This is a genomic window from Desulfogranum marinum (assembly GCF_016918565.1).
GTDB classification, from domain to species: Bacteria; Desulfobacterota; Desulfobulbia; order Desulfobulbales; family Desulfobulbaceae; genus Desulfogranum; species Desulfogranum marinum.
In genome coordinates, this window is sequence record NZ_JAFFQD010000015.1 from 57,672 (window position 1) to 102,862 (window position 45,191).

The following is a 45,191-nucleotide window of genomic DNA, read 5'->3' on the forward strand; positions in this document are numbered from 1 at the left end:
TCTTCGACAAAGGGGTTAAAAACGCTGCCTCCGTCAACAACCAGCACCAACGGTTTCTGTAAACCATGTTTAAGGGTACTGATATGATGGTAAATTCCCTCCCGGTAAGCATCACTGCCGTCAGCCAGGCTATGCATGGCTGGGGTGATGGGAATAAGACCTGCTATAACCCCGTCCACGGCATCATCTTCAGCCAAAATCCGAACAACTTCGGCAAAAACACTGTCATCAGCACCGGGATTAATGTCCAGGGGATTGTGCACGGTCACCAGCTTGTCCAGCCGGTTAGCCTTCATCAACTCGCTGAGCGTGGTAACCGTTTCTTCTGAAAATTCGGCCAGCTCCATCGAATAATCGTCCGTATGGATGTAGTCAGCCAGTCCCACCGCTTCAAAGCCTGCACTGGAAAAACCGGCAATGCGTTTGCCGGGCACCCTGACACCGTTGAGCTGTGCCGCCAGGTTCAACAGATCAGCAAATTGATCAAGGGTCTGTGCGACAACAGCACCTGCCTGGCGAAGGCAGGCCTCACAAACTACATAATCGCCGGCAAGGGAGGCTGTGTGGCCTGAGGTTGCCAGTTGCCCCTCCGGAGTTCTGCCGGCCTTATAAAAGACAACATCCTTGCCAGCTTTAACGGCTTCACGGACTGCTGTTGAAAAAACATCCCCATCCAGATCATTAAAACCTTCAGCATATACACCGATCACATCAATATTGTCAGCGGTGCTGAAATACACCATAAAATCACCCAGAGTCAGGTCTGTCTGGTTGCCGATGGAAACAAGATACTCTGGATTTAAATCGGGAAAACGGCTCATTCTGGTTCCCATAAACGCACCGCTCTGACTTATAAAAGCTATTCGCTGCCTGCCGCTCTGTTTTTGCTTGGCCAACTTATTTTCAGGTAAGAACCAGGTGTCGTAGCTCCCTGGATGGGAGATGACGCCCATGGAATTGGCTCCGAGAATAATGGGCCCCCCAGACGGATTCTTTCTTGAGGCATGAATTGCCTGGCGGAGTTTTTCAGCACGCTCTCTGCTCTCTTCTGTCTCGCCGAGCCCACCTGGAATCAGCAACACGCTCTTGGCACAGTCGGTTTCGATAACCGTATCGATGAGCCCCGGAACATGTTCGGAACCAACGGCGACCACCAGTAAATCAAGAGGCGTCTCCAGTGCTGCAAGATCAGGTATACATCGTATAGTATCAATGCTCTGCTCATCAGGTTGGATAATAAGCAGTTGCTGCGGATCAAAACCGGCCTGGAGGATGTTACGCAGGATCACCCTCCCGAAATTCACCCGTTTGCAAGAAACACCAACAATACCGATTGATTTCGGGTGGAGAAGATTATTTATTTTTGCCACGGGCCGCTCCGGAACTACCTGTTCGGGCAAACTGAAATGGAGCAAGCCATCCAAGGGAACCATACGGAAATCTGTAAAGGCAAAGGGATTGACTTCAAATTCACCAATGTGAAACAACGCTTCCTTATTGGCTGACGAAAAATGATTGCCCACCTCTATCATGGCGGAAAAACACTCCACAAGCTGCTCATCAGTTACAATACGTTTCTGTCCCCGGGTCAGCCCGATAAGTTTTTGGTAGGAGACCGTCTGCCTAAAGAGCTTAAAAAAATCCACACCGCTTATAGATTGGGTGGCAGCTGTCACGATGGCCTTGTTCTTCCGGAAAAAAGTAGCGTACAGTTCCGTGTCGGTTCCCCCCAAGCCGGCACTGAGCATCATCCCGAATTCCCTGGTTTGACGCAGGCCAACGATTAACTCATTACCAAAGGCCTCGGAATCCGGCGGCATGAACTCGATGAGCAGCACCCCTTGGATATCGCCGGCAATAGCCTCGAAAAGTGGATCTCCGTGCAACCCTTGATAGGATTCAGGAACCGGTAATTCTTTGCTCTCCATGAGTCTTTTATATTTTTCCGGTACCTCATACAGCATTCGACGCCAGGTTGAACGAATAGTGTCAGGATCATTGGCGACAATACAGACCCCGCCCACCTCTGTTTTATGGACGATGGTTGGAGAGACTATTTTCATGACCACCGAAGGGCCCGGGAACTGCTGTAGTTGTTCATCTCCGGGTTTCCCGCCTGCCGGTAACAACGTACAGCGGGGGACGGTTTCCGAACCTAGAGCGGATAAAAAGGCATAGGCTTCGTGCTCAAAAAGCGAATTCCTTCCTGCTTGTGCGGCTCGTGACAGAATCTGTTCAAGCTGTTTACAATCCACACTGGTCTGAATATGAAGAAGACGGTCATGAATATTCATAGAAGCAATTTATTTAATAAAGAAGTAATAGAGCTATAGAGGCTACCCACCTCGGCTCCCTCGATCTACCCTTTCATTTTTTTAACGAATCAGCAAAGCTTCGCATATGATATGCATAAATCACTTGAAAAACTATCGTGTGCTTATGCTTTCCATGTCGATCATGCGCAGACCGAATGCTGCAAACAACTCTCTTTTTTTCAATTCCAGGCATCAATTCCCTTGGCAGCACAAATGGAATCAGCCGCCAGGCGGCCCTGCATGTACAGGGACAAGGCTTTTACAGCTCTGTCGCACACAGAAAAAACAGGGATATTGAGGTCAATAAGTGCCTGTCGCAGCGGCTGGTACAATGTTCCCCCGTCAACAACAGTAACTATAGGCTTATCTGCCGTTTCGCAAAGTTCTACCATTCGATTTTTAATGCTGCCTCCGGCGTTCATGTCGTATTTGGTATTCTCTGGATCTTGAAGGGTTCTCATTGCAGGGGAAAGCGGATCTAAACTGATCACCAATGCATCAACATCGGGGTCTTCAAGCAGAATCTCGGCTACTCCGGCATGGACTTCGTCATCGGCAGTTGGATTAATGTCCAGAGGATTAACAACACTCACCAGGGACTCTAATTGTTTGCTTTCCAGCAGGGATTGTATTTTTTTAACGGACTGGTCACTAAAATCGGCAAGCTGCATATGGAAATCATCGGAGGTCAGGGAATCAGCCATGCCTACGGCCTCAAATCCTGCACCACTGACAGCGGCAAGGCGATTTCCATGAATGCTGCATCCATGCAGTCGCTCCGCCAAAAAGAAAAGATCCTGAAACTCAGAAAAAGTCCTCGCCACAATGGCTCCTGCCTGGCGAACACAACTTTCACACACCATGTAATCACCGGCAAGCGATGCAGTGTGGCCGCTGGTCGCTGCCTTACCCTCCGGAGTACGCCCCGCCTTATAAAAAATCACCACTTTACCGGCAAAAACCGCACTCCGCACAGCCTCGCAAAAGGCTAGTCCGTCCATGTCATTAAACCCCTCGGCATACACTGCAATAACATCAACCGCTGAAGAGTCCTTAAAATAATGCAACATGTCTCCCAGGGTAAGGTCAGTTTGATTTCCCATGGAAATCATATAGGCAGGATGCAGTTCCGGGCACTGGTGGCTGCGATGCAGCATAAAGGCACCGCTCTGGCTGATGAGTGCTGCCCGCTGCACTTTGGTTGCTGTATGCAGCGGCAGTTTTTCCCTGGGAATAAACCAGGTGTCATAGCCCCCAGGCCGGGAAATGACCCCCATGCAGTTGGCACCTAGAAAAACAGGACCGCCATCAGGTGCCGTATGTGCTTGGTTAATCTGCTTTATTACCCCTTCTGCTCGTTGGCGGCTGGCAGCGGTCTCCCCCAGGCCACCGGCAATGAGCATGACACTGTGGGCACAGCCAAGGGTAATGACTCTCTCAATGAGTTCAGGTAACTGTTCTGCACCAACAGCGACAATGAGTAAATCAACCGGTTCCTGCAGCTTGTCCAAATCAGTGAGACTGTCCACCCCTTCGATCTGCTGTTCACCGGGACGAATAACACGCAGATTTTCCTTTGGATACCCTTCCCCGATGATGTTTTCCAAAATAATTCGACCAAAATTTTTCCTGGTCGCACTAACACCGACAATGGCGATTGACCTGGGATGGAGCAGGCGATCAATTTTCTCCACCGGTCTTGCCTCTACCCTTGATTGCTGAGGTGCAAAGCGACACATGCCGTCAAGCGGTACCATCAGGTAATCGGTAAAGGCAAAGGGGTTTATCTCCAATTCTTCTATAATAAAAGGGGATTGAGGATTGTCTGGAGAATAATGGTTGGCAATTTCAATAAATGAAGCAAAACATTCTATCAACTGCTCGTCGGCCACCACTCGCCGCTGGCCCCGGGTCAGGCCTGCCAGTTTTTTATAGGCAATGGTAGTCCGAAATATTTCAAAAAAACCATGTCCATCGGTCAACGATGTGGACGAGGCAACAATGGCCTGCCCTTTTCTGAAACGCTCGGCATACAACTCGGTATCGGTGCCACCCAGCCCAGCGCTGATCACCATCCCGAACTCGCGGGTATGGCGTAGGCCGACAATCAATTCATTGCCGAACGTATTTGAGTCGGGAGGCATAAACTGTACCTGCAAAACACCGGCGAGATCTTTTCGGATGGCAGCCTCTAAAGCTTCCCCCCGCAGATTTCGGTAGGCTGCAGGGGCTGCTTCACGGTGCCGTTCGAACCAGAGACTATACTGCTCCGGCACTTCGTACAGCATCCTCCGCATACCTGAGCGAATTCGGTCGGCATGGTTGGCAACAATTCTTACCCCGCCCACCTCTGTCTTGTGGATGATTGTAGGAGAGACGATTTTTAACACCACCCTGTCACCAGGGAGGGCAGTCAATGATTGCTCCGAGAGTTTTGAGCCACGTGGTATAAACATGGATTGGGGGGGTGTTTCAGCTCCGGACAAAGCAAGCAGAGAATACACTTCATATTCATAAAGAAAATCCCTGCCGTCGTTCACGGCAGTTTTCATTATTTGTGTGATCCCGCTGAAATCAATCGACAAGCTCATGTATGTCTCCACCTCTCATTTGTATTGAGCATCTCACTGAAAAAAAGACAACTATTCTACCAATTACAAATTCCCTCAACCTATCCTTGACCTTAGACTTTTGAGCAGTGCTCCGGTGCATGCTGCTCAAGAGTTATGGGCAAAGGGCAATAGACTCGGCAGCTATTTGAATATGGCTTTTTTCCGACTGGGCAATATCAAGAAAAACCTCTGCCAATGGCTTGTCCCTGAAATTGTGGGCAAGGTTACGATACATATCATAGGCCATGCATTCAATCTGCAAGGCCATTTCCATGGCCGTCAAACAGGGACGTTCCATATTCGCTTCGAAAAAGTCCAACAACGCCTCTATATCTTTGTTTCCCTCAACAATATCACCAGTAAGCTGACCATAGATTTCGTCAAAAGGCGCTACATCCTTTTCCAGTGCAGCCCAATGACGATGCAGTATTCGCGCATGCCCTTCTTCCGCCCGTGCCAAGGTTGCCAGCGGTTTCTTCAGTTTTTCTTCTTTTACCTGACCAAGCAATGCAGTGTAGAAACGCTCGGCCCCACGTTCCAACTCCAACGCCTGGTGAAAAACCCGGCCTACGCTTTCGGCTTGGGTAAAGGTTTTCAAATCAGGAATACCGGAGAGCAGCATACCATTCCAGGCCATTATCCCGCCCACCATATTATACAGCTCGTTTTTTTGATCACTACCACTACGGCTGGATGCAATCAGCGTTGCCGCTGCCTGGGAACGCTTCCCTGAGCGGCAATAAAAAATAAGCGGCCTGTCCGCCGGCAATTCGGCTTCCCGTTGTGCCAGCTCTGCTAGTGGTATCAGAGTTGCTCCTGGAATATGTTCGTTTTGATACTCATTTTCCTGACGGACATCGACTAAAACATATTTTTTTTCATGCTGTGAGCCGGTCATTTTTTTCACCTGCTCAACAGAGATATTCTGATATTCCGCTTCCATAATTGCACCAATTCTTCAGGATTATTAAGTACACGACTGGTGGTCATAAACAGTGGCCTGCATTCGACAATCAACGCGCGCCATTCGACACTTTTGTCGAAATAGCAGCCATTACGCGAGAGCAAGCGTTGTTCTTCTGTAACTATTCAGCAGCACCCCAACTCTCCACGATCTGCCCGCTCTGCATACCGATGTATAGCTAATCGGTCAGCTTGTGAACATTTGGAGCACTGCTGAACAGTTACATTTCGGGGTAGATTGACAGTTTTTAGATCTTCGCTGAATAGTTACGTTCTTCTTTTCTATCTCTCCTAAAATATTGTACAATAACAAAAAAAACAAATTGGTGCGAATCATGCTTAAGACAATCAACTATATACTTTCAACCTACCAAGGAGAAGCACTCATGAGTATACGTAGAATCACAGCCCTGACAATGCTGTTGTCCTTTATTCTGTTAACGCTCACCAGTATCATTTTGTATATTGTCCCGGAAGGAAGGGTCGCGTACTGGTCTGACTGGAAAATGATGGGACTCAGCAAAACGCAATGGGGTGACATACACATTAATCTCGGGTTCCTCTTTCTGGCCGCAGGGCTGCTGCATCTGTACTACAACTGGAAACCGATGACAGCATATATGAAAAATAAAGCAAGGGAACTGAAAATTTTTACCCCCAACTTTAATGTCGCTCTGCTCATCACGCTGGTTTTCACCATTGGTACTCTGTTTCATATTCCCCCGTTCAGAACAATCCTTGACTTTGGCGGTTCGTTTAAGGATGCCGCCGCTGATAAATACGGCGAACCGCCTTATGGCCACGCAGAACTCTCCTCACTCAAGATGTTCGCCAAGCGCACCGGCCTTGATCTTGAAGAAATGAAAAAGCAACTGACAGCAGCAAACGTGACGTTTACGGGTGATGAGCAAACCCTGCTTGAGATTGCCAAGACCAACAACACCACGCCCAAAGTCATTTATGAACATATGCAAGAGCCTCAGCCTCAATTACAGGCAGGCGAAACACCCGCATTCCCAGACGAACCCTTCCCGGGACTGGGCCGAAAAGTACTCAAAGATCTATGTGACACATATGATCTTGACCTTGCGGCAGTGATGAGCGCCTTTACTGCCAAAGGCATGGCTGTAGATCCTGACAAATCGCTCAAGCAAATCGCAACCGACAACGATTCCGATCCACATGCACTGTTTGAAATCATCCATGAAGTCGCTACTGCTCAATAGTTTTTTCTTGGTGCTTCTAATGGCAGCATTCTTTCACTCCCCTGATCCGGTCCTTGCAGAGACCTTCAGGGGAGTGGTAATCGACGTGGACGAAGAACAGGGTCAAGTGACGGTGATTCCCCAGCAAAACACGAGCGCCCACCCTTCCCCTGTTGTTGTCAAACTACCAAAAGAGGATGCCTCCCATGGTCAATGTAACAGGGTGCCGCTACAATATCTGTGTAAAGGAAAACAGATCTTTATTTCAGGTACTTTTTCCACACAACAACCTGATCTCTTTGTAGCAACCAGAATCTTTCAAGGGAACAAAGCCCACTTCAAAGATGGAACAGGGGTTCGCCTTCGCCTTGGCCGGTGTCGTCATTTGGAAAACAACGATGGCTGTCAGCCTTCTTTTTAGAAGTTAACTCGATGCATTTGCCGATTGCAAACAGACAAAAACAACCAAAATATCCTTCGTGGGTTGTTAATGTCATTGGCTTTACAATTCTGATTGCAATAGTGCTCGCCTTGTTTATATGGCAGCAAAAAAACATCAGAAATACGCTCCAAAAAAATGCAGGAAACAGGGCCGGAATGGTGGCCACCCTTATCGAAAAAAATATGGCGAACAACGCCTTGACGCAAGCCACCATTGATGAGATTGTTAGTTCCTTTTTGCTCGATAAGGCCAGGTTCATAGACTACTTAAACAATGTTGCCTCACTTTCGACAGAAGAACTGACGGAATTGGCCCAAGAAACAGGTCTGCTGCACATTACCGTGTCTGCTCATGCCGGCCAGGTATCTTCTTCTCCGAAAACCGATGCACTTACCGTTAAATGTCAACCACCGTTTAACGAAGTCCAGTACGCACACAAGCAACAGGTTGGCTATCTCAACTATTCAGCGACCCAATCAGCCACAGAATGCATAAGTATTATTCTTGATGCCGAGAGTATCTTCGCCCTTCGCGAAGAAACAAGCCTCGCCAAGATGTTGCAGGTCTTCTCCAGCCTACCCGGGATCCACGAGGTAACACTTAACAGCGATGGTGCTGCAGAAAGTAAACAAGCGGCCATCACTCTGCGTAAGGTCAACCAGCTGATGGTTGCCGAAGCGCAATTGAATACCCGGTGGGGACACCTTTCGGTTATGCTTGATGCAACCAATTTTGAAAAAAGACAGCAACAACTGCGCAAACAGTTTCTTCTGTTCACCACCCTGCTCTTCGCACTTGGCACCCTTTTCTCGTGGCTCCTCTATCAGTATCAGCAAGCAGACATTCGCCGGACCCGCTCCTATGAACAAACGATTGCAAAAGAACAGGAGGAGGCGGCACTAGGCAGAGCAACAGCAACCATTGCCCACGAGGTACGTAATCCACTTAATGCCATTGGCATGGGGTTACAACGGCTGCAACTGGAATCGGACAACCTGAATGACGAAGAGCAGCAACTGCTTCAGGCCATGGGCCAGGCGGTGCACAGAGCCGGCACTATCATCGCTGAGCTACAGCGTTTTACCAGACCATTGGTTCCAGATAAAACAAATATTGAACCTGCACAGCTGATAGACCAACTCCTGACACTCTACCACCAGCAGTTACAATCGCAACGCATCAGCCTTTCCACAGATTATACGTATACAGGCACTATTGGAGCCGACAGCAACCTGCTCAACGAGTGCATGGAAAATTTGTTGAAAAACAGCATTCAAGCTCAACCCGCAGGCGGCTCCATAAAGATACGTTTATTTCAGGAAAAGGCCATGGTAGGTATTGCCATTACCAACAAGGGATTTACTTTGCCCCAAGACCAGTGGAGGCGACTAGGCACACCATATTTCACCACCAAGGCCAACGGCAATGGACTGGGCCTTGCCCTGGTAAAAAAAATTATCGAGGCCCATGGGGGAAAGCTTTCCCTGCTGCCCGATGTTGCTCAACAGCAACTAACAGTACAGATTTTACTTCCTTTGGGCCTGCCGTAAACGATCGAAACGATTGACATCCTATAATCACAAACACCACTACGACAACTTATGCATATCCTTATCGTTGATGACGAAGAGCTGCAGCGTTCCTTGTTAAAAGGATTTTTGCAAAAACAGGGCTTCCAGGTTTTGAGCGCAGCTAACGGTGCAGACGCTCTGCAAATATTTCGTCACACTCCGGTGGAACTGGTATTGCTGGACCATCGCATGCCGGACATGAATGGTGATGAGCTCCTGGCGCGCATGAAAGCACAGAATCCACTGGTTCGGGCAATAATGATCACAGCCTTTGCGACCGTTGATACCGCAGTCAAAGTGATGCAGCTTGGCGCTGACGATTTTCTGGAAAAGCCGGTTGATCTTACCCAGCTGCTACAGAAAATACAGGAAATCCAGGAACAACTTTTTATCAGCAACGATGTCGCTATTATTGCCGATGAAATCCATACTGCTCAGCTTCCTGTTCGCATGATTGCAGAAAGCAGGGCCATGAAAAATGTCCTTTCCATGGTTCTTCGCGCTGCCCCAACCCCGTGGACAGTCCTGCTCCACGGCGAAACGGGAACAGGCAAAGAATTGATAGCACGCCTGCTCCACCTCCTCAGCTCGCATAAAAACGGACCATTTATAGAACTCAACTGTGCAGCCATTCCGGAAAACCTATTTGAATCAGAGTTGTTCGGCCATGAAAAAGGGGCTTTTACCGGCGCAGAGGCACGGAGAAAAGGGGTATTTGAACAGGCCCATACCGGCACCCTGTTTTTAGATGAGGTAGGCGAACTCCCGCTTCCAATGCAGGCCAAATTGCTCAGGGCCTTGCAGGATAAAACAATCATGCGGGTCGGCAGTGAAACTCCGCTAGCGGTTGATGTACGCATTGTTGCCGCAACCAACCGCAACCTGAAGGATATGGTTGCCCGCGGAAATTTTCGCGAAGATCTCTACTTTCGTCTCAATGTTATTGAAATTGAAATTCCTCCACTGCGAGAGCGAAAAAAGGATATCCATGCGCTGGTGCCGTTTTTTCTTAATACATTTAACAGTACCATTACATTCGACGACCAGGCACTCAGCCAACTGACCAAGTATGATTATCCTGGAAACATAAGAGAGCTTGAACATATCATTCAAAGAACCATTACCCTTGCCCGTGGGCAGGTAATCTCACTGCGGGACCTGCCGGAGGTAGTCAGACATAACGCAGGACATGATCGCAGTGGAAAGCTCAATCAGCGGCTGGCTCAAGTAGAGCGTCAGATGATACTTGATGCTCTGGATGACCACGATTGGGTGCAAACAAAGGCCGCCCAAAGCCTGGGCATTAGTGAACGGGTCTTACGCTACAAGATGGAAAAAAGTGGTATTGCCAAGAACACAGGCAAAGGGTAATTATTTCCGGCTGTGTTCATTTTTCAGACTCCCACGCCAGGCTGCTCTCCCCCGAGGGTAGGAAAACTGAATATGATCGCGAAAGACCGCGACCCTCAGTCCCTTACTCAAATGCAGTTCGCTGCCTGAACGCCCTTGACTGACCGCCTTTGTTATGGCCAGGATATGCTCATAACGTGCCGGAGTGCCTATGCTCCACAGAATACGTTCAAACAGCCGACGCTGTAGAGCGGGATGGTACCGGCTCACCATGTGACGATTGACGCTCAACACCATGGCTTCGGGACTGCTGGAAGTAGCCATTGGCACATCTACCTGGTCCCACAGTTGCTGGACCTGCCCTTCCAGAAAATCTTCATCTTCAGCAAGATTAGCGGCAGTCTTTAAAAGCGCCTTGCGAATACCAGGATCATACTTTTGCTCAAGTAGCGGCAACAGTTCGTGACGAATGCGATTACGCAAAAACGAGTGGTCATCATTACTGGAATCATGACAAAATGGAATCCGCTGCTCCGCAAGATAATTCAAGAGAGTCTGCTTGCTCAGTTGAAGCAGGGGGCGAAGAATACCATTCTCCAATTGCTGCATAGCCGAAAGCGCCTTGCGACTACTGCCGCGAAGCAGGCGAAGTAACACCTCTTCCACCTGGTCATCAGCATTGTGGCCAACGGCAATATAGTCAGCTTGATAATGTTCTTTCATCCGATGCAGGGCGGCATAGCGCAAGTCCCTGGCAGCATGTTCCAGCGACTTCTTGTAATGCTTGGCCTCGCTTTCAGCAGCAACTTCGACGATCTCTGCGTCCAGTCCAAGTTTGCCGGCTGTCTGCTGCACCAGCTGACGCTCTCCAGGAATTTCTGCCGGTCTCAGACCATGATCCACATACACAGCAATCAGCCTGAGATGACATTTAAGGGCAAGCGCATGGAGAATATGGACCAAAGCTATGGAATCCGGTCCAGCCGAGCAGCCAATGATAATGGTATTGCCTTGCTCGCCCAGCAGTGCAGAGCTCATCCATTTATAGACGGCACGTTCAACAGGATGCATGGAAAGAAGGCAAAGGAAAGAAGAAAAGCAAAGAAAATTTTCAGGAATTGTTTTCCCTGTTCTTCTTGTGAGGCAAGAAGAAAAAAGAAACTGCCCAAAAAACAGCGATCAACAGAACGCCCCCTGCAACCAATCCATCAAGGGTACGCTCAAGGGGTGAGGCAACTCCGGCTGAAACGCGGAGATTAATGATCAACCACACCAGAACACCCAGGCCGGCAGCGACCAGTCGAACAATATTTCTTATTCTATTTTTACTCTCTGTCATCATCTCGTTCCGAGCCAATTGTTTCAAAATACAACAATTACCCGGCAGAACGAAAATTTCTGCCGGGTAACATAACGTATCGACTTTAGTCTGAACTTTTAAACTCTGCAACAAGAGCCTGAATTGATTCCTTGGCATCGCCAAAGTACATGCGTGCATTATCAGCAAAAAACAAGGCATTTTGAATGCCGGCAAAACCAGGATTCATGGAACGTTTGAGCACGATAACAGTCTTGGCACGGTGGGTCTCAATGATAGGCATCCCGTAGATCGGGCTGTTTTCATCATCAAGTGCGGCGGGATTGACAACGTCATTGGCCCCGATGACCACGCAAACATCAATGGAATCCATGCGTGGATTAATATCATCCATCTCAACCAACTGGTCATAGGGTACATTGGCCTCGGCCAAAAGCACGTTCATGTGACCAGGCATTCGCCCTGCTACAGGATGGATGGCATAGAAAACTTCAGTATCATTTTCTTCGAGTAGATCTCCCAACTCACGCACCACATGCTGTGCTTGAGCAACGGCAAGTCCATAGCCGGGTACAAAGGCAACGGAATCCGCCGCTTCAAGAATATAATACACATCTTCAGCGGAGGCCGGCCTGATTTCACCCTGGGGACCGCCATCGCCGGCTGCAGCACCAGCGGTGGTCGTTCCAAATCCGGAAAAAAGCACATTAGCCAGCGAACGATTCATGGCCTTGCACATAATCTTGGTAAGAATGATACCGCTGGCACCAACTAATGCACCGGCAACAATAAGGATATTATTGGAAATAACAAAACCGGCCGCACAAGCAGCAAGACCGGAGTAACTGTTGAGCAGGGAAATGACCACCGGCATGTCAGCGCCACCGATGGGAATGACTGAAGTTACACCAAAACCTAGAGCGATCAGTACGATGAGCACAAAAAACAGGTAACCGACCCATGATCCTGGCACAGCGCAAAAAATAGCTGCCGAGCCTATGGCACCGGCAAGGATAGCACCATTAATGAGATGCTGGCCTTTGAAGACAACTGCCTGCTGGGAAATTTTTCCACTGAGTTTACCAAAGGCAACCATTGACCCGGTAAAAGTGACTCCACCAATAAATGCCGACAGAAAAGCAATCGCACCAAGAAAAGGAGACATCTCCGGATTCTGGTGGTATTCGCCCCAAGCAAGGAGCACACTCGATATCCCGCCGAAACCGTTAAACAGGGCCACCATTTCCGGCATGGAAGTCATTTCTACCTTGTAAGCGGCAAACAGACCAATGGAGCCACCTATAGCTATTCCAAAGATGATCCATTTATAATCAAGCCCACTGGCAAGCAAGGTTACGACGATCGCCAGCAGCATGCCCAAGGCAGAAAAAAGATTGCCCTTACGTGCTGTTGCGGGCGAACTGAGCATTTTCAAACCAAAGATAAATAGCGCAGCTGAGCCTACGTAAGCAAAGTTAATACCTAGCGCACCCAAGTTCATTTGGAGTCTCCCTGATCTTTCTTCTTGAACATTTCAAGCATTCTGTTGGTCACAGCGTACCCGCCGACAACATTAATAGTGGCAAAGGTGACGGCCAACGTTCCCAAAAAAGCGGTAAAGCCCGGGCTGTCTGTTTTCAATGAGGCCAAAGCTCCGATCAGGGTAATACCCGAGATAGCATTAGAAGCTGACATCAGGGGGGTATGCAGAGTTGAAGGGACCTTTGAAATCAGCTCAAATCCAAGAAATATGGCCAGGACAAAAACAAATGTTAAATATACGGCTTCCATTCCACTCCTCACTTATTCATAATAGACTTGTACATCTCGCTGAAAATCTCACCGTTATGGGTGATGAGCGATCCTTTGATGATATCGTCTTCTACATTAAGATCAAACTGCTTGGTTTCCTTGTTCCAGAAATGTTCGATAAAGTTACCTAGGTTGGCAGAATAGACCTGACTGGCAGTCTCCGCCACCCGGCCTGGCAAATTGCCAAGTCCGACAACCTTTACTCCGGCAATCTCGACAATTTTATCAAGCTCCGAGCCTTCAACATTACCGCCGGTCTCCACAGCCATATCCACGATAACAGACCCAGGCTTCATCTGTTCAATCATCGCCCGGTCTACAATTCGAGGAGCAGGTCTGCCGAAAAGCTGGGCAGTGGTGATGACAATATCCGCCTTCGCGCATGCCTTGGCCATACCTTGCTTCTGCATCTCCATCTGCTCTGGAGTGAGCTGCACGGCATAGCCGTCCTTGGTTTGCCCTGTCTCACCGAGGTCTACTTTGACAAACTTAGCGCCCAGTGATTTGACCTGCTCTTCCACAACCGGCCTGGTATCAAAGGCCTCAACCCTTGCGCCAAGACGCCTGGCTGTGGCGATAGCCTGCAGTCCGGCCACACCAACACCGATGATAAACACTGTGGCTGGTTTAATCGTCCCTGCTGGAGTTGTCATCATCGGCAGAATCTTATCAAGTTGCTCTGCACCCAAAATAACAGCAATATACCCGCCCAGATTTGCCTGGGAGCTCAGGACGTCCATTTTTTGGGCAATAGTTGTACGGGGAATCATCTCAAGGCTAACCCCGTTAACCCCAGCTTCAACCATGGCCTTTACCAATGGTTCTTCGTTGAACGGATCAAGATAGCTGATATGCAGGGCCTCTTTTTTCATCAGCCCAATTTCTTCCACAGGCGGTTTGCGCAGCCTGAGGATGATATCACTGCTTTTCAACAGCTCTTGCCTATCCTCGCCGATGGTGGCCCCGACATCGGTATAAGCAGAGTCTTCAAAACGACAACTCAAACCGACCCCGGTCTCAACCACAACCTCGGCCCCCAGCTTCACCAATTTCTCCACCGTAGCGGGAATCAGCGGTACCCGATTTTCACCTGCATGTACTTCTTTCATCACCGCTATTTTCATACAATAACTCCTCTCTTAAACGAAGATGTAGCGATAAAGAGTAAATAATTACGAAACTGTTCCCCCCCTTCCCAATTCCACACCGCGTGCTCTTTCACTCGGCTAAAAAAAAAAGCCGTTCGCCAAAATATCAGCCTTCTTGTCTTGGGAGCGTGAAAAAAAATTGAGTAGAATCCTACGATGTGCAAATTATGCGTTTTGCACCTTGGGACAGCCGTAATCTTCTAAAATTAACATGAAAAATCGTTAATCTAGCGGTTACCCACCGCAGCTGTCAAGGGAAATCTACAGCCATACCATACCCAAGTCCAGCGAAACATTCTCGATAAAAGGCCTGCCCTTTTCTAGACGCAGCTCACCGTTCAGGTGTGCGGAAAGCAGACTGAAATTGCTCTTGATAAACGCCCCGCAACGGGCAATCAGGCAAAAGACTTTTTCCCTGTAGCAGCAAGCGCGATGAGCAACCGATCGTGAATATTATCAAATCCGCCGTTTGAAAGCACAGCAACGACATCACCATCCTGAGCGACACCAGCCACATGGGCAATGATAGTGTCGGTATCTGGAAAGTAAGCTGCCTCCATCCCTCTCGCCTTCAGGTCTTTAACCAGGGTAGTCGAAGAAAATTGCTGTTCTGCTGGTATGCCATCAAGAGGAACATGTTCACGCACGATGACTTGATCAGCTCCTTGAAAAGCTACGGCATAATTCTGCTGAAAAATTGATCTTCGACTTGAATTGGTGCGTGGTTCAAAAACGATAATCAACCTGCTCGTCGGCCAGGCCATGCGCAATGCTTTGACGGTCTCAGCCACAGCAGTAGGGTGATGGGCAAAATCGTCGATAACGGTTACTCCGGCAACACACCCCCGTATCTGCTGTCGACGCTTTACCCCCTCAAAAGAAGCGAGCCCCCGGCGAACGTCATCCAGGGCAAACCCCAAGTGGTGCAACAAAGCAATGACAGCCGTGGCATTAAGCACGTTATGAACGCCAGGCATAGGCAAGGAAAACTCACCGATATTTTTATGGTCATAAGCCAGAGTGAAGGTGGTCGACACCCCGTGCGGGGTAACATCTTTTACCTGCCAGCGGCAATTATCCTGTACACCATAACCAATGACCGGACATCGTGCCTGCGCAGTCAGCTCACGAACAACTTCATCATCGGTATGCGCCACCAAAACGCCATGGGAAGGGATCCGTTCAATAAATTCGGCAAAAGAGGCTTTTATGGCCTCAAGGTCGGCAAATATATCCGCGTGATCAAATTCAACAGAGGTCAGAATTGCGCATTCCGGCCGGTAATGGTGAAACTTTGAGACTTTGTTAAAAAAGGCCGTATCATACTCATCCCCCTCAACCACGAAATAAGGTGCTTGACTGATATTGAAATTGCGGCCAAAGGCTTCGACTATCCCACCAATCATAAATCCTGGGGTACAGCCAGCGCGATGCAGGGTAGTCGCCAACAGTGACGAAGTGGTTGTTTTGCCGTGGGTACCGGCAACAACCAATGATCGATGCCCGGCCAGAAAAAATTCGCCCAATGCCTGGGGCATCGAAAGGTATGGAATCTGCTGTTCGGCAAGGGCGATGGCTTCGGGATTGGTAGCGCGAACAACGTTACCGACAATTACAAGATCCGGGGTATCTCTCAGGTTTTCAGCGCAATATCCAGCCAGTACGGGGATGCCGCACTCCGCTAAAAAATCCGACATAGGCGGGTACACATTCTGATCAGAACCGGTAATACGATAGCCCACCTGTTTGAGCATACCGGCCAGAGCAGCCATTCCGGTACCACAGATACCAATGATATGAATATGACTTGGATTTTCAGGACAGCAGTTACGTGCAGGGTCCAATGTTGCAGCCCGGCTCATTCTGAATGCACCGATCGTTTGACGGCCTTGTACACCTGATCAAAGGTTTCTGCGAAATTACCGGGAGTCAACCTCCCGACCTCGATAAACTTAACCACTATTTCCTTAGCCCCTTTAAAAATAGCCTCATCGGTTACCGGACGATGAAACTGCGGAGTTTTATTCTCTTCGTTTTTCACTGTTTCCCTCATGGATTGCACGCTTGACGTAACTTGTCACGGGGTGAGTACCCCTTGATTTATTAGTCATCAAACCTGTAACTGATTACAGGTGGTCCATATTTGGTCAAGCACGGTTTCTTGCTACACTTAATCTCTGCAGGAAACTGCGATCGTTCCAAGATGGGGTACTGTGAGCAGTTACACTTCGACAAAAAAACCCCTGCTACCGGAAGAAGGCCAATTCTTAACCAGGTGTAACAGGGGTTTTCAATCTCACACGAAAAAAACCTGTTAAGCACTTTTCGGGAGAATTACTTACAACCAACAATTGTATGAAAAAGTTACCTCGTGTACGACCTAATTTTCACTCAACCGCTTATAATCGACAGCTTCAGCGAGTTGAATCAAATCTTCACGATCGACCTTATCGCCCTTGACAGTTACCATAAACCGACCGGCAACAACCACATAGACATCCCCGCTTCGCTTGTTGGCATCAAATTTAATGATTGCACGTTGGCCTTTCAGCGTTTCAAGTTTCCCTCCGCCGGCACCTGCAAACATGGGATTATTAATCATCATTAACACACTTTGCAGGACAGGTGAGTCGGAAACTATCTCCAAACTCAAAGATGCGTCCTCCTTAAAATAATCTCTGCTCACCGTGACGCCACCACCTAAAACGGCGGCACCAATGGTGTGTGCACTTGCCTCACCGGCCTCCCAGCCAGGAAGGGGTTCCGGAAGCAACTGCTTCATTTTCTCACTTTTCTGCTGACGAACAAGCTGCGAGGCATAATCAAGATTTGATGCAGCATCTGCATATTCACCGGCTTTATACTGCTTTACAGCCTCTTCAATAGTACTGAGTACAGTATCTTCTTCTGCAGCAAAGCTCGGGTGACAGACAGCCAGCACCAGAAGCAGCGCCATAAGATATTTTTTTTTCATTTTCTTTACCCGGTTGCACTTTACATTTTGAAAAAGATCTGTTGTGGTGATAACAGGCACCGTCATCTGTGTCAAGCAAAGATAGCACCTGAAGCACCCCTACCACAGCGACGTAGTTAAAGCCATTTTACAACGAGTTAACACTTCAACGACTAACAAGGGATAGCAGTGGCTCAAAAAAGAATCGCATCCCTAACAGATAGAAAACAATCGACATAACTCCAGCTGCCGGTACGGTGAACAACCAGGAACCGAATATGGAAACCACGACCCTGCTGTTTACGCCGCCAAGCCCTCGAGCAAGACCGATACCAAGGATTGCTCCTACAAGCGTGTGTGTGGTGGAAACCGGCAGGGAAAGCCTGGTGCAGACAAGTACGGTTGCAGTAGCGGCCATATCTGCTGCTACGCCTCGGGAGGGAGTTATCTCGGTGATCTTATACCCCACTGTTTTCATGACTTTATAGCCGTAAGTGGCTAGCCCGAGCACGATTCCGGCACCACCCAGGCCAAGTATCCATATGGGTACAGGAACCTTCATCTCAATGCTCCCAGTCTCCAAGACATGAATAATAGCAGCTAATGGACCGACCGAATTGGCAACATCGTTTGCTCCGTGAGCAAACGCAACAGAGCACGAGCTGACAATGACCAAAGGCACAAAAGAGCTCTCAACAGCCTCCAACTGATCGCCTAAGGACTCGTTCTGGCGGGCAGCGAGCTTCTTTTTCGCAAACATCCATGCAATAAACGCCATGACAACGGCAATGGCAAAAGATATCCAGATAGAATTTTGGCCGGCCAGCCACGGCATATCACCAATAACATGTTTTAATCCCTTATAGATGGTTGCTAAAAGAACAACCATAGTCAGGAGAAACACGATAATAGGTAGATGAATAACAGCAGCCTTCACTGGTTTTTCTTTTCCTAGAATAGCCTTGCTTATATAAACAAACAGCAGGTAGGACAAAACGCCTCCTGCAATGGGGGAAATAAACCATGAAGAAACAATCTGTCCCATTTTTACCCAGTTAACGGCATGCCAACCAGCGGCAACAATACCGAAACCTGCCACAGCCCCGACAATGGAGTGTGTGGTAGAAACCGGCATCCCCACCAAGGTTGACATATTGAGCCAAAATGCTGCTGATAAAAGGGCACCGGACATACCGATGATCAACATAACAGCGACTTCGTCCGGACTGACTCCGGGAAGCGAGGCTAGAACGCTTGGGTCAACAATACCTTTGCGAACTGTATTGGTTACATGCGCGCCAACAAGTACCGCCCCTGCAAACTCGCATAGTCCGGCTGCAATAACGGCATTACGGATAGATAGGGCCCCCGAACCAACAGCATCCGCCATGGAATTGGCAACATCATTTGCCCCGATGTTCCAGGCCATGTAGAGCCCAAGAAGAGCAGTAAATACTATAACTATGTAATAGAAATCCATGATACGTAGTCCGTATGCGTATTATCAGTTCTTGACAGGAGGGTAAGGGTGTCGGCTAGTAAAAAAATTATGGTTTTGCTATCATCACTTCCAGTAATTCGCCGGCCTTTTGTGCCTGATCTGCAATATCACCAAGAATTTTTACCAATTTTTCATAAAAAAGAATATTCAGGATCGTTTCTTCACCTTCCAGGGCAAAGACTTCCCTGGAAAGACGTCTCGACATTTTATCGCACTTCCATTCCTCATTGCTGAGTTCCTTGATATGTTCAAGGACAGCTCGGGCTTCAGCACCACCAAAAGCCGTTCCGGCAAGATTCTTAAATTCAACTGAAGCCGTGAGGAAAGTACCGCTTACCTGAAACACCTGATTGAGAAATTCAAGAAAAAGTTCCTGAATACTTGGATGAATGCGGGTGTCACGCAAGGTCAGAATAACGGTAAAATCCTCTGCCAGGTCCGCCATCTGCTCCTGACGGGAAAGAAAAGCAATAAGCTGACTACGATCCACAGGTAAAAACGTCCGCTGGGAAAGAAAGGCCCGCACCTCATTTTTAATCAAGTCGGCTTCGTGTTCAAGACGGGACATCTTGGAATGCAGTTGGCGGATGGTAGCATAATCTTCCCCTATCAATGCCTCCATGATGGGCCAGAGCATTTCTACACATTCGTGTACTTTTTTACTATGCTCTACAATAGGTCCGAACGGAGAGGTCCCGAACAAATCACCGATGAGACTTTTCATATTTTCCTCCGTAATAAGATTTTAACCGTCTCTTGCATACGACACATATCTTTCAAGCGGGCTCGAAGCTAGCCAAGACTGACAGGAATGTCAACATATCTTCACCCTTTGCCGATCATGAAAAATCTTTTCTGGTAGAACCCTTTAATAATTAAGGATATAATTTATTATCAATACCATTTCAACGAAGATTAACTGTATATTCAACCATTTCAGGACGCCATGACTTTTTTTGCAGTTTCTTTGCCCATGTTGCTTCGCTTTTTGCTCATACCTTCATTGATATTTTTTATCCCGCTGTCAGCTCTGGCTGCCGGTTCTGAACAGCCCCCCTTGTCATGGATTATGATGAGTGTTGGTCTGGTAGGAGGGCTTGCTTTTTTCTTGTACGGCATGGAAAAAATGAGCTCCGGCCTTAAGCAGTCAGCCGGAGACCAAATGCGTTCCGTCCTGGCCGCCCTCACCCGCAACACGTTTATAGGACTCATTGCCGGTGCTTTTGTCACCATGGTCATCCAATCATCGAGCGCCACCATGGTCATGGTGATCAGTTTTGTCCAGTCTCAACTGATGACCTTTACCCAGTCACTTGGAGTCGTACTGGGCGCAAACATCGGCACCACTATCACTGCTCAGATGGTGGCCTTTAAGCTCACTGACCTTGCCTTGATCATGGTCAGTATCGGCTTTGGGATGCGGATGTTTGGCAAAAGTCAAAAAATTCAGTCCATCGGCGATATTCTCCTGGGGTTCGGCATGCTCTTTTACGGGATGAAACTCATGGGTGATGCAATGACTCCCCTGCGCACCTCACAAGAATTTATTGATGTAATGAAGGGCCTGGAAACGCCATTTCTCGGTCTTATGGTTGGGATGATTTTCACAGCTCTCGTACAAAGCAGCAGCGCTTCCATCGGGGTAGTGATAGTCATTTCCCAACAGGGTCTCATAACCCTTGAAGCAGGCATTCCTCTCATCCTTGGAGCCAATATCGGTACCTGCATCACCGCAGTGCTTGCAGCAATCGGCAGAACCAGAGAGGCCAAAAGAGTTGCTCTTTCCTATGTCATCATAGAGGTAATCGGGGTGTTTCTATTTCTCTTCTGGATAGAACCATTTGCGCAGGTCGTCAGACATCTCACCGATATGGGAGGTGCAGGGGTCGCTCGGCAAATTGCCAATGCGCACACAGTGTTCAATGTTAGTCTGGGTTTTATGTTCCTGCCCTTTGTCGGACTTATTGCTAGACTATGCACCTTTATCCTCCCTGACAAAAAAGTAGTTAAAGGTGTTGTACCAGCCACATGGCATCTCGACGATGCAGTTCTCTCGACACCGGCTCTTGCAATCGAGCTGGTTCGGGCCGAGATAGCACGAATGGCAAAAATCCTGTACCGGATGCATAGAGCCGCCATCTATCCCTTTGTTTCCAGTAAGCCCCGCCACGATGTCATTTATCCTCACCTGACACTGCTTGAAGGCATCGAAATGCGTGAGCACAAGATAGATTACCTGGAAAAACAGACCCGTAACTATATTCTCAAGCTTCATCGCAACGAACTCACCGCGGAACAGGCGGCAGAAACCATGTATCTAATATCGCTGCTTGATGCACTTGAAGGTATTGGTGACACTATAACGAAGATGCTGGTTCCATTAATTTCTAAAAAACAAAAACTTAAACAGGACTTTTCCAACGAGGGTAAACGGGAACTTATCATCTACCACAGAAAAGTCGGTCATCAATTGCAAAGGCTGCAGGAAGCTATGACTACCATGGCCCACTCACTGGCCCGCAAGGTAATTACCAGAAAAAACCGTTACGCAGAACTCGATGCTGAATACCGCCAGGCACACCTGCAGCGTTTATTTTCAGAACGTCAGGAAAGCCTTGAAACCCATTCTGTGCATGTAGAGCTGATGGATGCCATTAAAATAATTAACATGCATACGGCAGAGATTGCCGATTTGTTATTGAGTTCCGGCTTACTCGGTTCAAAAGGCGAAGATTCTTCCCCGGAAGGGGAGGAACCACCCCAAGCAACTGAACACAGCAGCAATGCAAAGCACACATGAATCGCCAAACTGCCGAATATGTATGGTTGATTGTCTTTATAGCAGTGTTGACCTGGTCGGGAATACAGCCAAAAGACCAATTCACCTGGTTTTTGGAAGTATTGCCGGCACTCATAGGTTGTGTGATTCTGGTCATCACCTACCGGAAATTCCGTTTAACCACCCTGCTCTACGTCCTGATCTTGCTCCACTGCATCATTTTGATGGTCGGTGGCCACTACACCTATGCTGAAGTACCTCTTTTTAATGAGATACAATCGATTTTTGGGTTAGAAAGAAACAACTACGACAAAGTAGGTCATTTTTTTCAAGGATTCGTCCCTGCCATTCTAGCCAGAGAAATTCTCATCCGTAAACGCATTGTGAATGGAAATTCCTGGTTAAATATTATAATTGTTTCCCTGTGCCTTGCATTCAGCGCACTGTATGAACTCATCGAATGGTGGGTTGCCTTGGCTACAGGCGATGATGCGGAAGCATTTCTCAGTACCCAAGGCTATGTATGGGATACCCAGTCGGATATGGCTTGGGCACTTTTCGCATCACTCACCGCCATCCTGCTTTTAACAAAAATGCATGATAACCAGTTAAAAAATATAAAAAAATAAGCCTGCACCGCCAATTACCATTCCTGTATCTTTCACATACCTCAATCTCCAAGCCTGCACCATGAATGATCCTATACGACAACTTCGCCACACCCTCCATACATACCCTGAACTATCCGGCGAAGAGCACAATACGGCAAAAAGAATTGTCCGGTTTTTCAGTCCCCTCAGCCCGGACGCCATCCTTGAAGAGTTAGGCGGTTGCGGAGTGGCGCTGGTTTTTTCAGGGCAGGCACCAGGTCCGACAGTGATGCTGCGCTGTGAACTCGATGCAGTCCCGGTTCAAGAACGCTCTCAGCTCGACTACTGTTCAAAGATCAATGGGGTTGCTCATCAATGCGGTCACGATGGACACATGGCTATTGTTGCAGCGGTGGGTATGGAGTTGGCAGCAAAACGAACACAACACGGCAGAGTGGTGCTCCTTTTTCAACCAGCGGAAGAAAACGGCATGGGTGCCAAGGCTGTGCTTCAAGATCCACGATTTGAGGCAATCAGACCAGACGTTGCCTTTGCCTTGCATAACCTCCCTGGATATCCTCTTGGCCAAATAATTGTCCGTCCTGGTACCTTTAACTGCGCCTCACGTGGAATGAGCGTAAAACTTTCAGGCAGCACAGCCCATGCTGCACAGCCTGAAACCGGTCAAAGCCCGGCAGCGGCAATGTGTACATGCATCCAAAAAATTTCCGCCCTCCCCCCGGCAACAGTACCTGCAGATGAAACTGCATTTGCAACCGTTGTCGGAGCCCAGCTTGGTAAAAAAGCCTTTGGCACCGCGCCTGGCGAAGCTCAAATATGGACCACATTGAGAAGCGAAACAGATGCAACCATGAAAAAGCTGACCCAGTACATTGAACACATAGTGCATGACGCGGCAGCCGAAGATGGCCTTAGGGTTAGCATCGAATACCAAGACGTCTTTCCGGCAACGGTTAATGGTGCCCAAGCCGTAAAACGAACTCAAGAAGTGGTTGGCGATGCACCATTGACCATCCCCAATAAGCCGCTGCGCTGGTCTGAAGATTTCGGGAGGATTACGGCAACTTGCGAGGGTGCACTTTTTGCCGTCGGCGCAGGTACAGATCGCCCGAATCTCCATAATCCGGACTACGATTTCCCCAATGCGTTGATTCAGCCGGCAAAGAATATTTTCATGCGATTAATTAGCAGCTACCTCGACTAACCAGGATTTTTCATGAACACTTTGTCTTTTTTAAAAAAAGTATTAATTTCAAAATGATACAGTGAAAGCAAATGAGATATACAGGGAACAAAATGTCTACCAAAGGTCAGTCCATGCGGCGCCATCTTCTTCAGTATTTTGGTAGTAAAAGGTAAGCGTAGACTCCGAAATTTCCAAATGCAGGATTTAGGTACTATGATTCACTACCAAAAACTTTGAACCTGCCACCGCCTGAACTGATGAGAAATCCAGGCTAAGGCGTTGCCCTGATCATTCATACCTGACAAAACCATCGATCATTTTCCGGTCATAGCCATGGCAGGCATTTATCAACTGACGGGTGTAGGGATGGGTTGCCTGGCCATTAAGCAGGCTTACATCGGAGAGTGTTTCGACCATTCTGCCGTTAACCATCACCCCCAACCGATCACACATGTGCGCCACCACAGCAAGATCATGGCTGACGAGAATATAGGTCAGATCATATTTTTCCCGTAGCCGATGCAACAAGTTCAGCATTTCGGCCTGCACGGAAACATCAAGGGCTGAGGTCGGCTCGTCAAGCAACAAAATTTTTGGTTTCAAAATCAGCGCCCGTGCTATGGCCACTCGCTGACGCTGCCCACCTGATAACTGATGACTATAACGAAATCGGAAATCCAGTCCCAGGCCCACGTCAACCAGCATCTCCCTTATCCTGCTTTCTGCTCGCTCCAGTTTATGGATTGTGATCGGTTCCCGCAGGACGCGGTCAACCGTGTGCCGAGGGTGGAGAGAACCATAGGGATCCTGAAAGACCATCTGCACCTGTCGATAAAAATCCAAATTCCGACGACCAATACACGCCCTGCCGTCAATGGCTATGCTCCCCCCTTGCAGGGGGTACAGACCGCAGAGTGCCTTGAGCACTGTTGATTTGCCTGAACCTGACTCGCCCACCAACCCGTAGGAGCACCCCCTGGCTACCTGAAAAGACACGTCACGAACCGCATCCACCCTGGCTGAACCATGACCAAAACTGACGCCAAGGCCTTGCACATCGATCATTACATCTTGTTGAGCCATGCTTCCTGCCTCTGCAAAACCGGCAATACCTGCTGCTTGCGATCAATAGACGGCATGCAGCTCAATAAACCTTGCGTATAGGGATGACCGGCATTCTGCAGCTCGGCAGCATCACACACCTCCATAACCTGCCCGCCGTACATGATGATCACCCGGTCACAGAATGAAGCAACCAGATGCAGGTCATGGCTGATAAAAATAAGCCCCATCCCCTGCTGGCTTACCAGATCATCCATAATGGCCAAAAGTTGCAGCTGCACGGTCACATCAAGGGCTGAGGTCGGCTCATCGGCGATTAACAAATCAGGGCTGGTAATAAGCATCATTGCAATCATGATCCGCTGCCCCATCCCGCCTGAAACCTGATGTGGATACAGATGAAACACTCGCTCGGCATTACGAATCTGCACGGCTCTAAGCATTGCCAGCGCTTCTTCCCGGGCCTGGGTTCGACTCATTTTACTATGCGCACGACAGGCCTCCACAATCTGCGCCCCAACTTTCATTACCGGATTAAGGGAAAACTTCGGATCCTGCATGACCATGGCAATGCGACGGCCCCTTATACTTCGCCAGGTTGCAGGGTCGGCTGCCAACAAATCCTGTCCATCAAAGACAAGCTTTTCCGCCTCCACTTTCCCCGGAGATCCGACAAGACCAAGAATAGCCCTGGCTGTCACCGACTTGCCGGATCCCGACTCCCCGACAATACCAAGTTTTTCCCGGCCCATGGTAAAACTCAGCCCCCTTACCGCATCCACCGTTCGGTGGTGGCTGGTAAAGCTGACCTGGAGATTCTCAACTGTGAGCAAAGGTTCCATCATTTGCCCCCTGATCGCGGATCAAGGACATCACGGAGACCGTCGCCCAAAAGATTAAAGCCGAGACTGACAATAAAAATGGCTATACCGGGAAGTGTTGCCACCCACCATTGGTCAAGCAAAAACTGGCGACCGCCGGCAATCATTGCACCCCATTCGGGAAGCGGCGGCTGAGCACCCAAGCCAAGAAAACCCAATCCTGCGGCCGTCAGTATGATCCCTGCCATGTCCAGTGTTACCCTGACAATAACCGATGAAAGACATAAAGGAATTATGTGATGCACGATCAACCGAATATGACCTGCCCCCTGCAGCCGAGCTGCAACAATAAAATCGGAGTTGCGGAGCGTGATGGTTTCCGCCCTTGCAATTCTCGCATATGGGGGCCAGGAGGTAATAGCTATGGCAATAATAGCATTCTCTATTCCCGGCCCGAGCGCTGCCACAAAAGCAAGAGCAAGAATCAGCTTGGGAAAGGCGAGAAAAATATCGGTTATCCGCATCAGCACACTATCAACCAATCCGCCACTGTACCCCGCAACCGTACCAACAACCAACCCGAGGGGAGCGGCAATAATGGCAACAAGCACGACCACATACAGGGTCAGCCGAGAACCGTACAAAATTCGGGAAAGGATATCTCGTCCCAGTTGGTCTGTTCCCAGCCAGTGTTCCATGGACATGGTCTGCAACCGCTGCTCCAGATCGGGAACATTGGGATGATACGGAGCGATCAAAGGGGCAAGGACTGCTGTCAGCACCAGCAGGGTGATGATGCCCAACCCGATCACTGCCAGTCGATTCCGGGTAAAGCTGAGCCAGGCTATATAGCTCCGGCCGGCTCTTGCCTGCAGTCGACTGCAGGGAGTGGTGGTAAGCAGCCACTGGCGAAGACCGTCAACAGTTTGTTCTTGTTGCGGATACTCGTTGTTTGCCATGACTACATCCTGGCCCGCGGGTCAAAGATCTTGTACAGCAGATCAGATAATAAGTTGACGCCGATAAACACACCGCCGACAACAATGGTCGCACCCAACACCGCATTCATGTCTGCACTTAATAAAGATTGGGTAAGATACATACCAAGACCTGGCCATGCAAAAACCGTCTCGGTAAGGACCGATCCTTCAAGCAGGCTAGCATAGCTGAGGGCAACAACGGTAATCAAAGGGATTCGCACGTTACCCAAAGCATGGATACAAATCACCCGCCATTCGGCAATCCCCTTGACCCTGGCAGTGGTTATGTATTCCTGCTCCAGTTGATCCAGCATAAAACTACGTGTCATCCTGCTGATATAGGCCGTTGAAAAATAGCCAAGGATAGAAGCGGGAAGCACCAGGTGCGCCAACGCATTTTTGCATATATCCCACTCACCGGCCAACAGGGCATCAACAACCAGAAGTCCGGTCACAGGATCAACCATCCCCTCGTAAAAAACCTCGATCCTACCAGGACCTGGAGCAATATCAAGCCGACCGTAAAAAATGAGCAACCCGACCAGGCCAAGCCAGAAAACGGGTACGGAATAACCAAACAGACTGACCACCCGTAAAATATGATCCGGCCATCGGCCCCTAAATACCGCCCCAATAATGCCGAATGGGATACCGACCAGTACCCCGATAGCGGTGGCAACGGTTGCAAGTTCCAACGTTGCAGGGAAAACACGCTGGATATCTTTGAGCACCGGGTTAGCCGTGAGTACGGACATGCCGAAATCGCCTTGGAACACCTTAAGCAGATATATCCAAAACTGTTGATACAGAGGAAGATGGAGCCCCAACTCAATCCGCATCCGTTCGTAAACTTCCGGGGTCGCTCGGTCGCCGACAGCTGCCAACACAGGATCAATGGGAACCACTCGGCCTATAAAAAAAGTGATAAAAAGCAAGCCGAGAAAAGTAAGGGCAACAGAAAAAAAGATGGCTGGAATCTTTAATCCGATTCCAGCCATAATTGATGGGGTTGTTTTCAAGCAGCGTTCCCTATAAACTATTTGGTAACGTTGTAGTAAAAATTGGAGTCAAAACTCGGGCCAAGGATAAACCCTTTCACATCAGTCCGTTCCGCAGCCACCTCAATCTCCTGAAACATGATCACAAAAGGGGAAACCTGCTGATGCTCTCTCTGGATAGCCTGATACATTGCCGCACGTTTTTCCGGATCACGTTCAGTAACGGCCGCATCGGTTGCCTCGGACATTTCAGGAATATCCCAGGCATTTCGCCAGGCTAGCGGTTTAGATTTAGCCTCATCGGAATTATCTCTATTCCAGGCAAAGGTGGAAGCATTGGTATGCGGATCCTGATAATCCGGTCCCCACTTACCGATGTAGATATCATGATTACGGGCACGATACTTTGTCAGAGCCTGCTTACCATCCATGGGCAGGATTTCCACCGTCACGCCTGCCTTGGCAAAAGTCGCCTGGATGGCCTGTGCCATGTCCATTGTCGGACTAGTGTTGCGCGTGGCCATAGTCAGGGTCAAGCCATCACCATACCCGGCTTCAGCAAGCAGTTGTTTTGCCTTTTCAACATCAAGGGCATAGGGTTTATCTTCCAAAGCGCCCAGAAAACCCATGGGCAGAAATGCCTGATGGACAATCATGGTTCCTCGCAGAAGCGTGTCGGCCATCTGCTGGTAATCAACCAAATACTTCAGTGCCTCACGGACCTTGGGCTTACTCAGGGCCTCGTTTTTCTGGTTCAGCCCCAGGTACCAAATCCCGCCTTTCGGCTTTGGGTGCAGTTTCACGTCTGGATTGTCTTTGAGGGAGTCGAGCTGGTCAGCTCCCAGGTCGCGGGCAATGTCCACATCCCCTTTTTCTAATAAAAGCTGCTGGGTTGCAGCCTCGGAGACCTGGCGCATAATCACTCGCCGCATGGCCGGCACTCCGTCCCAATACTTTTGGTTGGCGTCCAACATGAGTAGTTCTGCCGGTTTCCATGTCTTTAATGTAAAAGAACCGGAGCCGGCATAATTGGTTTTCAGCCAGTTATACCCAAGGTCTCCATCTTGCTCATGGCTCAAAACCAGTTTCTTATCCACTACTGAAGCCGGAGTAGCGGTCAAACAGTACAGAACAAAGGTCGGTGCATAAGGTTTATCGGTGGTAAACACAAGCGTTTCCGCATCAACAGCTTTGATCTTTTCTTTTACATTTTCCGGGGTAAAACCGAACTGACTGATAATAAAGGCCGGTGATTTATCCAGCAAAATGACACGCTGCAGCGAAAAAGCAACATCTTCAGCGGTCATGGGATTGCCCGAAGCAAAAGTAACGCCTTGACGGATTTTAAAGGTAAAGGTCATGCCATCGTCAGCAACTGTCCAGCTCTCAGCCAGGACACCAAAAATTTCAGCAACATTATCCACATCATACCCGATCAGACGATCATAGGTATTGGCAGCATACTCTGCACCTGAAAATTCGAATATTTCGGCAGGATCAAGAGATATCATATCATCTATCTGTGCCGCCATAACCAAAATATGCTTGGGCGTTTTCGCCGTCACCGGATTACAGCACAGAAAAATAGACATCAGTATCAACAGACAACATCGCTTCATACTCTCCTCCTCTTTGTTTAAGGACACCCTTCAGCCTACGCCGGCCTTTATGACAACAGCTTGTTTTCCTGCAGATTTATTTTTTCTTTCGCCCACTTCGTTCCTTAAAAAATAAACGCACCGGCACCCGGTCAAGCCCAAGCCCCTCTCGGAATCGATTGGCAAGGTAGCGCTGATAGGAAAAATGGATACCTTTGGGCGCACTCGCGATGACGGCAAAGGTCGGCGGTGCTGTCCCCAACTGAGCAGTGTAAAACAGCTTGAGCCTTCTTCCCCTATACATGGGCGGTTCATGGTGTGAAACAGCGGCTTCAAGCAACCGGTTAAGACTGCTGGTCGGAAAACGCATATGAAACTGACGATGGACCTTGCCAATCTCAGGAAAAATTCGTTTAATGCCGTAACCGGTCAGTGCTGACACCCTAAAAACAGGGGCAAAAGGGATATAGTTGGTGGCCATCTCCACTTCATTAAGCAACCATTCCTGCCGTTTTTTATCGCCTTCAATCAGGTCCCATTTATTGAGCAGAATAATCAAAGCTTTCCCGTGTTCCTGGGTGTAGCCGATCACCTTGGTATCCTGCTCAGTGAGTCCTTCGTCCGCATCAATAATGACCACTGCGATATCGCAACGGGCAAGAGATTTAAGTGCCTTAAGGATAGAAAATTTCTCAAGCTTATCCGTGGTTTTCCCTTTCCGCCTGATGCCGGCCGTATCAATAAGCAGGTAATTATATTTATCGCGACTCACCAATGTATCCACTGCATCGCGGGTGGTACCCGAGATCTCGGAAACCACCATTCGGTCCTGGCCGAGAATGGCGTTGACCATGGAAGATTTACCAACGTTTGGACGCCCGAAAAAAGCCAGGCGAATGGTATTTTCAGGTAATTGTGCAACTTCTCCGGTTGGCTCCATATCTTCCACCAGAGCGTTCATAAGCGTCTTGAACCCATAGCCATGATCTCCGGAAAGCGCCCAGAGCTGTTCCACCCCCAGTTCCCAAAAGGGAGCAAGCAGTTCATGTTCAATATCAGGACCGTCAATCTTATTGACTATATAATAGACATCCTTATCAACCCGGCGCAACATATCCACAATTTCAATGTCTGCCGGATTAAGTCCTTGCCGACCATCCATGAGAAACAAAATAATATCCGCCTCTTCGATGGCAAGCATCGCTTGGTGGCGGATATGATTGGTAATGGTATCGTCTTCGTCATCGATGCCTCCGGTATCGACCAGGGTAAAAGGATGTTCTTCCCAGACGACATGTGCATAGTGACGATCTCTGGTCACTCCGGGAGTCGGATCGACCAGCGCATCACGCCTTTTGGTCATCCGGTTAAACAAGGTTGATTTGCCGACATTGGGTCGACCAATCAGAGCGATCAGTGTATCTGCAACAGTTGTCATATTTTCTTATCTAATTGGGTACGGCATTGCCGGGTGAGGGTATAAAGAGCAGCATACTCAGCAGCTGCAGGTTTTTCAAGCAATGCGATGAGTGAGGTAAGGGCCGGGGCTAGAAACTGTTGAAAAAAAGGTTTCTGCCGAACCCGTGTTAAAAAGGCAAAAGCACCAAGAATCTGCAGGTTTCGCTGGAGAGAGAGCAGCAAGAGTTCATGGAAGAACTGTCGATGATCATACTTACACAGCGTATCAAGCTCCTCCAAATAGGTGCAGGTCAAATGATCACGGATCTCCTTTGCAAGCCGTGCGTAAGGGTCTAGCAGCAAAGAGGCCAGATCGTAGGCCAAAGGCCCCAGACGTCCGCCCTGGTAATCGATGATTCGGACATCACCGGCTGCAACCATAATATTTCTGCTTTGAAAATCACGATGCAGAAAAAATTCCGCAGGTGCTTTTGCAGCAGCCTGAGCAAGGCGGACACAATCATCCCGGACAGCCTCACTGTCAAATGTCAGTTCAAGGTAATCCCTGCAAAAGGCCTGGAGAAAATACCCGGATTCCTTTTCAAGCATTACCTGCATATCATACACAGGCGTGTCCCAGCACCAGGTTGGGTCAAAAGAGCGTGCTCCTTTCACCTGCATGTGCGCTAATGTTCGGACAGCCTGTTCATAAAGTTTAAGTAACCGGGGCGTCATCCCCTGTTCTTTTGCCAGGAGATCGTGAAGCCGACTGTTGCCAAGATCTTCACAGACAACCATACTGCAGGACTCAGCAAAACCATAAACAAAAGGGACGGGAACGCCTTGCCCCTGAAGATGGCGGCCAATGGCAAAAAAAGATCGCGATTCAGCCGTACCGTTACGGTCCCCTTCCGGGGGTAAGACGCAGACAACCTGCTGGTCCTTCTGCTTCAGACGTAAAAAGATACGGGTCGAGCCATCAGGCACGAGCTGGTCCACCTGCAATTGTGCAGGGATAAGGGCAATACCATGTGGTTGTAACAGGCCTGTTGCTTTTGTAATGATGGATGTATACTTGCCCATTGTTTGTTTACTCACCATCTCCATCACCCATAACAATCCGGTCTTCGATCACACTTCCGGAGTCCACCGTAGCATTATCCCATAGCACAGATCTGGCAAGCCTGGCTCCGCTGCCAACCACGCACCCTTTGCCGATGGCACCCCAGTCATCAAACACCGCATCAGAGGCAACCTGGGCACCAGAAGAAATATGCCATCTACACTGCCCCTGCACATCAGTCAGCAGCTCCCGATGCAGATCGAGATAATCTGCGGGGGTACCGATATCACGCCAGAAACAGTTGTCAGCGCTAAAAATCCCAACCTGGCCGTCACGGGCTAACTCCTCGTAAAGATCAATGATGTGGAAAAAACCCGCCTGAGGAATCAATTCCAACACGTCGGGGTCTACAACATGAATGCCTGTAAATGCCTGCTTCTCGCCCTGGCTACTCTGCTGAAAAGAACATATTCGGTCTCCAGCGACGGAGACCGTATTAAACCTTGGGAAATCATGCATTGCCAGTGTCACCCTATATTGGTTGCACAAGTGTGTTTGATAAAGGACGGCAAGGTCAATATCATGATATATATCGCCATTCATCACCAAAACAGGCTCATTTACAAACTGCGGTAATGCTTTACGTAAACTTCCCCCGGTTCCGAGTATCTCCGGTTCATGCTGCACGTGTATGTCAGGAGAAATGGATAACGTTTTTTTTATCTGCTCCGCAAGGTGATGACAATTGACAACGATTCGGGTACAGCCGGCATCTCGCAGTTTGTGTAACAAAATAATCAGCAACGGCGTATTGAGGACAGGAAACAGGGGTTTGGGCCGATGTTCGGTGAAAGGCCTGAGCCGAGTACCGAAACCTGCTGCCAGTAATATTGCCTGCATAATTTAAATAATACCTTCAACAGGGGGAAAAATGATCGCACAGCAACAGCTTCGGCGTACTGTGCCGCGGCTTTTTTCATGGTATTCGACATACCCGGTGCATGCCCTCACACAACAAAACTACTTTTCCTATCATACTGGTGTGTTAACTTAGCCATTCCTTCAAGCATGACCAATGTTTCACATTTCCATTAAACAAGAAAAGTCTTGATATACCGTGAGGATTGATCTTGACTTGTGGTTCCAACAGCTCTAAGTTCACCCCTTTGTACAGTTTCCTTACTCTCCTTGCAACTACTCGAAATAAAAAAATGATTACTTTACTTGATTACGGTGCCGGCAATGTTCGTTCGGTTATCAATGCTATTGAAAAACTTGGCGAGACCGTTACCCCTGTTAACAGCGCAGAAGGCATTAATAATGCCGAGCGTCTCGTTTTTCCAGGTGTTGGTAACTTCGGCGCCATGATGCAGATTTTACGACAAAAGCAGTTGGTTGAGCCACTCTTACGCTACCTGCAATCGGGCAAGCCTTTTTTTGGTATCTGCGTAGCCCTCCAGGCTTTGTTCGAATCCAGCGAAGAAGCCCCGGATGAACCAGGCCTTGGCCTTTTGCGAGGTACGGTTAAAAAATTTGATGTAGAATTAGCGGTACCGCACATCGGCTGGAACGGGATCACCATCCATCAACCGTCTCCTCTTTTCGCTGAGCTCAAGGGAAACGAAAAGTTTTACTTTGTGCACTCCTATCACATTGCCCCGGAATCGGACGACTACACGCTGACAACCACTGATTATGGGTATAGGTTTGTCAGTGCCATCCAAAAAGACAACATTGTTGCCACCCAGTTTCACCCGGAAAAAAGCGGCAAAGCCGGTTTACAACTTTTGGAAAACTTTCTGACCGGCAACAAAGAGGCCGTCGTGCCTGCACACTGCCCCCAAACCACCAAACTTGCCAAAAGAATCATAGCCTGCCTGGATGTTCGCTCCAATGACCATGGCGACCTGGTGGTTACCAAGGGGGACCAGTATGATGTCCGCGAAAAGGGCGACGTGCGCAACCTGGGAAAACCGGTCGAGCTTGCCCAGGAATATTACGAACAGGGGGCGGATGAGGTTACCTTTCTTAATATCACCGGGTTCAGAGATTTCCCTTTAGAAGACATGCCCATGATCGAAGTTCTTGAGCAGACTTCTAAAAACGTTTTTGTTCCCCTGACCATAGGTGGTGGCATTCGTGATTTTACTGACTGCAACGGACGCCATTACTCAGCCTTGGAGGTTGCCTCTGCTTATTTCCGATCCGGAGCAGATAAAATATCTATCGGCTCTGATGCGGTTTTGATCGTTGAAGAGGTGTTGGCCCAAGGCAAAAGCACCGGCCTGAGCTCCATCGAACAAATTGCCCGGGTGTACGGCAACCAGGCGGTAGTTATTTCCATCGATCCACGGCGGATCTATGTCGAGAGTCCGGATGACGCTCCGAACCACCATGTTATCGAAACCTCTCGCCCGGGTCCCAACAAGGAAAAATACTGCTGGTACCAATGCACCATCAAAGGCGGCAGAGAAGGACGTGATCTGGATGCGGTCACACTGGCTGAGGTATGCGAACAACTGGGTGCAGGCGAAATCCTGCTCAACTGTATTGACCGCGATGGTACCAATGCAGGTTTCGATATCGAACTGGTCAACGCGGTTCGCACAGCTATAACCATTCCGGTGATTGCCTCCAGCGGCGCCGGCTGCAGTGAGCACTTCTATGAGGTCTTCACTGAAACAGAGGCGGAAGCAGCCTTGGCCGCCGGTATTTTCCATCGTAAAGAGGTGCCCATAGGCCTGGTCAAAGCCTATCTTAACCAACGGGTGGAAATTCGTCCTTCAGCATATTAGTTTACCACTTCATGTAAAGGGTCGTTCGACAACAAACGACCCTTTTCCCTTTCCTAAAAATTTTGCCCTTCCATTTACTTCACAAGAACCACGTTATATAATTAATCTTATACAGGTACTAGCGCTCATCCACTGTTCTGTCAGCCGCAGTGCAGTACCACTGGACGGCTAAAAAACAGTTACCATCCGTATCAAATGCTTTTTACGAGGTGTTTATGGACTGGAAACGAATTATCATTGCGATTGACAACTCACAAATGTCCGTAAATGCAGTCAATTATGTCGGCAGCATTACCGGCAAACTCACCGGGGTTAAGCTTTGCCTGCTCCACATTTACCCCGCCCCGCCGCCTGACTACTATCGCGGAGGTTCCACCCTCGACGAATACCAGCAAGACCAGCAAAAACAGGCCACATTTTTTCTCCGTAAAGCCGCTCAACATCTCAAAGATGGCGGTGTCCCTGAAGAATCCATTGCAACCCGTTGCCTGATGGCAGACAACACCACCATCAGCGAGGCCATCCTCAGCCTGCAAAAAAAAGAAAATTACGGCACCATCGTGGTGGGAAAAAGGGGAATCTCAAAGTCTGAAGAATTTCTCTTTGGGTCCATATCCAGTGCCCTTATCCATAACGGAAAAGACATTGCAGTGTGGGTGGTGGGTTAATGCTTAAATATACCTATAAAGACACGCTTCCGGTAGCGATCCAGGAAAAACTCGCAAGCCACAGGGTTACCCGCAGCCTGCGTAGGCCAACCAGGGTGTTTATCGACACCACTGATTTCACCTCAATCGATTATGGCGACATCATTCATGTTGAGGATCGCTATTACCTTATTACAGCCTATACCAAAGAAGGGCGTTTCGGGGTCCATGAACAGATAAAGCCATGGGTACCTAAAACCGAAGAATTAACCACCGGCAAAAAATACATTCTGAAGCTGGTGTTTCATGAAACCTTTGACATCCGGCTGGGAAGCTACCTTATCACCTGTTACCGCAGCCCTGAAAAAGAGGCCGGCATCCTCGAGCTCACAACAGGGCACCCCCAATTTATGCAGGGTGAACCAATACTTGACGACGTCGGCAACCTCCTTCGAGTACTGATCCCCATCAACGGCAACAGACTTGACAAGTATATCCACAAACCTCAGTGTTCCCACCAAGACTATTTTTATAACCATTTGCCCTCCATCCTGGAACGGTATCTGGGGTGTATCAAAGCGATAGGCATTCTCCATGAAAATGGTTTTCGTCACGGCGACATCCGCCGCGATCATATTTTTGTAGACCGAACAACCGGTGTTTTTTCCTGGATTGACTTTGATTACGACTTCTACCTGCCGGAAAAACCCTATGCCCTGGACCTGTTCGAACTGGGAAATATCCTACTCTACCTGACAGGACGGGGAAATTACCATCCCCGAGATATAGAAAAAGACCCGGAACTGGGCCTCAAGAAATTAAGTGAAATAAACCAACGGGACCTGTCTCTGCTCTCGCAAAACAGGGTGGTGAATTTACAAAAACTTTTTCCTTATATTCCAACCAAACTCAACAACATTTTACTTCATTTCTCGACTGCCACCAACGTCTTCTACGAATCTGTTGACGAGCTATACAATGATCTGGAAGATGCCATGGAGGAGCTCCCCCGGTAACGCCCATGGTGCCGAATATCAGATACAGGGCACGCCCTGATCATCTTCTGTCAAGCCAACCACAACAATGCCGGCTTTGTCCGCAGCCCTGATCATTGCCGCACGATCAAAAAGCAATGACTGTCCTGCCTCAACTGCCAGCACAGCCCCTTTGACCTCACCGATGGTCTGAATGGTCTGCTCGCCGGTGGCCGGCAGATCAAAACGGAAATCCTGATCAGGCTTTTTCAATTTAACAACCACTGCGCCGGAACCGGCCAGCGTTCCTCCACGGCGTATGGCTGCGTCTGTCCCTTCGATAGCCTCTACTGCAAGAACACTCCGGTCACGAACAACCACACACTGTCCAATATCAAGTTTGCCTATCCGGCGAGCCATGGACCAGCCGAACCGAATGTCTTCCCACTGTTTTTTATCAGGTTTCTTTTTCGTTAAAATCCCTCGGGGAAAAAACAGGTGATCGAGATAGCAGGTGGAGGCAATAACTTTTATTCCCTCCTGCTCAAGGGTATCAGCAACTGCGCGCAAAATAGCATCATCGAGTCGGGCGTCTATTTTATTCCATAGCGTGAGGCCCTTTAAATCAGGCAGCACATCTTTGAAAATACGGGTCTTGGTGATTGTCCCCGCAAAAACGGTTTCCTCGACCCCTTCCCGCTTAAAATATTTTATTATCTTACCGAGCTGGCCGAGTTTTACCCAACAGATCACATCGGCAAGGGTTTCCAACTCGGGCAAGGTCTCGTTGACATGGGCTATGGCAACAACCTTGCGCCCCTGTTTTTGCGCAGCTTGAGTAAAAAGAAGAGGAAACTGCCCTCCTCCGGCAATGAGACCAATGGCAGACATACCGGCTACATCCATTTATGATTCAACGTGTTGACGGCTGCACCCATTATTCCAGGGTACGCTTAACAACGCCGCGTTTACTTGAATGGAAAAAATCGACCAAAAGCTGTACTTCCGGGCAGTCCATCATTTCTTCTTCTATCTGTGCCAGTGCATCTTTGAGCAGAAGCTGCGGAGAACGAAGCAGGAGTCGAAAAGCCTCATCCAACTTCTTGATGGTATCACGCTTTACCCCGGCCCTGCGAAGACCTATCTTGTTTACACCGGATATGCGCATCTGATTACGGGTACCTTCCATGATAACATAAGGAGGGACATCCAACCCTATACCCGACATACCTCCAACATAGGCATAGTCGCCTATCCGGCAAAACTGATGCACAGCAACCAGACCGCCGAGATTAGCATGATTGCCGATTTCAACATGACCGGCAAGGGTCGCAACATTGGCCATGATCACATAATCGCAAATGGTACAGTCGTGGGCTATATGACTGTAGGCCATGATCATATTATTATTACCGATAACCGTTCGTCCATTGCCCTTGGCAGTTCCTCGGTGAATGGACACATATTCACGTATCTGGTTATCATCACCAATGACCAGCTCGGTTTCCTCACCCTTATAATGTATATCCTGCGGAGGAGCACCAATGGAGGTAAAAGAGCCAATGGTGTTACGGGCCCCGATTGTGGTCCGTCCGGAGACCATTGCATGGGCGCAGATACGGGTTTCCGGTCCGACGATCACAGGTCCGTCAAGAATAACATAAGGATCAATAATTGCAGTGCTGTCAACCTGAGCCTGCGCATCAACCACTGCTGTGGTATGTATACTCATAAAAAGTCCTATCCTAACTATTCAGCGAATAACAAGTAAGCTCGCCTTAAACTCGAGCTGTAACTGTTGAGCAGTACACCAGATGCGAAAAAACGGAATGGATAATGAAAAGAATACTCTGGTATCCGGTCTTATCGTATGCAGCTGGGAGTCTACTGAATAGTTACAGCCTATCTAAAGGGTGCTGTCCTCTGGAACATGCACCCGAAATTGTTTTTCAGGCAAAAGTTGCCATCATTTCTGCTTCGGTCACCAATTCGTCACCGACATACGCACGCCCGGCCATCTTTGTAAGACGCGCCTTGTACTTTATCATTTCAAGCTTAAAAATGAGCTGATCACCAGGCCGAACGACCTTGCGGAACCTCACCTTGTCCAGCCCTGCAAAATAAACCAATTTCTCGCCTATCATCGATTGTTCGGTGAGATAGGCTAAAATACCGCCCGTCTGAGCCATCCCTTCCAAAATAAGTACACCAGGCATCACAGGCTCACCAGGGAAATGTCCCTGAAAAAACGGTTCACCCATGGACACATTCTTCAGTCCGGTGATGCTCTGTCCAGGCTCAAAATCAATAATTCGATCAACAAGGATAAAGGGATACCGGTGGGGCAACAGATTAAGGATCCCTTTAATATCAATTGGCATCTTAATTTCTTTTTCTGTGGTCATATCGAGACTCTCAAGTATCCTCGCCTTTTTGTACCAAGGCGGTAAGCCGGTCCACTTCTTTACGCAACCGACGCACTTCTTTTATCATTTCCGGCAAGCGACTAAATGCTGCCGTGGCCCTTCCCCATTTTTTCACATCAATTGCAGGGGCACCGCCAATCAGCGCTCCCTTGGGCTGACTGTTGTGGACGCCTCCCATGGCCGCTACCATAACCCCATCATCAAGATGAATATGGCCGTTTACCCCTGCTTTAGCGCCCAAGACAACACTTCTGCCGAGACTGCTGCTCCCGGCGATACCGGTTTGAGCAACAAGCACCGAGTTTTCTCCAATCACGACGTTATGGGCAACCTGCACCTGATTATCTATGCGAACGCCTGACTTAATCCAGGTGGTGCCGAAGGCTGCACGATCAACGCAGGTACACGCACCTATCTGCACGTCATCATCTATGCGGACATTCCCAACCTGGGGCTTGGAATAGTGATTGCCCATGGCATCTGTGGCAAAGCCAAATCCATCACTGCCGATAACAGCCCCGTGATGCAGGTAGACCCTGTTGCCGATAATACAGTCTGCTGCAATGGTAACGTTGCCGTAAATAACCGTGTCATCGCCAATGGTAACCCGGTCTTCGATAACCACACCTGGATGAATGGTTACCCTTTCCCCAATGTGCACCTCATCACCGATGGCCACATGGGCACCAATGGATATAGCATTCGCGAGGCGACAACCGGATCCGATAACCGCTGATGGATGAATACCTGTTGCCGCATAGTCCTTTTTTAAGAGAAGGGAATGGATGCGGGCAGCAGCAATATCCGGCCTGTCAACAACGATCCCGGGAAGTCCCAGGGATTCGAAGCCCTTGGGTAAAATGCAGGCACTCGCCTTGCATTCCGGCAACTTTGCCATCATTTTTTTATCTACCAAAAAGGTAATTTCGCCCGGTCCGGCCAGGTCAAAACCATTCAAGCCATTGATTTCAACGGCACCATCGCCTACAATTTTCCCATCTACAAATTCAGCCAGTTCCTGGAGAGTATATGATCGCGACATTGTGACATTCTCCCTTGTAAAAACGGTGCGCGGCAATTGCGCTCCGCATGGTAATAGTTCCCCGCCAGCGGCTCGAACTTAGCGTATTTCTTACGCCTCGTAAAGAAAAACAGATGATCGTTTTTTTTCGTACTCAGCCAACTGCGGTTGCCAGGCCTGCTCAAGCTCTACAATCGGCACCCCTTGCTCCAGTTCCTGCCGTATCTTTTTGCTGCCGATGATCAAATCCATGGGGAGCCGTTCAAATTCGTACTCATAGGGCGGTTCTTTGTAGGCAAAATTTTGCGGATACAGCATCAGCAAGGCCTGAAGCAAGACCAGACTGGTCTTGTAGGGTTTGAACCTATGGGGGTCGGTCACATGGATCTGGAACCCACTGCATGGTTCCCCTGCCCACTTGCCGGAGGTTGGTTCAAACATCAGCGGTCGCAGCACGCACCCCGGTAATCCTTCCTGTTCGACATAGTGTAAAACCTCCTCAACCCGAACGTAAGGCGCGCCGAACATTTCAAACGGCAAGGTGGTTCCCCTGGCTTCGGAAACAGTCGTCCCCTCCCATATGACCTGCCCGGGATAGACAAGCGCTGTGCTCGCGGTTGGCATATTCGGAGAGGGAAAAACCCACGGAAAACCGGTTTCAGCAAAAAACATATCGCGCCGCCACCCCTTAACAGGTATGACCTCCAAATCAACATCAATACCGAGTTCCATGGCGCAAAAGCGGGCTAATTCGCCCATTGTCAAACCATGGCGCATGGGAATGTCGCACATGCCGACAAAGGATCGGCACTCTTTTTCCAAAACATTACCTTCTACCAGATGGCCACCGACGGGATTGGGCCGATCAAGAATAACCACCTTCACGCCCGTCTCTGCAGCAACTTCCATACAGTACACAACCGTCCAGATAAAGGTATAGACCCTGGTGCCGACATCGATAAGGTCTACCAGCAAAACATCCAGGTCTGCGAACATCTCAGGATACGGTCGCCGGGTTTGTCCGTACAGAGAATAACAATGAAGACCGGTTGTTGGATCGGTACTATTGCCGGACTCGATCATATTGTCCTGCTTCTCACTGAAAAAACCATGCTGCGGGGAAAACATAGAAGTGAGTTGCCCTGGAAAGGCGGCCAGAAGGAGATCACGGCTATGGGTCAGGTTACGATCTGTTGAGGCCTGATTAGAAAGCAACCCCAGCCGTTTTCCTTTAATCCAGCCAGGTTGCAGGCGACAAAGCTCTTCAATACCAATAGCAATCAAAGGGTACCTCTTTGTTGAAAAAATATGCGGATATCTGTAATTGTTGAAAAGTATAAACTCTTTAGCTAGCTCAAACGGCTTGTCCAAGCGGCTGAATCATAGCGGCATTCGCCCCTGCTGCAGGGTAACGAGCATTTAATGAGCCTGACTCTTACGACGCAACGCCAACCCCACGTTGGATCCAAAAATCAACAGCGCGCCGAACCAACCGACAACACTCAAGGCCGGATCGGCAGCCAGGATCGGCCCCAAAAGGGCTGCAAGCAATATACGGGTGGATGAAATGACCGCACCTTCAACGGCAGTGACAAAGAAAAAGCCGTAGGTCAGCAGGTATTGGCCCAAAACGCCGGCAACGGAACAGGTAAAAAGGAAGAAAAACTCGCTCCTGTCAGGAATAAAAAGCTGGTGCCTGAAAAAAAACAACATGATCAACAAACCAACCCCAAACATGAAAAACAGGATGGTCTGGGAATCATGATATTGACGGCTGATGTTGAGGTAAATAATGGCAAAGGCAGCACAGAAGCCCGAGGCAAGTCCCCAAAAATTATGAAAACCCAAGCCGACGCTACCCGGGGAAAGAACCATCCACACGCCCACCAAGGCAATCATAACAATGGCAACCGCTATTCCATCCCGCTGCTTTTTCAAAAACAACCACGAAAAAAGGGCAACAAACAAAGGATAGGTCATATTAAGAATATTGGCCTCCGCCACCGAGGAAACAGCAACCGCCTTATAAAAACAAAAAACCGCTACGGTATTGGCAATGGTCCGGCCCAGTAAATAATGATAACGACGGGGTTGCAGTCGTTGCTTATTCCAGGCCATGCTCAGGCACACCACGATAAAACCGAGCAAAAACCGGGAAAAGACAAAGAAAGAGGTCTCAATATCGACAGTCGAATGGGACCAACGAATGATCAGTGTTGCCAGGTAAAAACAAAAAGCTGAACCAAAAACAGCAGCCCATCCATAAAATTGGCGGGTGGTCACCCGGCTCGCTGCCAGTACGTTTGTAGTCATAATTTTGTATTTATAATTGAAGAGTTGATGGCGTCGGTTACTCCTGCCAAAACCGAGCCCACTGCTCCACACCCGGTAACCAGTGCACAGGAGAACCATGGGGATGGCACCAACCAAGATTCCACGTATAATGGATGCCTTTTTGCCACAGATTCGCCTGCCAAAGTACCCATCCCTTGTGCGGAGGCTGGAGTTCATTACGTGAAATTTCCATTTGCAGCCACAAAATATCTCTGGTTTGCTTTACAGCCCACTGCTGGATTCGTTCAAGTAAAGAAGCCCCTTTATCTGCGAGGTAGTTGGTTAAATAGGTAGTATAAAGAACAATCGGGCAAGCAGGGTCAGCGGGAATATGCCGGATCAAAAAAGAATCCAGCTCCATCGGAAGATCGGCTGGATATAAACAAAGAGTGTTTCCTGCTGTCTCCATTGCACGAAGCACTGCAATGCCTTCCTGAAGTCTTGTCATGCGCTTTTTCTGATCACCCCATATAAACGATGCCAAGGTATATTCATCTTCTTTGCTTTGCAAATAAAAAGGCGCCCTATCGCACCCAATTCTGGAAACGACCCTCACCGTCTCGGCTGAACGATCCGGGGGAACAAACCGTCCAGAGCACTTGACCACAAACTCGATATTCTCCCCCTGCCCTAAGCTGACAATTTCCTTACTGCTGTCTTCAGCGACTAAAGTGTATTTACGCTGCTCTGCCAGTAGGTTAAGCCCTGCACTTGCACCCAGGTCAACAAGGTGCACTTGCTGCCAGGGGGTATACAAAAGGGGCAGCAACCAACATAAACCACGACCGGTTTCATTGGTCTGAACGCTTGCGGTTTGGATAAAAACTTCCAGATCTGCTTGCAGCAACAAAATCGACTGACGAAGAACCTGCGGCAAGTTTGGATCATCTGGGCTTTTGGTGCCATCAACTGTCGCAAAATACGCTGCCGGCTCTTTCGCCTCTGCACTCCCAGCCAGAACACTTTTATGGAGTCCAGCCATCAGTAAAAGGGGGACATCAAACGAGGCGCGATTGGCTGCAGCCTGGACCAACCAGTTGCCAACCAGATCATTCTCATCTACAAGCCACTGCCCTATGATACCGCACAACCGCGAAAAAAGAGGGGAATAGCCGCTGGTGAATTGTTCTTGTTTTTGAAATCGACCCACCAGTTGATGGCGAAAACTCTTTTCTATGTCCATAGAGCTTACTTTTGACATCTCTGTTGTACCCATCACTTACTACGCACTCCCCCGTTGGGTTTATCGCTGTTTGGGCAGCACCAAAACGGAAAAAATACGTGCTCGAAATATCTTATGGATAAAGCCACCTCTCATCCCCGACAATGTATACTCTTTTCGACGTGTTAGATAAATGGAAAAACAGGACTCGCTTAAGCAACAGGTGGCACTTATACAGCTCTGCCTGTTGATATAAAATATCAGCTTCTTGTAGCGGCAAGATCGAAAACTTTAAAGACGCTTTACATTTCCTCTTTCTGAGTCAGCAACGGGTAGCGAAAAGTAGATGGGGCCTTACGGTCATGACTATGGTATGATACATTGACAATAGGGTACTATAGGAACAATTAGTGCCTAACCCATAACCTCCCGTCTGAGATGAGTCCGCTACAGGACCATACACCATTGTAATCTTCGCCTGCCGTAAGAACCGCTTCTTTCATAAGGCGCGCCATTGCTTCCCACATTCCGCTGAATTCTTTTTACAGGTGAATTCAACATCTGCAGAGTCTGCTCTGCGAATTGCGGATAGAAGCGATATTGCAGAACAATCTTCACCGAAACAGATATGATGCAAACAATACTTCTTAAATTATGGAGAATCGTCTATTGACGGAAATATGTAAAAAGTGTGCTGAATGTTGTAAAAATTATCCTTTTATAACTCTCTCTAAAAATGAGATACATTCGTTAAAAAAATTAACAGGCCTACCAGCTCAGGTGTTTACAAACCCAATAGGCAAAGAAGTAGAAGAATATTTCTTACAATTCCAGGATAATGGACATTGCTATTTCTTAAAGGAGAATGAGGGGAGCTTTTCTTGTACTGTATACGATGAAAGACCAGGGATTTGTAAAAAATATCCCTCAACCCCCGTGCAGGATAACGTCTGCACTGCAAATAAAGAGAAAGTGCTGATTACCACTTATGAGTAAAAAACACTCACTTGAAACCCCGATCTGTAGCGGACTGATGACATGGCCGATGGGTGCAAGTGAGTTTAATGTTATATTTCATACTACCTACTTTTCAATCAATACGAGGGAAACCAATGGCAAAACCCAATTATTCATACGAAAAACGACAAAAAGAGTTGGCTAAAAAGAAAAAAAAGGAACAAAAGCGATTAAAAAAATTGGAAAAAGCTACCCAAGAATCTCAAGCTGATCAATCTTTAACGGTCAATGATGATACAAGTGCACCTATTGTTAATGACGACAACTAGAACAAATAAAATTAGAAGTTGAACAAGGCCAAAAGTCTTTGTGGATTCATAAGGGCATCTTAAATAACAGCTTTTTCTGCCAATTTCGGCGTTATCCTCAAAATTTTATCCTCGGAGGTAAGCGTAGACTCCGATACTATATATGCCTGTGGTAAAATTTTGAGCATACCTCGGAGTCGAGGCTTACCTGATCTTGATTAAAAAATCTCATTATTTAAGACACTGATAAAGAGCTCAGAGTAAAGGTATCCGGAGAAAAAAAGGCGGATAGAGGGAGCTCGCTGAGGCTCGTCGATGCACTCACAGTTATAATAATGAAAATATAAAAAATGATTGAGCCTTTTACGATATATCCAGAATCACTTATAGATTCGAAAGAAAAAGCCCAAAAAATTATACAGGATAACGCCTATTATTTTTATGTAATTGGGGTGTTTTCGTTACTGGCGGGCACATTTTTCATCAGCCGTAATGAAAATTTATTTGATATATCTTTTGGCTCGGAATTATTATTTGCTGGAACGTTCTCTATTACCCTTGCTTATCTGACAACGTTATCAACCCGAATTTCTCATGAACATTGTGTCAACTTAACAAATTACACCTAATTTCTGTATGTTATGTAAATTCAAATAGATTTGGTATTTTTTCACAATGTTCACCAAAGGTCAGTCCATCCAGCATCATTTTCTTCAGTATTTTGGCAATGAATATAGGCGACTATCGGAGTCTACGCTTCCATGAGAAGGCTTGTCAACACCTGTTCGACTTGGCGAACCAAATTTTAAATTATCCCGTAACGTCAGGCTTCCATTCGCACTCATTTAAAGGCACAGCCATATGCCCGGTGCATTGTAATG

At 48.4% G+C, this 45,191-nt stretch carries 41 protein-coding genes (1 of these 41 only partly in view); 13 read left to right on the plus strand and 28 right to left on the minus strand.

Annotated features, from left to right (window positions below; all coding sequences use genetic code 11):
* The 3 genes from JWH17_RS10135 to JWH17_RS10145 all read right to left on the minus strand — a co-directional run.
* Positions 1 to 2,294 carry the 5' portion of an acetate--CoA ligase family protein gene (locus JWH17_RS10135; RefSeq protein WP_205222497.1) on the minus strand. Its footprint begins 109 nt before the window's first position, so the window shows 2,294 of its 2,403 coding nt (coding positions 1-2,294); its start codon is at positions 2,292 to 2,294; the stop codon falls past the left edge of the window.
* A 200-nt stretch (positions 2,295 to 2,494) separates the two neighbouring features.
* Complete coding sequence (locus JWH17_RS10140; RefSeq protein ID WP_205222498.1) at positions 2,495 to 4,906, minus strand: acetate--CoA ligase family protein; 2,412 nt, start codon at positions 4,904 to 4,906, stop codon at positions 2,495 to 2,497.
* Positions 4,907 to 5,039: 133 nt separating this feature from the next.
* Complete coding sequence (locus JWH17_RS10145; protein ID WP_205222499.1) at positions 5,040 to 5,870, minus strand: rhodanese-like domain-containing protein; 831 nt, start codon at positions 5,868 to 5,870, stop codon at positions 5,040 to 5,042.
* Between the two features lie 406 nt (positions 5,871 to 6,276).
* Between JWH17_RS10145 and JWH17_RS10150 the strand changes: the two genes are divergently transcribed.
* The 4 genes from JWH17_RS10150 to JWH17_RS10165 are packed head-to-tail and all read left to right on the plus strand — an operon-like array spanning position 6,277 to position 10,479.
* Positions 6,277 to 7,116: a DUF4405 domain-containing protein gene (locus tag JWH17_RS10150; RefSeq protein WP_205222500.1), complete on the plus strand. Its 840-nt coding sequence runs from the start codon at positions 6,277 to 6,279 to the stop codon at positions 7,114 to 7,116.
* Between the two features lie 19 nt (positions 7,117 to 7,135).
* Positions 7,136 to 7,516 (plus strand): hypothetical protein, encoded by a 381-nt coding sequence (locus tag JWH17_RS10155; protein WP_205222501.1) that lies wholly within the window; start codon positions 7,136 to 7,138, stop codon positions 7,514 to 7,516.
* Positions 7,517 to 7,527: 11 nt separating this feature from the next.
* Complete coding sequence (locus tag JWH17_RS10160) at positions 7,528 to 9,087, plus strand: sensor histidine kinase (protein ID WP_205222502.1); 1,560 nt, start codon at positions 7,528 to 7,530, stop codon at positions 9,085 to 9,087.
* A gap of 51 nt (positions 9,088 to 9,138) precedes the next feature.
* Positions 9,139 to 10,479: a sigma-54-dependent transcriptional regulator gene (locus tag JWH17_RS10165; RefSeq protein WP_205222503.1), complete on the plus strand. Its 1,341-nt coding sequence runs from the start codon at positions 9,139 to 9,141 to the stop codon at positions 10,477 to 10,479.
* Here the strand turns inward: JWH17_RS10165 and tilS are convergent, their stop codons facing one another.
* The 10 genes from tilS to JWH17_RS10215 form a co-directional block, all read right to left on the minus strand.
* A complete protein-coding gene (gene tilS / locus JWH17_RS10170) occupies positions 10,480 to 11,529 on the minus strand; it encodes a tRNA lysidine(34) synthetase TilS (RefSeq protein WP_205222504.1) in 1,050 nt (349 codons plus the stop codon).
* Between the two features lie 40 nt (positions 11,530 to 11,569).
* Complete coding sequence (locus JWH17_RS10175) at positions 11,570 to 11,800, minus strand: hypothetical protein (protein WP_205222505.1); 231 nt, start codon at positions 11,798 to 11,800, stop codon at positions 11,570 to 11,572.
* Between the two features lie 82 nt (positions 11,801 to 11,882).
* Positions 11,883 to 13,277 carry an NAD(P)(+) transhydrogenase (Re/Si-specific) subunit beta gene (locus JWH17_RS10180; protein WP_205222506.1) on the minus strand — a complete coding sequence of 465 codons (1,395 nt, stop codon included), beginning with the start codon at positions 13,275 to 13,277 and terminating at the stop codon, positions 11,883 to 11,885.
* Entirely contained in the window at positions 13,274 to 13,567 is a 294-nt protein-coding gene (locus tag JWH17_RS10185; protein ID WP_205222507.1) for an NAD(P) transhydrogenase subunit alpha part 2, read from the minus strand. The genes JWH17_RS10180 and JWH17_RS10185 overlap by 4 nt, the downstream gene beginning before the upstream one ends.
* Positions 13,568 to 13,575: 8 nt before the next feature.
* Positions 13,576 to 14,712: a Re/Si-specific NAD(P)(+) transhydrogenase subunit alpha gene (locus tag JWH17_RS10190; RefSeq protein WP_205222508.1), complete on the minus strand. Its 1,137-nt coding sequence runs from the start codon at positions 14,710 to 14,712 to the stop codon at positions 13,576 to 13,578.
* A gap of 419 nt (positions 14,713 to 15,131) precedes the next feature.
* Entirely contained in the window at positions 15,132 to 16,598 is a 1,467-nt protein-coding gene (gene mpl, locus JWH17_RS10195; protein WP_205222509.1) for a UDP-N-acetylmuramate:L-alanyl-gamma-D-glutamyl-meso-diaminopimelate ligase, read from the minus strand.
* The gene (locus JWH17_RS10200; protein WP_232371024.1) at positions 16,595 to 16,777 is read right to left on the minus strand and encodes a hypothetical protein; all 183 of its coding nucleotides are present in this window, start codon (positions 16,775 to 16,777) and stop codon (positions 16,595 to 16,597) included. The genes mpl and JWH17_RS10200 overlap by 4 nt, the downstream gene beginning before the upstream one ends.
* A gap of 339 nt (positions 16,778 to 17,116) precedes the next feature.
* Entirely contained in the window at positions 17,117 to 17,710 is a 594-nt protein-coding gene (locus JWH17_RS10205) for a hypothetical protein (protein WP_205222511.1), read from the minus strand.
* A 145-nt stretch (positions 17,711 to 17,855) separates the two neighbouring features.
* Complete coding sequence (locus JWH17_RS10210) at positions 17,856 to 19,169, minus strand: inorganic phosphate transporter (protein ID WP_205222512.1); 1,314 nt, start codon at positions 19,167 to 19,169, stop codon at positions 17,856 to 17,858.
* Between the two features lie 67 nt (positions 19,170 to 19,236).
* Positions 19,237 to 19,914, minus strand: coding sequence for a TIGR00153 family protein (locus JWH17_RS10215; RefSeq protein WP_205222513.1), 678 nt, complete (start codon positions 19,912 to 19,914; stop codon positions 19,237 to 19,239).
* Between the two features lie 222 nt (positions 19,915 to 20,136).
* Here JWH17_RS10215 and JWH17_RS10220 point away from each other — a divergent pair, with 222 nt between their 5' ends.
* The 3 genes from JWH17_RS10220 (at position 20,137) to JWH17_RS10230 (ending at position 23,784) form a co-directional block, all read left to right on the plus strand.
* A complete protein-coding gene (locus JWH17_RS10220; RefSeq protein WP_205222514.1) occupies positions 20,137 to 21,990 on the plus strand; it encodes a Na/Pi cotransporter family protein in 1,854 nt (617 codons plus the stop codon).
* Positions 21,987 to 22,598 carry a DUF2238 domain-containing protein gene (locus JWH17_RS10225; RefSeq protein WP_205222515.1) on the plus strand — a complete coding sequence of 204 codons (612 nt, stop codon included), beginning with the start codon at positions 21,987 to 21,989 and terminating at the stop codon, positions 22,596 to 22,598. The genes JWH17_RS10220 and JWH17_RS10225 overlap by 4 nt, the downstream gene beginning before the upstream one ends.
* A gap of 61 nt (positions 22,599 to 22,659) precedes the next feature.
* Positions 22,660 to 23,784: an amidohydrolase gene (locus tag JWH17_RS10230; RefSeq protein WP_205222516.1), complete on the plus strand. Its 1,125-nt coding sequence runs from the start codon at positions 22,660 to 22,662 to the stop codon at positions 23,782 to 23,784.
* 270 nt (positions 23,785 to 24,054) lie between these two features.
* Here the strand turns inward: JWH17_RS10230 and JWH17_RS10235 are convergent, their stop codons facing one another.
* The 8 genes from JWH17_RS10235 to JWH17_RS10270 form a co-directional block, all read right to left on the minus strand.
* Positions 24,055 to 24,849 carry an ABC transporter ATP-binding protein gene (locus JWH17_RS10235; RefSeq protein ID WP_232371025.1) on the minus strand — a complete coding sequence of 265 codons (795 nt, stop codon included), beginning with the start codon at positions 24,847 to 24,849 and terminating at the stop codon, positions 24,055 to 24,057.
* Positions 24,831 to 25,670 (minus strand): ABC transporter ATP-binding protein, encoded by an 840-nt coding sequence (locus JWH17_RS10240; protein WP_369125054.1) that lies wholly within the window; start codon positions 25,668 to 25,670, stop codon positions 24,831 to 24,833. Before JWH17_RS10240 ends, JWH17_RS10235 begins: the two co-directional genes overlap by 19 nt.
* On the minus strand, positions 25,670 to 26,608 hold the full coding sequence (gene nikC / locus JWH17_RS10245) for a nickel transporter permease (RefSeq protein WP_205222518.1): 939 nt from the start codon (positions 26,606 to 26,608) through the stop codon (positions 25,670 to 25,672). Before nikC ends, JWH17_RS10240 begins: the two co-directional genes overlap by 1 nt.
* A 2-nt stretch (positions 26,609 to 26,610) precedes the next feature.
* Positions 26,611 to 27,627 (minus strand): ABC transporter permease, encoded by a 1,017-nt coding sequence (locus JWH17_RS10250; protein WP_205222540.1) that lies wholly within the window; start codon positions 27,625 to 27,627, stop codon positions 26,611 to 26,613.
* Between the two features lie 38 nt (positions 27,628 to 27,665).
* The gene (locus JWH17_RS10255) at positions 27,666 to 29,246 is read right to left on the minus strand and encodes an ABC transporter substrate-binding protein (protein ID WP_205222519.1); all 1,581 of its coding nucleotides are present in this window, start codon (positions 29,244 to 29,246) and stop codon (positions 27,666 to 27,668) included.
* Between the two features lie 76 nt (positions 29,247 to 29,322).
* Complete coding sequence (gene der / locus JWH17_RS10260; RefSeq protein ID WP_205222520.1) at positions 29,323 to 30,663, minus strand: ribosome biogenesis GTPase Der; 1,341 nt, start codon at positions 30,661 to 30,663, stop codon at positions 29,323 to 29,325.
* Positions 30,660 to 31,724: an aminoglycoside phosphotransferase family protein gene (locus JWH17_RS10265; RefSeq protein WP_205222521.1), complete on the minus strand. Its 1,065-nt coding sequence runs from the start codon at positions 31,722 to 31,724 to the stop codon at positions 30,660 to 30,662. The genes der and JWH17_RS10265 overlap by 4 nt, the downstream gene beginning before the upstream one ends.
* Positions 31,714 to 32,586 (minus strand): nucleotidyltransferase family protein, encoded by an 873-nt coding sequence (locus tag JWH17_RS10270; protein ID WP_205222522.1) that lies wholly within the window; start codon positions 32,584 to 32,586, stop codon positions 31,714 to 31,716. The genes JWH17_RS10265 and JWH17_RS10270 overlap by 11 nt, the downstream gene beginning before the upstream one ends.
* 311 nt (positions 32,587 to 32,897) lie before the next feature.
* Between JWH17_RS10270 and hisF the strand changes: the two genes are divergently transcribed.
* From hisF to JWH17_RS10285, 3 genes are all read left to right on the plus strand, one after another.
* Positions 32,898 to 34,481, plus strand: a complete 1,584-nt coding sequence (gene hisF / locus JWH17_RS10275; RefSeq protein ID WP_205222523.1) for an imidazole glycerol phosphate synthase subunit HisF — start codon at positions 32,898 to 32,900, stop codon at positions 34,479 to 34,481.
* A gap of 215 nt (positions 34,482 to 34,696) precedes the next feature.
* Positions 34,697 to 35,149: a universal stress protein gene (locus JWH17_RS10280; RefSeq protein WP_205222524.1), complete on the plus strand. Its 453-nt coding sequence runs from the start codon at positions 34,697 to 34,699 to the stop codon at positions 35,147 to 35,149.
* On the plus strand, positions 35,149 to 36,144 hold the full coding sequence (locus JWH17_RS10285; RefSeq protein WP_205222525.1) for a serine/threonine protein kinase: 996 nt from the start codon (positions 35,149 to 35,151) through the stop codon (positions 36,142 to 36,144). The genes JWH17_RS10280 and JWH17_RS10285 overlap by 1 nt, the downstream gene beginning before the upstream one ends.
* 18 nt (positions 36,145 to 36,162) lie before the next feature.
* Here JWH17_RS10285 and JWH17_RS10290 read toward each other — a convergent pair whose 3' ends face one another.
* From JWH17_RS10290 to JWH17_RS10320, 7 genes are all read right to left on the minus strand, one after another.
* On the minus strand, positions 36,163 to 37,008 hold the full coding sequence (locus JWH17_RS10290; RefSeq protein WP_205222526.1) for an LpxI family protein: 846 nt from the start codon (positions 37,006 to 37,008) through the stop codon (positions 36,163 to 36,165).
* Between the two features lie 31 nt (positions 37,009 to 37,039).
* On the minus strand, positions 37,040 to 37,834 hold the full coding sequence (gene lpxA / locus JWH17_RS10295; protein WP_205222527.1) for an acyl-ACP--UDP-N-acetylglucosamine O-acyltransferase: 795 nt from the start codon (positions 37,832 to 37,834) through the stop codon (positions 37,040 to 37,042).
* A 217-nt stretch (positions 37,835 to 38,051) separates the two neighbouring features.
* The gene (gene fabZ / locus JWH17_RS10300) at positions 38,052 to 38,507 is read right to left on the minus strand and encodes a 3-hydroxyacyl-ACP dehydratase FabZ (protein ID WP_205222528.1); all 456 of its coding nucleotides are present in this window, start codon (positions 38,505 to 38,507) and stop codon (positions 38,052 to 38,054) included.
* A 10-nt stretch (positions 38,508 to 38,517) separates the two neighbouring features.
* Positions 38,518 to 39,570 carry a UDP-3-O-(3-hydroxymyristoyl)glucosamine N-acyltransferase gene (gene lpxD / locus JWH17_RS10305; protein WP_205222529.1) on the minus strand — a complete coding sequence of 351 codons (1,053 nt, stop codon included), beginning with the start codon at positions 39,568 to 39,570 and terminating at the stop codon, positions 38,518 to 38,520.
* 90 nt (positions 39,571 to 39,660) lie between these two features.
* The gene (locus JWH17_RS10310) at positions 39,661 to 40,833 is read right to left on the minus strand and encodes an exo-beta-N-acetylmuramidase NamZ family protein (RefSeq protein ID WP_205222530.1); all 1,173 of its coding nucleotides are present in this window, start codon (positions 40,831 to 40,833) and stop codon (positions 39,661 to 39,663) included.
* A gap of 135 nt (positions 40,834 to 40,968) precedes the next feature.
* Entirely contained in the window at positions 40,969 to 41,862 is an 894-nt protein-coding gene (locus JWH17_RS10315) for a DMT family transporter (protein WP_205222531.1), read from the minus strand.
* A 37-nt stretch (positions 41,863 to 41,899) separates the two neighbouring features.
* Positions 41,900 to 43,066 (minus strand): DUF2332 family protein, encoded by a 1,167-nt coding sequence (locus JWH17_RS10320; protein WP_205222532.1) that lies wholly within the window; start codon positions 43,064 to 43,066, stop codon positions 41,900 to 41,902.
* 648 nt (positions 43,067 to 43,714) lie between these two features.
* On the opposite strand from JWH17_RS10320, the gene JWH17_RS10325 reads away from it, so the two are divergent.
* From JWH17_RS10325 to JWH17_RS10335, 3 genes are all read left to right on the plus strand, one after another.
* Positions 43,715 to 44,041 carry a YkgJ family cysteine cluster protein gene (locus JWH17_RS10325; RefSeq protein WP_205222533.1) on the plus strand — a complete coding sequence of 109 codons (327 nt, stop codon included), beginning with the start codon at positions 43,715 to 43,717 and terminating at the stop codon, positions 44,039 to 44,041.
* A gap of 116 nt (positions 44,042 to 44,157) precedes the next feature.
* Entirely contained in the window at positions 44,158 to 44,331 is a 174-nt protein-coding gene (locus JWH17_RS10330) for a hypothetical protein (RefSeq protein WP_205222534.1), read from the plus strand.
* 329 nt (positions 44,332 to 44,660) lie between these two features.
* The gene (locus JWH17_RS10335) at positions 44,661 to 44,939 is read left to right on the plus strand and encodes a hypothetical protein (RefSeq protein ID WP_205222535.1); all 279 of its coding nucleotides are present in this window, start codon (positions 44,661 to 44,663) and stop codon (positions 44,937 to 44,939) included.
* The last annotated feature ends 252 nt before the right edge of the window (positions 44,940 to 45,191 follow it).

What these genes read in the sequence shown, in the direction of transcription:
- JWH17_RS10185 (WP_205222507.1), bottom strand. Translation starts at nt 13,567, where the DNA reads ATGGAAGCCGTATATTTAACATTTGTTTTTGTCCTGGCCATATTTCTT.
- JWH17_RS10320 (WP_205222532.1), bottom strand. Translation starts at nt 43,066, where the DNA reads ATGGACATAGAAAAGAGTTTTCGCCATCAACTGGTGGGTCGATTTCAA.
- JWH17_RS10330 (WP_205222534.1), top strand. Translation starts at nt 44,158, where the DNA reads ATGGCAAAACCCAATTATTCATACGAAAAACGACAAAAAGAGTTGGCT.
- mpl (WP_205222509.1), bottom strand. Translation starts at nt 16,598, where the DNA reads ATGAGCCGGGCTGCAACATTGGACCCTGCACGTAACTGCTGTCCTGAA.
- JWH17_RS10240 (WP_369125054.1), bottom strand. Translation starts at nt 25,670, where the DNA reads ATGGAACCTTTGCTCACAGTTGAGAATCTCCAGGTCAGCTTTACCAGC.
- fabZ (WP_205222528.1), bottom strand. Translation starts at nt 38,507, where the DNA reads ATGACCACAGAAAAAGAAATTAAGATGCCAATTGATATTAAAGGGATC.
- JWH17_RS10150 (WP_205222500.1), top strand. Translation starts at nt 6,277, where the DNA reads ATGAGTATACGTAGAATCACAGCCCTGACAATGCTGTTGTCCTTTATT.
- JWH17_RS10190 (WP_205222508.1), bottom strand. Translation starts at nt 14,712, where the DNA reads ATGAAAATAGCGGTGATGAAAGAAGTACATGCAGGTGAAAATCGGGTA.
- JWH17_RS10250 (WP_205222540.1), bottom strand. Translation starts at nt 27,627, where the DNA reads ATGGCTGGAATCGGATTAAAGATTCCAGCCATCTTTTTTTCTGTTGCC.
- JWH17_RS10205 (WP_205222511.1), bottom strand. Translation starts at nt 17,710, where the DNA reads ATGAAAAAAAAATATCTTATGGCGCTGCTTCTGGTGCTGGCTGTCTGT.
- JWH17_RS10160 (WP_205222502.1), top strand. Translation starts at nt 7,528, where the DNA reads ATGCATTTGCCGATTGCAAACAGACAAAAACAACCAAAATATCCTTCG.
- JWH17_RS10335 (WP_205222535.1), top strand. Translation starts at nt 44,661, where the DNA reads ATGATTGAGCCTTTTACGATATATCCAGAATCACTTATAGATTCGAAA.
- JWH17_RS10230 (WP_205222516.1), top strand. Translation starts at nt 22,660, where the DNA reads ATGAATGATCCTATACGACAACTTCGCCACACCCTCCATACATACCCT.
- JWH17_RS10255 (WP_205222519.1), bottom strand. Translation starts at nt 29,246, where the DNA reads ATGAAGCGATGTTGTCTGTTGATACTGATGTCTATTTTTCTGTGCTGT.
- JWH17_RS10270 (WP_205222522.1), bottom strand. Translation starts at nt 32,586, where the DNA reads ATGCAGGCAATATTACTGGCAGCAGGTTTCGGTACTCGGCTCAGGCCT.
- JWH17_RS10220 (WP_205222514.1), top strand. Translation starts at nt 20,137, where the DNA reads ATGACTTTTTTTGCAGTTTCTTTGCCCATGTTGCTTCGCTTTTTGCTC.
- JWH17_RS10155 (WP_205222501.1), top strand. Translation starts at nt 7,136, where the DNA reads ATGGCAGCATTCTTTCACTCCCCTGATCCGGTCCTTGCAGAGACCTTC.
- JWH17_RS10265 (WP_205222521.1), bottom strand. Translation starts at nt 31,724, where the DNA reads ATGGTGAGTAAACAAACAATGGGCAAGTATACATCCATCATTACAAAA.
- JWH17_RS10175 (WP_205222505.1), bottom strand. Translation starts at nt 11,800, where the DNA reads ATGATGACAGAGAGTAAAAATAGAATAAGAAATATTGTTCGACTGGTC.
- JWH17_RS10140 (WP_205222498.1), bottom strand. Translation starts at nt 4,906, where the DNA reads ATGAGCTTGTCGATTGATTTCAGCGGGATCACACAAATAATGAAAACT.
- JWH17_RS10210 (WP_205222512.1), bottom strand. Translation starts at nt 19,169, where the DNA reads ATGGATTTCTATTACATAGTTATAGTATTTACTGCTCTTCTTGGGCTC.
- JWH17_RS10165 (WP_205222503.1), top strand. Translation starts at nt 9,139, where the DNA reads ATGCATATCCTTATCGTTGATGACGAAGAGCTGCAGCGTTCCTTGTTA.
- JWH17_RS10315 (WP_205222531.1), bottom strand. Translation starts at nt 41,862, where the DNA reads ATGACTACAAACGTACTGGCAGCGAGCCGGGTGACCACCCGCCAATTT.
- hisF (WP_205222523.1), top strand. Translation starts at nt 32,898, where the DNA reads ATGATTACTTTACTTGATTACGGTGCCGGCAATGTTCGTTCGGTTATC.
- der (WP_205222520.1), bottom strand. Translation starts at nt 30,663, where the DNA reads ATGACAACTGTTGCAGATACACTGATCGCTCTGATTGGTCGACCCAAT.
- tilS (WP_205222504.1), bottom strand. Translation starts at nt 11,529, where the DNA reads ATGCATCCTGTTGAACGTGCCGTCTATAAATGGATGAGCTCTGCACTG.
- JWH17_RS10215 (WP_205222513.1), bottom strand. Translation starts at nt 19,914, where the DNA reads ATGAAAAGTCTCATCGGTGATTTGTTCGGGACCTCTCCGTTCGGACCT.
- lpxA (WP_205222527.1), bottom strand. Translation starts at nt 37,834, where the DNA reads ATGAGTATACATACCACAGCAGTGGTTGATGCGCAGGCTCAGGTTGAC.
- JWH17_RS10225 (WP_205222515.1), top strand. Translation starts at nt 21,987, where the DNA reads ATGAATCGCCAAACTGCCGAATATGTATGGTTGATTGTCTTTATAGCA.
- JWH17_RS10285 (WP_205222525.1), top strand. Translation starts at nt 35,149, where the DNA reads ATGCTTAAATATACCTATAAAGACACGCTTCCGGTAGCGATCCAGGAA.
- lpxD (WP_205222529.1), bottom strand. Translation starts at nt 39,570, where the DNA reads ATGTCGCGATCATATACTCTCCAGGAACTGGCTGAATTTGTAGATGGG.
- nikC (WP_205222518.1), bottom strand. Translation starts at nt 26,608, where the DNA reads ATGGCAAACAACGAGTATCCGCAACAAGAACAAACTGTTGACGGTCTT.
- JWH17_RS10290 (WP_205222526.1), bottom strand. Translation starts at nt 37,008, where the DNA reads ATGGATGTAGCCGGTATGTCTGCCATTGGTCTCATTGCCGGAGGAGGG.
- JWH17_RS10235 (WP_232371025.1), bottom strand. Translation starts at nt 24,849, where the DNA reads ATGGCTCAACAAGATGTAATGATCGATGTGCAAGGCCTTGGCGTCAGT.
- JWH17_RS10280 (WP_205222524.1), top strand. Translation starts at nt 34,697, where the DNA reads ATGGACTGGAAACGAATTATCATTGCGATTGACAACTCACAAATGTCC.
- JWH17_RS10145 (WP_205222499.1), bottom strand. Translation starts at nt 5,870, where the DNA reads ATGGAAGCGGAATATCAGAATATCTCTGTTGAGCAGGTGAAAAAAATG.
- JWH17_RS10180 (WP_205222506.1), bottom strand. Translation starts at nt 13,277, where the DNA reads ATGAACTTGGGTGCGCTAGGTATTAACTTTGCTTACGTAGGCTCAGCT.